At 58.4% G+C, this 46445-nt stretch carries 52 protein-coding genes and 1 tRNA gene (1 of these 53 only partly in view); 46 read left to right on the top strand and 7 right to left on the bottom strand.

From position 1 onward, the window contains the following. From tuf (EZI54_RS11010) to rplQ, 42 genes are all read left to right on the top strand, one after another. A partial coding sequence (gene tuf, locus EZI54_RS11010; protein ID WP_242674424.1) for an elongation factor Tu occupies positions 1 to 1196 on the top strand: 1196 nt, incomplete at its 5' end. 21 nt (positions 1197 to 1217) lie between these two features. Then, positions 1218 to 1293, top strand: a tRNA-Trp gene (locus tag EZI54_RS11005). A 33-nt stretch (positions 1294 to 1326) separates the two neighbouring features. Next, positions 1327 to 1695, top strand: coding sequence for a preprotein translocase subunit SecE (secE, locus tag EZI54_RS11000; RefSeq protein ID WP_131481908.1), 369 nt, complete (start codon positions 1327 to 1329; stop codon positions 1693 to 1695). A 12-nt stretch (positions 1696 to 1707) separates the two neighbouring features. Beyond that, positions 1708 to 2241 carry a transcription termination/antitermination protein NusG gene (gene nusG, locus EZI54_RS10995; RefSeq protein WP_131481906.1) on the top strand — a complete coding sequence of 178 codons (534 nt, stop codon included), beginning with the start codon at positions 1708 to 1710 and terminating at the stop codon, positions 2239 to 2241. Between the two features lie 101 nt (positions 2242 to 2342). Continuing rightward, on the top strand, positions 2343 to 2774 hold the full coding sequence (gene rplK, locus EZI54_RS10990; RefSeq protein WP_131481904.1) for a 50S ribosomal protein L11: 432 nt from the start codon (positions 2343 to 2345) through the stop codon (positions 2772 to 2774). Between the two features lies 1 nt (position 2775). Next, on the top strand, positions 2776 to 3474 hold the full coding sequence (gene rplA / locus EZI54_RS10985) for a 50S ribosomal protein L1 (protein WP_131481902.1): 699 nt from the start codon (positions 2776 to 2778) through the stop codon (positions 3472 to 3474). Positions 3475 to 3721: 247 nt separating this feature from the next. After that, entirely contained in the window at positions 3722 to 4252 is a 531-nt protein-coding gene (rplJ, locus tag EZI54_RS10980) for a 50S ribosomal protein L10 (protein WP_131481900.1), read from the top strand. A 39-nt stretch (positions 4253 to 4291) separates the two neighbouring features. Further along, a complete protein-coding gene (gene rplL / locus EZI54_RS10975) occupies positions 4292 to 4669 on the top strand; it encodes a 50S ribosomal protein L7/L12 (RefSeq protein ID WP_131481898.1) in 378 nt (125 codons plus the stop codon). Positions 4670 to 4871: 202 nt separating this feature from the next. Further along, on the top strand, positions 4872 to 8948 hold the full coding sequence (gene rpoB, locus EZI54_RS10970) for a DNA-directed RNA polymerase subunit beta (RefSeq protein WP_131481896.1): 4077 nt from the start codon (positions 4872 to 4874) through the stop codon (positions 8946 to 8948). 78 nt (positions 8949 to 9026) lie between these two features. Beyond that, entirely contained in the window at positions 9027 to 13241 is a 4215-nt protein-coding gene (gene rpoC / locus EZI54_RS10965) for a DNA-directed RNA polymerase subunit beta' (protein ID WP_131481894.1), read from the top strand. Between the two features lie 139 nt (positions 13242 to 13380). Then, positions 13381 to 13755, top strand: a complete 375-nt coding sequence (gene rpsL / locus EZI54_RS10960) for a 30S ribosomal protein S12 (RefSeq protein WP_004580739.1) — start codon at positions 13381 to 13383, stop codon at positions 13753 to 13755. A gap of 111 nt (positions 13756 to 13866) precedes the next feature. Further along, positions 13867 to 14337: a 30S ribosomal protein S7 gene (rpsG, locus tag EZI54_RS10955; protein WP_111498316.1), complete on the top strand. Its 471-nt coding sequence runs from the start codon at positions 13867 to 13869 to the stop codon at positions 14335 to 14337. A gap of 18 nt (positions 14338 to 14355) precedes the next feature. Continuing rightward, complete coding sequence (fusA, locus tag EZI54_RS10950) at positions 14356 to 16461, top strand: elongation factor G (RefSeq protein ID WP_131481892.1); 2106 nt, start codon at positions 14356 to 14358, stop codon at positions 16459 to 16461. Between the two features lie 34 nt (positions 16462 to 16495). Further along, positions 16496 to 17692 (top strand): elongation factor Tu, encoded by a 1197-nt coding sequence (gene tuf, locus EZI54_RS10945; RefSeq protein WP_131481890.1) that lies wholly within the window; start codon positions 16496 to 16498, stop codon positions 17690 to 17692. A 188-nt stretch (positions 17693 to 17880) separates the two neighbouring features. Then, complete coding sequence (rpsJ, locus tag EZI54_RS10940; protein ID WP_004580743.1) at positions 17881 to 18192, top strand: 30S ribosomal protein S10; 312 nt, start codon at positions 17881 to 17883, stop codon at positions 18190 to 18192. 76 nt (positions 18193 to 18268) lie between these two features. After that, positions 18269 to 18907 (top strand): 50S ribosomal protein L3, encoded by a 639-nt coding sequence (gene rplC, locus EZI54_RS10935; RefSeq protein ID WP_131481889.1) that lies wholly within the window; start codon positions 18269 to 18271, stop codon positions 18905 to 18907. An 11-nt stretch (positions 18908 to 18918) separates the two neighbouring features. Then, the gene (rplD, locus tag EZI54_RS10930) at positions 18919 to 19524 is read left to right on the top strand and encodes a 50S ribosomal protein L4 (RefSeq protein ID WP_131481887.1); all 606 of its coding nucleotides are present in this window, start codon (positions 18919 to 18921) and stop codon (positions 19522 to 19524) included. Beyond that, complete coding sequence (rplW, locus tag EZI54_RS10925; RefSeq protein WP_131481885.1) at positions 19521 to 19814, top strand: 50S ribosomal protein L23; 294 nt, start codon at positions 19521 to 19523, stop codon at positions 19812 to 19814. The genes rplD and rplW overlap by 4 nt, the downstream gene beginning before the upstream one ends. A gap of 17 nt (positions 19815 to 19831) precedes the next feature. Beyond that, positions 19832 to 20659 carry a 50S ribosomal protein L2 gene (gene rplB / locus EZI54_RS10920; protein ID WP_131481883.1) on the top strand — a complete coding sequence of 276 codons (828 nt, stop codon included), beginning with the start codon at positions 19832 to 19834 and terminating at the stop codon, positions 20657 to 20659. A gap of 23 nt (positions 20660 to 20682) precedes the next feature. Next, on the top strand, positions 20683 to 20958 hold the full coding sequence (gene rpsS, locus EZI54_RS10915) for a 30S ribosomal protein S19 (RefSeq protein ID WP_111498309.1): 276 nt from the start codon (positions 20683 to 20685) through the stop codon (positions 20956 to 20958). Between the two features lie 16 nt (positions 20959 to 20974). Further along, complete coding sequence (gene rplV, locus EZI54_RS10910) at positions 20975 to 21307, top strand: 50S ribosomal protein L22 (RefSeq protein WP_123634103.1); 333 nt, start codon at positions 20975 to 20977, stop codon at positions 21305 to 21307. An 11-nt stretch (positions 21308 to 21318) separates the two neighbouring features. Next, entirely contained in the window at positions 21319 to 22002 is a 684-nt protein-coding gene (gene rpsC / locus EZI54_RS10905) for a 30S ribosomal protein S3 (RefSeq protein ID WP_131481881.1), read from the top strand. 12 nt (positions 22003 to 22014) lie between these two features. Further along, a complete protein-coding gene (gene rplP / locus EZI54_RS10900; RefSeq protein ID WP_131481880.1) occupies positions 22015 to 22428 on the top strand; it encodes a 50S ribosomal protein L16 in 414 nt (137 codons plus the stop codon). Then, positions 22428 to 22619 carry a 50S ribosomal protein L29 gene (gene rpmC / locus EZI54_RS10895; RefSeq protein ID WP_123634224.1) on the top strand — a complete coding sequence of 64 codons (192 nt, stop codon included), beginning with the start codon at positions 22428 to 22430 and terminating at the stop codon, positions 22617 to 22619. Before rplP ends, rpmC begins: the two co-directional genes overlap by 1 nt. A gap of 1 nt (position 22620) precedes the next feature. Continuing rightward, a complete protein-coding gene (gene rpsQ / locus EZI54_RS10890) occupies positions 22621 to 22887 on the top strand; it encodes a 30S ribosomal protein S17 (RefSeq protein WP_131481878.1) in 267 nt (88 codons plus the stop codon). Positions 22888 to 22945: 58 nt separating this feature from the next. Then, entirely contained in the window at positions 22946 to 23314 is a 369-nt protein-coding gene (gene rplN / locus EZI54_RS10885) for a 50S ribosomal protein L14 (RefSeq protein ID WP_123634106.1), read from the top strand. Between the two features lie 16 nt (positions 23315 to 23330). Next, positions 23331 to 23651, top strand: a complete 321-nt coding sequence (gene rplX / locus EZI54_RS10880) for a 50S ribosomal protein L24 (RefSeq protein WP_131481876.1) — start codon at positions 23331 to 23333, stop codon at positions 23649 to 23651. A 24-nt stretch (positions 23652 to 23675) separates the two neighbouring features. Continuing rightward, the gene (gene rplE / locus EZI54_RS10875; protein WP_423226996.1) at positions 23676 to 24206 is read left to right on the top strand and encodes a 50S ribosomal protein L5; all 531 of its coding nucleotides are present in this window, start codon (positions 23676 to 23678) and stop codon (positions 24204 to 24206) included. A 12-nt stretch (positions 24207 to 24218) separates the two neighbouring features. Continuing rightward, positions 24219 to 24524, top strand: a complete 306-nt coding sequence (gene rpsN / locus EZI54_RS10870) for a 30S ribosomal protein S14 (protein WP_131481872.1) — start codon at positions 24219 to 24221, stop codon at positions 24522 to 24524. 78 nt (positions 24525 to 24602) lie between these two features. Continuing rightward, positions 24603 to 24995, top strand: coding sequence for a 30S ribosomal protein S8 (gene rpsH, locus EZI54_RS10865; RefSeq protein WP_131481870.1), 393 nt, complete (start codon positions 24603 to 24605; stop codon positions 24993 to 24995). A gap of 9 nt (positions 24996 to 25004) precedes the next feature. Then, positions 25005 to 25538: a 50S ribosomal protein L6 gene (rplF, locus tag EZI54_RS10860; RefSeq protein WP_131481868.1), complete on the top strand. Its 534-nt coding sequence runs from the start codon at positions 25005 to 25007 to the stop codon at positions 25536 to 25538. Between the two features lie 9 nt (positions 25539 to 25547). Further along, entirely contained in the window at positions 25548 to 25895 is a 348-nt protein-coding gene (rplR, locus tag EZI54_RS10855) for a 50S ribosomal protein L18 (RefSeq protein ID WP_123634112.1), read from the top strand. 12 nt (positions 25896 to 25907) lie between these two features. Next, positions 25908 to 26408, top strand: coding sequence for a 30S ribosomal protein S5 (gene rpsE, locus EZI54_RS10850; protein ID WP_123634113.1), 501 nt, complete (start codon positions 25908 to 25910; stop codon positions 26406 to 26408). 4 nt (positions 26409 to 26412) lie between these two features. Next, positions 26413 to 26598 carry a 50S ribosomal protein L30 gene (gene rpmD, locus EZI54_RS10845; protein WP_131481866.1) on the top strand — a complete coding sequence of 62 codons (186 nt, stop codon included), beginning with the start codon at positions 26413 to 26415 and terminating at the stop codon, positions 26596 to 26598. 1 nt (position 26599) lies between these two features. After that, a complete protein-coding gene (gene rplO, locus EZI54_RS10840) occupies positions 26600 to 27034 on the top strand; it encodes a 50S ribosomal protein L15 (protein WP_131481864.1) in 435 nt (144 codons plus the stop codon). Between the two features lie 17 nt (positions 27035 to 27051). Continuing rightward, positions 27052 to 28371 carry a preprotein translocase subunit SecY gene (gene secY / locus EZI54_RS10835; protein ID WP_131481862.1) on the top strand — a complete coding sequence of 440 codons (1320 nt, stop codon included), beginning with the start codon at positions 27052 to 27054 and terminating at the stop codon, positions 28369 to 28371. A 35-nt stretch (positions 28372 to 28406) separates the two neighbouring features. Next, positions 28407 to 28520: a 50S ribosomal protein L36 gene (rpmJ, locus tag EZI54_RS10830; protein ID WP_004580765.1), complete on the top strand. Its 114-nt coding sequence runs from the start codon at positions 28407 to 28409 to the stop codon at positions 28518 to 28520. 139 nt (positions 28521 to 28659) lie between these two features. Continuing rightward, complete coding sequence (rpsM, locus tag EZI54_RS10825) at positions 28660 to 29016, top strand: 30S ribosomal protein S13 (RefSeq protein WP_123634117.1); 357 nt, start codon at positions 28660 to 28662, stop codon at positions 29014 to 29016. A 13-nt stretch (positions 29017 to 29029) separates the two neighbouring features. Continuing rightward, positions 29030 to 29419 (top strand): 30S ribosomal protein S11, encoded by a 390-nt coding sequence (gene rpsK / locus EZI54_RS10820; protein WP_007153992.1) that lies wholly within the window; start codon positions 29030 to 29032, stop codon positions 29417 to 29419. Between the two features lie 18 nt (positions 29420 to 29437). Next, positions 29438 to 30058, top strand: a complete 621-nt coding sequence (gene rpsD / locus EZI54_RS10815; RefSeq protein ID WP_131481860.1) for a 30S ribosomal protein S4 — start codon at positions 29438 to 29440, stop codon at positions 30056 to 30058. Between the two features lie 36 nt (positions 30059 to 30094). Beyond that, on the top strand, positions 30095 to 31099 hold the full coding sequence (locus tag EZI54_RS10810) for a DNA-directed RNA polymerase subunit alpha (protein WP_131481858.1): 1005 nt from the start codon (positions 30095 to 30097) through the stop codon (positions 31097 to 31099). A 37-nt stretch (positions 31100 to 31136) separates the two neighbouring features. Further along, complete coding sequence (gene rplQ, locus EZI54_RS10805; RefSeq protein ID WP_131481856.1) at positions 31137 to 31532, top strand: 50S ribosomal protein L17; 396 nt, start codon at positions 31137 to 31139, stop codon at positions 31530 to 31532. Between the two features lie 96 nt (positions 31533 to 31628). Here the strand turns inward: rplQ and uvrA are convergent, their stop codons facing one another. From uvrA to pomA, 3 genes are all read right to left on the bottom strand, one after another. Then, positions 31629 to 34496: an excinuclease ABC subunit UvrA gene (gene uvrA / locus EZI54_RS10800; protein WP_131481854.1), complete on the bottom strand. Its 2868-nt coding sequence runs from the start codon at positions 34494 to 34496 to the stop codon at positions 31629 to 31631. 126 nt (positions 34497 to 34622) lie between these two features. After that, positions 34623 to 35531: a flagellar motor protein MotB gene (locus EZI54_RS10795; protein ID WP_131481853.1), complete on the bottom strand. Its 909-nt coding sequence runs from the start codon at positions 35529 to 35531 to the stop codon at positions 34623 to 34625. 30 nt (positions 35532 to 35561) lie between these two features. Then, positions 35562 to 36335 carry a flagellar motor protein PomA gene (pomA, locus tag EZI54_RS10790; protein WP_131481851.1) on the bottom strand — a complete coding sequence of 258 codons (774 nt, stop codon included), beginning with the start codon at positions 36333 to 36335 and terminating at the stop codon, positions 35562 to 35564. A gap of 352 nt (positions 36336 to 36687) precedes the next feature. Here pomA and EZI54_RS10785 point away from each other — a divergent pair, with 352 nt between their 5' ends. Continuing rightward, positions 36688 to 38046 (top strand): MFS transporter, encoded by a 1359-nt coding sequence (locus EZI54_RS10785; RefSeq protein WP_131481849.1) that lies wholly within the window; start codon positions 36688 to 36690, stop codon positions 38044 to 38046. A gap of 68 nt (positions 38047 to 38114) precedes the next feature. Next, positions 38115 to 38645 carry a single-stranded DNA-binding protein gene (gene ssb / locus EZI54_RS10780; protein ID WP_131481847.1) on the top strand — a complete coding sequence of 177 codons (531 nt, stop codon included), beginning with the start codon at positions 38115 to 38117 and terminating at the stop codon, positions 38643 to 38645. Positions 38646 to 38713: 68 nt separating this feature from the next. Here ssb and ntrC read toward each other — a convergent pair whose 3' ends face one another. The 4 genes from ntrC to glnA form a co-directional block, all read right to left on the bottom strand. Next, a complete protein-coding gene (ntrC, locus tag EZI54_RS10775; protein ID WP_131481845.1) occupies positions 38714 to 40147 on the bottom strand; it encodes a nitrogen regulation protein NR(I) in 1434 nt (477 codons plus the stop codon). Next, the gene (gene glnL / locus EZI54_RS10770; RefSeq protein WP_131481843.1) at positions 40144 to 41214 is read right to left on the bottom strand and encodes a nitrogen regulation protein NR(II); all 1071 of its coding nucleotides are present in this window, start codon (positions 41212 to 41214) and stop codon (positions 40144 to 40146) included. The genes ntrC and glnL overlap by 4 nt, the downstream gene beginning before the upstream one ends. 420 nt (positions 41215 to 41634) lie before the next feature. Further along, positions 41635 to 42168: a DUF4124 domain-containing protein gene (locus EZI54_RS10765; protein ID WP_131481841.1), complete on the bottom strand. Its 534-nt coding sequence runs from the start codon at positions 42166 to 42168 to the stop codon at positions 41635 to 41637. A 261-nt stretch (positions 42169 to 42429) separates the two neighbouring features. Next, positions 42430 to 43833 carry a glutamate--ammonia ligase gene (gene glnA, locus EZI54_RS10760; RefSeq protein ID WP_131481839.1) on the bottom strand — a complete coding sequence of 468 codons (1404 nt, stop codon included), beginning with the start codon at positions 43831 to 43833 and terminating at the stop codon, positions 42430 to 42432. A 560-nt stretch (positions 43834 to 44393) separates the two neighbouring features. Between glnA and typA the strand changes: the two genes are divergently transcribed. Further along, positions 44394 to 46205: a translational GTPase TypA gene (gene typA, locus EZI54_RS10755; RefSeq protein ID WP_131481837.1), complete on the top strand. Its 1812-nt coding sequence runs from the start codon at positions 44394 to 44396 to the stop codon at positions 46203 to 46205. Positions 46206 to 46310: 105 nt separating this feature from the next. Further along, positions 46311 to 46445, top strand: the beginning of a protein-coding gene (gene pip, locus EZI54_RS10750; protein ID WP_131481835.1) for a prolyl aminopeptidase. 837 nt of this gene lie beyond the right edge of the window; 135 of the gene's 972 nt are visible here — the first part of the coding sequence; its start codon is at positions 46311 to 46313; the stop codon falls past the right edge of the window.

Below are 46445 nucleotides of genomic sequence, written 5' to 3'. Positions count from 1 at the left end.
TGTCTAAAGAAAAATTTGAGCGTAGTAAACCGCACGTGAACGTGGGCACGATTGGCCACGTTGACCATGGCAAGACCACGCTGACCGCGGCGCTGACGCGCGTGTGTCACGAAGTGTGGGGTACCGGTACTGCGAGTGCTTTCGACCAGATCGATAACGCACCGGAAGAGAAGGCGCGTGGTATCACCATTGCGACCTCCCACGTTGAGTACGATTCCCCGACGCGTCACTACGCCCACGTTGACTGCCCGGGCCACGCTGACTACGTGAAGAACATGATCACGGGTGCGGCCCAGATGGACGGCGCGATCCTGGTGTGTTCCGCGGCTGACGGCCCGATGCCGCAGACTCGCGAGCACATCCTGCTGTCCCGTCAGGTTGGTGTTCCGTACATCGTCGTGTTCCTGAACAAGGCGGACATGGTCGATGACGAAGAGCTGCTGGAACTGGTTGAAATGGAAGTGCGTGACCTGCTGAGTCAGTACGACTTCCCGGGTGACGATACCCCGATCATCACCGGTTCTGCGCTGATGGCGCTGGAAGGCAAGGATGACAACGAGATGGGTACTACCGCTGTGAAGAAGCTGGTAGAAGCCCTGGACGAGTACATCCCCGAGCCGGAGCGTGCGATCGATCAGCCGTTCCTGATGCCGATCGAGGACGTCTTCTCTATCTCCGGTCGTGGTACGGTTGTTACCGGTCGTGTAGAGCGTGGCGTGATCAAGGTGGGTGACGAAGTGGAAATCGTGGGTATCCGCGACACCACCAAGACCACCTGTACCGGTGTTGAGATGTTCCGTAAGCTGCTGGACGAAGGTCGTGCCGGTGAGAACGTGGGTGTTCTGCTGCGTGGTACCAAGCGTGACGACGTTGAGCGTGGTCAGGTCCTGGCGGTGCCGGGTTCCATCACCCCGCACACCAAGTTCGAGTCCGAAGTTTACGTTCTGAGCAAGGAAGAGGGTGGTCGTCATACGCCGTTCTTCAAGGGTTACCGTCCGCAGTTCTACTTCCGTACCACGGACGTGACTGGTGCGTGTGAACTGCCGGAAGGTGTTGAGATGGTCATGCCGGGCGACAACGTCAAGCTGGTTACCACTCTGATTGCCCCGATTGCCATGGAAGAAGGTCTGCGCTTTGCGATTCGCGAAGGCGGCCGGACCGTTGGTGCGGGTGTTGTAGCCAAGATTATTGAATAAGCACCGGGCAAGTTTAGGTGCAGGCCAGTAGCTCAATTGGCAGAGCAGCGGTCTCCAAAACCGCAGGTTGGGGGTTCGATTCCCTCCTGGCCTGCCATTTTCAATCCTTGGGATACAAAAGCTGATTCCTATGGAGTCTAAAGCACAGCAAACAACTGGCCGCTTCGATGTGCTGAAGTGGCTGGTTGTTTTTGTCTTAATTGCCGCCGGTGTTGTTGGCAACCTTTATTTTGGGGCCGAGTCGCTCCTTTATCGCGTTCTGGGGTTGGTTGCCCTGGCGCTGGTTGCTGCCTTCGTCGCGCTGCAGACTGAGCGTGGTCGTCGGTTTGCGCTGCTTCTGAAAGAGGCGCGCGTCGAGATCCGCAAGGTCGTCTGGCCGACACGTCCTGAGCTGGTGCAGACCACATTTATCGTGGTGGCATTCGTTCTCGTGGTCGCGCTCCTTTTGTGGATTATGGACTCGCTGATCAGTTGGCTGGTCTCCGGGATCATTGGGTGACGGGAGAGAGCAATGGCTAAGCGCTGGTACGTCGTGCACGCTTATTCAGGCTTTGAGAAGCATGTGATGCGCACTCTCCGTGAGCGTGTTGCCCTGAATGGCCTGGAAGACAAGTTCGGCGAAATCCTGGTTCCGACCGAAGAAGTGGTCGAGATGCGGGATGGGAAGAAGCGGAAGAGCGAGCGGAAGTTCTATCCGGGGTACGTACTTGTCCAGATGGAAATGGATGACGAGACGTGGCATATGGTGAAAAATACGCCGCGTGTTCTCGGTTTCATTGGCGGCACCAAGGATAAGCCGGCTCCGATCACTGAGAAGGAAGCCGAAGCGATTCTGCGTCGCGTTGAAAGCGGCGTGGACAAGCCCAAGCCCAAGACTCTGTTTGAGCCGGGCGAGATCGTCCGGGTCATTGAAGGGCCGTTCGCAGACTTCAACGGTGTTGTTGAAGAGGTTGACTACGATAAAAGTCGTGTTAAAGTCGCCGTCCTCATTTTTGGTCGCTCGACACCGGTCGAGTTGGAGTTTGGTCAAGTCGAAAAAGACTAACTCGCAGAATTTAGCGGAAAGCTCGCGCACCTTTGTGACGCGGGCTTTTTGTGTCTGAGAAAGGGGAGCCGAAAGGCGTTTGAACCCATTGGGAGTAAATCATGGCAAAGAAAATTGAAGCGTACATCAAGCTTCAGGTTGCTGCCGGTCAGGCCAACCCGAGTCCCCCCGTCGGCCCCGCGTTGGGTCAGCACGGTGTCAATATCATGGAGTTCTGTAAGGCGTTCAACGCGCAGACCCAGGGTATGGAGCCGGGCCTGCCGACGCCGGTTGTTATCACTGTATACAGTGATCGCAGCTTCACCTTTATCACCAAGACTCCGCCGGCCTCCGTCCTTCTGAAGAAGGCGGCCGGTCTGAAGAGTGGCTCCAGTCGCCCGAATACCGACAAGGTCGGTACCGTGACCCGTGAGCAGCTCGAGGAAATTGCCAAGACCAAGGAGCCGGATCTGACGGCTGCCGACATGGACGCTGCGGTCCGCACCATTGCGGGTACTGCGCGTAGCATGGGTCTTAACGTGGAGGGCCTGTGATATGGCGAAGCTGAGCAAACGTCAAAAGCTGATTCGTGAGAAGGTGGAATCCACGCGCGCCTATTCCGTGGACGATGCCGTATCGCTGCTGGTCGAGCTGGGTGGTTCCGTCAAGTTCAAGGAATCCATCGATGTTTCTGTCAACCTGGGTGTTGACGCGCGTAAATCCGACCAGGTCGTGCGCAGCTCGACCGTCCTGCCGCACGGCACCGGCAAGTCCGTCCGTGTCGCAGTCTTTACCCAGGGTGCCAACGCCGAGAAGGCAGCGGCCGCTGGTGCAGACATTGTGGGTATGGATGACCTCGCGGAAGAGGTCAAGAAAGGCAATATGGACTTCGACGTGGTCATTGCGACGCCGGATGCCATGCGCGTTGTCGGCCAGTTGGGTCAGATCCTAGGGCCGCGCGGCCTGATGCCGAACCCGAAAGTCGGTACCGTAACGCCCGACGTCGAGACCGCGGTCAAGAACGCCAAGGCGGGCCAGGTGCGCTACCGTACCGACAAGAACGGCATTATCCACGCTCCGCTGGGTAACGTTGAATTCTCTGCAGCATCCATCAAGGAAAACCTTGAGGCGCTGTTGGCAGATCTTAAAAAGGCCAAGCCTTCATCGGCGAAGGGCGTTTACCTGAAGAAGGTAACACTGTCCTCCACCATGGGGCCGGGCCTGACTATCGACCAGAGCGCTCTGAATATCTGATCTCTGGTGGGTAGAAACTTTGTAGTCTAGGCGGAAGCCAAGGCTGTCAAAGACCGCAGGCCCCTGAATCATCTTCTGGTGAGGAAGGGTTAAAGCAACGCCTGCGCAGACGGTGTGAAGACGTTCTCTGAACCCAAACACCGTATGGCGCCCCGACGGCACCGAATTGAGATTTGTCGAGATTCGGTGCCTGCAAGGGCTGAGATGGGTTTGCTGACATCCGTCAGCGAAATCAAGGAGAAATCCAGTGGCAATTCGACTCGAAGACAAGAAGGCGATCGTCGCTGAAGTCAACGAGACTGCCAGTGGTGCTCTGTCTGTGGTCCTGGCTGACTACCGTGGTATCACCTCTGGTGACATGACGGCCCTGCGTGCCAAGGCTCGTGCCGAGCAGGTTCGCCTTAAGGTTGTGCGTAACAACCTGGCGAAGCGTGCTATCGAAGGTACCGAGTTCGAGTGCATCCGGGAAGTTCTGGTTGGCCCGACCATTCTGGCATTCTCGATGGAAGATCCCGGCGCAGCTGCGCGGCTGCTGAAGGATTTCGCCAAAGAGAAAGAGGTGTTCGAGATTAAAGGTTTGGCCGTCGGCGGTGAGCTGATGGGTGCAGACCAGATCGATCGCCTGGCCAAGCTGCCGACACGCCACGAAGCGCTGTCCATGCTGGCCGCCGTTACTCAGGCACCGATCACCAAACTTGCACGGACCCTCAACGAGTTCCCGTCGAAGGTTACCCGTGCTGTTGCGGCAGTTCGCGACCAGAAGCAAGACGCTGCTTGATTCTGTTGAATACGATTTTTTTAACATTGGGAGAAAGTCATGGCTCTGTCTAACGAAGACATTTTGAATGCAATCGCCGAAATGAGCGTAATGGATGTTGTTGCGCTGGTTGAAGCTATGGAAGAGAAATTCGGCGTTTCTGCCGCTGCTGCCGTTGCTGCTGCTCCGGCTGCCGCTGGTGGCGAAGCTGCCGCTGCTGAAGAGCAGACCGAATTTGACGTTGTTCTGACCGGTGCCGGTGAGAAGAAAGTCAACGTCATCAAGGCCGTTCGCGAACTGACCGGCCTGGGTCTGAAAGAAGCGAAGGAAATGGTCGACAGCGCTCCGTCCACCGTTAAGGAAGCTGCTTCCAAGGACGACGCTGAAGCAGCCAAGAATAAGCTTGAGGAAGCAGGCGCTTCAGTTGAGCTCAAGTAAGGGCTGGCTGTTGACCGCATACGTGCCTTAGGCATGAAAATGGCTGGTGGCAAGAGCCACCGGCCTTTTTCTGTTGTATATGCTATAACCTACAGCCCGAGTCTTGTTCAAGACGGCGCAGTTAGCCGAGCAATTCGGCCCCGAAGCAGGTAAATGGTTGCTTCTTGATACCAGGTATCAGGTCTAAAGCTGGGGAATGCAGATGACTTACTCCTACACTGAGAAAAAGCGGATCCGCAAAGATTTTAGTAAATTGCCTTCCGTGATGGATGTCCCCTATTTGCTGTCTATTCAGCTCGATTCTTACAGGGACTTCCTTCAAATGGAAGCGGCTGCGGATGCGCGCCAGGAAACTGGATTGCACGCCGCCTTCAAATCCGTATTCCCGATTGTCAGTTACTCGGGCAACGCGGCGCTCGAATACGTGAGCTACCGCATTGGCGAGCCGGTATTTGATGTCAAGGAATGTCAGCTGCGGGGCGTGACCTATGCTGCACCGCTGCGTGTCAAGGTTCGCCTTATTATTTACGACAAAGAGTCGTCCAATAAGGCAATCAAAGACATCAAGGAACAGGAAGTCTACATGGGCGAAATGCCCCTGATGACGGAGAACGGTACCTTCATCGTTAACGGTACCGAGCGGGTTATCGTATCCCAGCTGCACCGTTCACCGGGTGTCTTCTTCGATCACGACAAGGGCAAGACCCATTCCTCCGGCAAGCTGCTGTATTCGGCAAGGGTGATTCCTTACCGTGGCTCCTGGCTGGACTTCGAGTTCGATCCCAAGGACAGCGTGTTTGTCCGTATCGACCGTCGCCGTAAGCTGCCGGCCACGATTCTGCTGCGTGCACTGAACTTCACCTCCGAGCAGATGCTGGAAATGTTCTTCGACACCAGCAAGTTCCGCCTGGGCGAAGAGTCCTGCATGCTGGAGCTGGTGCCGAGCCGTCTGCGTGGTGATATCGCGACGTTCGACATCAAAGATCCGGACGGCAACATTATTGTCGAGGAAGGTCGCCGTGTGACCGCCCGCCATATCCGCCAACTTGAGAAAGCGGGTATCAGCGAACTGGAAGTACCGACCGAATATCTGTACGGCCGCGTCACCGCGCGTGACATGGTCGACGAATCCACCGGTGAGCTGATTCTGGAGTGCAACTCCGAGCTGACCGCGGAATCCGTAGAGAAGCTGCTCAAGGCCGGCATCAAGGAACTTGAGACGCTCTACACGAATGATCTGGACTGCGGTCCGTTCATGTCCGACACCCTGCGTAACGACCCGACCCGCAACCCGCTGGAAGCACTGGTCGAGATCTATCGCATGATGCGCCCGGGCGAACCGCCCACCAAGGAGTCGGCTGAGAACCTGTTCAATAACCTCTTCTTCTCGGAAGAGCGCTACGACCTGTCCGCAGTCGGTCGCATGAAGCTGAACCGTCGTCTGGGGCGCGAAGAGTCCACTGGCCCTGGCACCCTGACGAACGACGACATTATCGACGTCCTGAAGACCCTGATCGCCATCCGTAACGGCCAGGGCAATGTCGACGATATCGATAACCTGGGTAACCGTCGTATCCGTTCCGTCGGTGAGATGGCCGAGAACCAGTTCCGTGTCGGCCTTGTGCGGGTCGAGCGGGCCGTTCGCGAGCGTTTGAGCCTGGCCGAAAGCGAAGGTCTGATGCCACAGGACCTGATCAACGCCAAGCCGGTTGCGGCAGCCGTTAAAGAGTTCTTCGGTTCCAGCCAGCTGTCCCAGTTCATGGACCAGAACAACCCGTTGTCCGAGGTGACGCACAAGCGTCGTGTCTCGGCGTTGGGTCCCGGTGGTCTGACCCGCGAGCGTGCCGGCTTCGAAGTGCGTGACGTACACCCGACCCACTACGGCCGTGTGTGCCCGATCGAGACGCCGGAAGGCCCGAACATCGGCCTGATCAACTCGCTGGCCACCTACGCGCGCACCAACTCCTACGGTTTCCTGGAGTCCCCGTACCGCAAGGTTGTCGATGGCCTGGTCACCGACGAGATCCAGTACCTGTCGGCGATCGAGGAAAGCAACTACGTCATCGCACAGGCCAGCGCCGCGACCGATGAGAACGGCAAACTGGTTGACGAGCTGGTAACGGTGCGTCACCAGAACGAATTCACCGTGACGCCGCCGGAAAATGTCCGCTTTATGGACGTATCCCCGCGCCAGGTTGTGTCCGTTGCGGCATCGCTGATTCCGTTCCTGGAGCACGATGACGCGAACCGGGCCCTGATGGGTGCGAACATGCAGCGTCAGGCGGTTCCGACCCTGCGTGCCGAGAAGCCGCTGGTCGGTACCGGTATCGAGCGCATCGTGGCGCAGGACTCCGGTGTCTGTGTTACGGCGCGTCGCGGTGGTCTGGTGGAAAGCGTCGACGCGGCCCGTATCGTTATCCGTGTTAATGACGACGAGACCGAAGCCGGTGACGCCGGTGTGGATATCTACAACCTGACCAAGTACACGCGCTCCAACCAGAACACGTGTATCAACCAGCGCTCCATCGTCAAGCAGGGCGAAATGATTGCCCGGGGCGACGTCCTGGCCGATGGTCCGTCCGTCGATCTGGGCGAGCTGGCACTGGGGCAGAACATGCGTATCGCGTTCATGCCCTGGAATGGCTACAACTTCGAGGACTCCATCCTGGTTTCCGAGAAGGTGGTCCAGGATGACCGGTTCACCACCATCCACATCCAGGAACTGACCTGTGTGGCGCGCGACACCAAGCTGGGCAGCGAAGAGATCACTGCGGACATCCCGAATGTCGGTGAAAGTGCCCTGTCCAAGCTGGATGAATCCGGGATTGTCTATATCGGCGCCGAAGTCGGTGCGGGAGACATCCTGGTCGGCAAGGTGACGCCGAAAGGCGAAACCCAGCTGACGCCGGAGGAAAAGCTCCTGCGTGCCATCTTCGGTGAGAAGGCGTCTGACGTTAAGGACACCTCCTCGCGCGTGCCCACCGGCACCCGCGGTACGGTTATTGACGTGCAGGTCTTCACGCGCGACGGTATCGAGAAGGACCAGCGTGCACTGTCCATCGAGAAGGATCAGCTGGATCAGTTCCGCAAGGACCTGAAGGACGAATACCGTATCGTGGAAGGCGCGACCTACGAGCGTTTGACCAGTGCCCTGAAGGATCAGGAAGTCATCAGTGGTCCGGGCCTGAAGAAGGGCGCCAAGCTGGATGAGGCGTTCCTGGCCGAGCTTCCGAAGGACGACTGGTTCAAGCTGCGGATGAAGGACGAGGCCCTCAATGAGCTGCTCGAGAAGTCCGAGCAGGGTCTGGAGGATCGCCGCAAGGTGCACGAAGAGCGTTTCGAAGACAAGAAACGCAAACTGCAGCAGGGCGATGATCTGGCGCCGGGCGTTCTGAAGATCGTCAAGGTGTACCTGGCGATCAAGCGTCGGATCCAGCCGGGTGACAAGATGGCCGGCCGTCACGGTAACAAGGGTGTTATCTCCGCCGTTATGCCGGTGGAGGACATGCCGTACGACGAGCAGGGCAACCCGGTCGATGTGGTCCTGAACCCGCTGGGTGTTCCCTCGCGGATGAACGTCGGTCAGGTCCTGGAGACGCACCTGGGTGCGGCAGCCAAGGGGCTGGGCCACAAGATCAACGCCATGATCGAGCAGCAGAAGAAGGTTGCTGAGATCCGCGAACTGCTGGACGCGATCTACAACCACAGCGACAAGACCTTTGCGGTTCCGCTGGACTCTCTGTCTGACGACGAGATCATGGAGCTGGCGCGTAACCTGCGCGAAGGTGTTCCGATGGCGACCGCCGTCTTCGACGGTGCCAAGGAAGCCGAAGTGAAGCGGATGCTGGAGCTGGCCGATATGGACACCAGCGGCCAGGTCACGCTTTACGACGGCCGCACAGGCGATGAGTTCGATCGTCCGGTTACGGTGGGCTACATGTACATGCTCAAGTTGAACCACCTGATCGACGACAAGATGCACGCCCGTTCCACCGGTTCGTACAGCCTTGTCACCCAGCAGCCGCTGGGCGGTAAAGCGCAGTTCGGTGGTCAGCGCTTCGGTGAGATGGAAGTCTGGGCCCTCGAGGCCTACGGCGCAGCGTACACGCTGCAGGAAATGCTCACCGTCAAGTCTGACGACGTGAACGGTCGGACGAAGATGTACAAGAACATTGTCGATGGCGACCATCGCATGGAGCCGGGTATGCCCGAATCCTTCAACGTTCTTGTCAAGGAAATCCGCTCGCTGGGTATCGACATCGAGCTGGAATCCGACTGAGCCGAATTGTTTTTTGGCAGCGTGAGCGGGCACGGTGACGTGCCCGCCCGAGATTAACGCCATCCGGAGCTGTTACTGATGAAAGATTTGCTGAATCTTCTCAAGAGCCAGAACCAGAAGCAGGAATTTGACGCCATCCGTATTGGGTTGGCGTCGCCTGACATGATTCGCTCGTGGTCTTTCGGCGAGGTCAAGAAGCCGGAGACCATTAACTACCGTACGTTCAAGCCTGAGCGTGACGGTCTTTTCTGCGCCAAGATCTTCGGTCCGATCAAGGACTACGAATGTCTGTGTGGTAAGTACAAGCGCCTGAAGCACCGCGGCGTTATCTGTGAGAAGTGCGGTGTTGAAGTCGCGCTGGCCAACGTGCGCCGTGAGCGCATGGGGCATATCGAGCTGGCCAGCCCGGTTGCCCATATCTGGTTCCTCAAGTCGCTGCCGTCCCGTATCGGCCTGATGATGGATATGACGCTGCGCGACATCGAGCGCGTGCTGTACTTTGAGTCCTTTATCGTGATCGATCCGGGCATGACCACGCTGGAGCGCGGTCAACTGCTGAACGACGAGCAGTACTACGAAGCCCTGGAAGAGTTCGGTGACGAATTCGACGCCCGCATGGGTGCGGAAGCGGTCAAGGCCCTGCTGGAAGACATCGACCTGCAGGCGGAAGTGGACCAGTTGCGCGAAGAGATTCCGCAGACCAACTCCGAAACCAAGATCAAGAAGCTGAGCAAGCGTCTGAAGCTGCTCGAGGCCTTCCTGTACTCCGGTAACCGTCCGGGCGACATGATCATGACCGTTCTGCCGGTTCTGCCGCCGGATCTGCGTCCGCTGGTGCCGCTGGACGGCGGTCGTTTCGCGACGTCCGACCTGAACGATCTGTACCGTCGCGTGATCAACCGGAACAACCGTCTCAAGCGTCTGCTGGAGCTCAACGCACCGGACATCATCGTGCGTAACGAGAAGCGGATGCTGCAGGAAGCCGTCGATGCCCTGCTGGACAACGGTCGTCGTGGCCGTGCCATCACCGGCACCAACAAGCGCCCGCTGAAGTCCCTGGCCGATATGATCAAGGGTAAGCAGGGCCGTTTCCGTCAGAACCTGCTGGGTAAGCGGGTCGACTACTCCGGCCGTTCCGTGATCGTGGTGGGTCCGTACCTGCGCCTGCACCAGTGCGGTCTGCCGAAGAAGATGGGCCTGGAGCTGTTCAAGCCGTTTATCTTTGCCAAGCTCGAACACCGTGGACTGGCGACCACCATCAAGGCCGCCAAGAAAATGGTCGAGCGCGAGGAAGCCGTAGTCTGGGACATCCTGGACGAGGTCATCCGCGAGCACCCGATCCTGCTGAACCGGGCGCCGACCCTGCACCGTCTGGGCATCCAGGCGTTTGAGCCGGTCCTGATCGAAGGCAAGGCCATCCAGCTGCACCCGCTGGTGTGTGCCGCCTACAACGCCGACTTCGACGGCGACCAGATGGCGGTTCACGTGCCGCTGACCCTGGAAGCCCAGCTCGAAGCCCGTGCACTGATGATGTCCACGAACAACGTGCTGTCGCCGGCCAACGGCGAGCCGATCATCGTGCCGTCCCAGGACGTGGTGCTCGGCCTGTACTACATGACCCGTGAGCGCAAGACCGCTCTGGGCGAGGGGCGTACCTTCGCGGACACCAAGGAAGTGCATCGCGCCTACGGTGCCGGCAAGGTCGACCTGCAGGCCAAGATCAAGGTTCGGGTCAAGGAAGTGGTTCGCGACGAAGAGAGCGGTGAGCTGAACGAGAGCTACAGCATTGTCGACACCACTGTCGGCCGTGCGCTGCTGTTCGACATCGTGCCGGACGGCATGCCGTTCGAGATCGTCAACAAGCCAATGGTGAAAAAGGCGATCTCCAACCTGATCAACGTGTGCTACCGCACTGTGGGTCTGAAGGAGTCGGTTATCTTTGCCGACCAGTTGATGTACACCGGTTTCCACTATGCGACGGTTTCCGGCACATCGATTGGTGTGAACGACTTTGAAATTCCGCCCGAAAAATACGAAATGATCAGCGCGGCCGAAGACGAGGTTCTGGAGATCGAATCCCAGTATGCCTCCGGTCTGCTGACCCAGGGTGAGAAGTACAACAAGGTCATCGATATCTGGTCCCGTGCCAATGACAAGGTGTCCAAGGCCATGATGGAGCGCCTCTCCAAAGAGGAGGTGTTCGATGCCGAAGGCAATCAGGTCAAGGGTGAAGACGGCGAGCCGCTTTATCAGGAATCCTTCAACTCGGTCTACATGATGGCTGATTCCGGTGCGCGGGGTTCCGCTGCCCAGATCCGCCAGTTGGCTGGTATGCGGGGTCTGATGGCCAAGCCGGACGGCTCCATCATCGAAACGCCGATCACGGCGAACTTCCGTGAAGGTCTGAACGTACTGCAGTACTTCATCTCGACCCACGGTGCTCGTAAGGGTCTGGCGGATACCGCCCTGAAGACGGCGAACTCCGGTTACCTGACCCGTCGTCTGGTTGACGTCTCCCAGGACCTGGTGGTCACCGAGAACGACTGTGGCACCGACGAAGGTCTGCTGATGACGCCGCACATCGAAGGCGGTGACGTGGTCGTGCCGCTGGGCGACCGTGTACTGGGTCGTGTGACGGCACGTGACGTGTTCACGCCGACCGACAAGGAAAACGCGGTCGTTCCGGCCGGAACCCTGCTGGACGAGAAGACCATCGAGATGGTCGAGCGCGCCGGTGTCGATGAGATCTGGGTGCGTTCTGCAATCACCTGCGACACCAAGCACGGCGTCTGCTCGATGTGTTACGGCCGTGACCTGGCCCGTGGCCATCAGGTCAACGTGGGTGAAGCCGTCGGTGTTATTGCGGCCCAGTCCATCGGTGAGCCGGGTACCCAGCTGACCATGCGGACCTTCCACATCGGTGGTGCGGCGAGCCGGGCATCCGCTGTCGACAACATCCAGGTCAAGCACGGTGGCACGGTCCGGCTGCACAACCTGAAGTCGATCGAAAAGGCCGACGGTACGCTGGTGGTGGTATCCCGTTCTTCAGCTCTGGCCATTGCCGACGAGCAGGGGCGTGAGCGCGAGTGGTACAAGCTGCCCTACGGCGCGATGCTGTCCGTGAAGCAGGGGGATGTGGTTGAAGCCGGCGCCGTCGTCGCCAAGTGGGACCCGCACACTCACCCGATCATCGCGGAAGGCAACGGTACCGCCAAGTTCGTGGGTATGGACCAGGGCATCACCGTGCGGACCCAGACCGACGAAATGACCGGTCTGTCCACTGTGCAGGTGATCGACCCGAAAGAGCGTCCGGCTGCTGGTAAGGACATCCGTCCGATGATCCAGCTGGTGGACGACAAGGGCGAAGAGATCGTTCTCCCTGGCGGTAGTCCGGCGCAGTACTTCCTGCCGGCCAACGCGCTGGTCACCCTGAGCAATGGTGGCAAGGTCGAGATCGGTGACGTCGTGGCCCGTATCCCGCAGGAGAGTTCGAAGACCCGGGATATCACCGGTGGTCTGCCGCGGGTTGCCGACCTGTTTGAGGCGCGTCGTCCGAAAGAGCCGTCCATCCTGGCGGAAATCACCGGTACGGTGTCCTTTGGTAAGGAGACCAAGGGCAAGAAGCGTCTGGTGATCACACCGAAGGATGGCGATCCGTATGAAGTGCTGATTCCGAAGTACCGCCAGCTCAACGTGTTCGAAGGTGAAACGGTTGAGAAGGGTGAGGTCATCGCGGACGGTCCGTCCAACCCACACGATATCCTGCGCCTGCTGGGTGTTGTGGAACTGGCCAAGTACATCACCAATGAGATCCAGGACGTTTACCGCCTGCAGGGTGTTGTGATCAACGACAAGCACATCGAGGTGATCGTTCGCCAGATGCTGCGCAAGGTCGAAATCACGGATCCGGGCGATACCGGCTTTATTTCCGGCGACAACGTCGAGTACCACCAGGTGGTGGAAGCAAACGAGAAAATGGACGCCGAGGACAAAGAACCGGCCAAGTTCGAGCGTTTGCTGCTGGGTATCACCAAGGCCTCGCTGGCAACCGACTCCTTCATCTCTGCGGCGTCCTTCCAGGAAACGACGCGCGTACTGACCGAAGGTGCGGTGACCGGCAAGCGGGATTACCTGCGTGGCCTGAAAGAAAACGTTGTTGTGGGTCGCCTGATTCCGGCTGGTACCGGACTGGCCTACCACAATGAACGCCGCCGTAAGCGCGACACTGCCGAAAGCCAGGGTGTAACGGCTGAAGACGTGGTGGAAGCGCTGAGCGCGGAGCTCAATCGCTAGTTCCGGAAACTACGGACTGGTGGTTGGTCAAAAAGGAAGCAGTCTTCTTGACTGACCAGGGACGCAGGCTTAAACTTGCGTCCCTTAATTTTGCCCCTCGGGGCGATGTCAATGATCCAGTATTTTGGAGTTTGCTTACATGGCAACGATTAATCAGTTGGTACGTAAGCCTCGTAAACGCAAAGTGGCGAAAAGCGACGTGCCGGCGCTTCAGAGCTGCCCGCAGCGTCGGGGTGTATGTACTCGTGTATACACCACCACGCCGAAGAAGCCGAACTCAGCACTGCGTAAAGTGTGCCGTGTTCGCCTGACCAACGGTTACGAGGTGTCTTCCTACATTGGTGGTGAAGGCCACAACCTGCAGGAGCACAGTGTTGTGCTGATCCGCGGCGGTCGAGTCAAGGACTTGCCCGGTGTTCGCTATCACACTGTTCGCGGTACCCTGGATACCCAAGGTGTCCAGAACCGCAAGCAGGGCCGTTCCAAGTACGGTACTAAACGACCCAAGTCCTGATTTCCCTAAGCGGGTCTTTTATCGTTGCCAAACGACGATAAGAGTAAGGCTGAGTAGTCGACAGACTATCTCAGGGGTTCCTGAAGACCTTTTTTTACAGAGGGCTTATCGATGCCTAGAAGAAGAGTTGCAGCAAAGCGGGAAATCATCCCGGATCCTAAATTTGGCAGCCAGCGTCTGGCCAAATTCATCAACCACGTTATGGAAAGCGGCAAGAAGGCCGTAGCCGAGCGCATTGTTTACGGCGCGCTCGATATCGTGGCTGACAAGTCCAAGGAAGAGCCGATCGAGATGTTCGAGAAGGCTCTGGAGAACATCCAGCCGATGGTTGAGGTCAAGTCCCGTCGTGTTGGTGGTGCGACCTACCAGGTGCCGGTTGAAGTGCGTCCGTCCCGTCAGAACGCACTGGCTATGCGCTGGTTGGTTGAGTTCTCACGTAAGCGTGGTGAAAAGTCCATGGCCCAGCGTCTGGCCGGCGAAATTCTGGATGCTGCCGACAGCAAGGGTGCGGCAGTCAAGAAGCGCGAAGACGTTCATCGCATGGCCGAAGCCAACAAGGCTTTCTCTCACTTCCGTTTCTGATAAGCCGAGGTTTTTACTGTGGCACGCAAGACCCCAATTAAGCGCTATCGCAATATCGGGATTTGTGCGCACGTTGATGCGGGCAAAACCACGACCACCGAGCGCGTTCTGTTTTACACGGGTATCTCCCACAAGATCGGTGAGGTACACGACGGTGCGGCGACCATGGACTGGATGGAACAGGAGCAGGAGCGTGGTATCACCATCACCTCTGCTGCGACTACCTGTTTCTGGCGCGGTATGGATCAGCAGTACGACGAGCACCGTATCAACATCATCGATACCCCGGGACACGTTGACTTTACCATCGAGGTAGAGCGCTCCCTGCGGGTTCTGGATGGTGCCGTGGTTGTTTTCTGTGGCTCTTCCGGTGTTGAGCCCCAGTCCGAGACGGTTTGGCGTCAGGCCAACAAGTACGAAGTCCCGCGCATGGTCTTCGTGAACAAGATGGACCGTGCGGGTGCCAACTTCCTGCGCGTTGTCGACCAGATCAAGAACCGTCTGGGTGCGACGCCCGTGCCCATCCAGCTGCCGATCGGCGCGGAAGACGAGTTCGCCGGTGTTATCGACCTGATTCGTAACAAGGCCATCTACTGGAACGAAGACGACGCGGGTGCGACCTACGACCAGCGCGACGTGCCGGAAGACATGGCCGACGAAGTGGCGATGTACCGCGAGCAGATGGTTGAGGCCGCTGCCGAAGCCAACGAAGAGCTGATGGAGAAATACCTCGAAGAAGGTGAGCTGTCTATCGAGGACATCAAGAAAGGCCTTCGTCTGCGAACCATCGCCAACGAAATCGTTGTCGCGACCTGTGGTTCTGCCTTCAAGAACAAGGGCGTCCAGGCGGTTCTGGACTCCGTTATCGAATTCCTGCCGGCGCCGGATGAAGTCAAGGCGATTCGCGGTGAAGTCGATGACGAGGGTACAGAGGAGACTCGCCCGGTTGACGATAATGCGCCTTTCGCGGCGCTGGCATTCAAGATTGCCACCGACCCGTTCGTGGGCACGCTGACCTTCTTCCGGGTCTACTCCGGTAAGCTGGAATCCGGTCAGTCCGTCTACAACTCGGTCAAGCTCAAGAGAGAGCGCGTTGGTCGTATGGTGCAGATGCACTCCAAAGAGCGTCAGGAAATCAAAGAGGTTCTGGCGGGTGACATCGCAGCGGCCATCGGTCTGAAGAGTGTTACAACAGGGGACACCCTGTGTGACGAGAGCGCCAAGATCGTTCTTGAGCGTATGGAATTCCCGGAGCCGGTTATCTCCGTAGCGGTCGAGCCGAAGTCCAAGGCCGACCAGGAGAAGATGGGTGTGGCTCTCGGTAAGCTGGCCCAGGAAGATCCGTCTTTCCGCGTCCGCACCGATGAAGAGTCCGGCCAGACAATCATTTCCGGTATGGGTGAGCTTCACCTGGACATCATCGTCGACCGAATGCGTCGCGAGTTCAAGGTTGAAGCGAACATCGGTAAGCCTCAGGTGGCCTATCGTGAATGCATCCGCAAGGCTGTAGATGTCGAAGGTAAGTTCGTTCGTCAGTCCGGTGGTCGTGGTCAGTATGGTCACGTTCACGTGAAGTTCGAGCCGATCCCGCTGGACGACGAAGATGCAGAGAACTTCATCTTCGTAAACGAAATCGTGGGTGGTGTCGTTCCCAAGGAATACATCCCGGCGGTTTCCCAGGGCATCGAGGAGCAGATGCAGAACGGTATCATCGCTGGGTATCCGCTGCTGGGTATCAAGGCAACGCTGCATGATGGTTCCTACCACGATGTTGACTCGAACGAGATGGCGTTCAAGATTGCCGGCTCCATGGCGCTGAAAAAAGCGGCTGAGCAGGCAAGTCCGGCGCTGCTCGAGCCGATGATGAAGGTCGAAGTCGTTACCCCGGAAGACTACATGGGTGACGTTGTCGGTGACCTGAACCGTCGTCGTGGTCTCGTTCAGGGTATGGAGGATGGCCCGTCGGGCAAGATCATCCGTGCTGAGGTTCCGTTGTCGGAGATGTTCGGTTACGCCACCGATCTGCGTTCTGCAACGCAGGGTCGTGCGTCCTATGCGATGGAGTTTTCGCGTTATGCAGAAGCTCCCTCGAACATTGCCGAAGCGATCATTAAAAAGGGTTGATACCCGGACTTAAGAAACTGGAAGAGGTGTAACCGTGTCTAAAGAAAAATTTGAGCGTAGTAAACCGCACGTGAACGTGGGCACGATTGGCCACGTTGACCATGGCAAGACCACGCTGACCGCGGCGCTGACGCGCGTGTGTCACGAAGTGTGGGGTACCGGTACTGCGAGTGCTTTCGACCAGATCGATAACGCACCGGAAGAGAAGGCGCGTGGTATCACCATTGCGACCTCCCACGTTGAGTACGATTCCCCGACGCGTCACTACGCCCACGTTGACTGCCCGGGCCACGCTGACTACGTGAAGAACATGATCACGGGTGCGGCCCAGATGGACGGCGCGATCCTGGTGTGTTCCGCGGCTGACGGCCCGATGCCGCAGACTCGCGAGCACATCCTGCTGTCCCGTCAGGTTGGTGTTCCGTACATCGTCGTGTTCCTGAACAAGGCGGACATGGTCGATGACGAAGAGCTGCTGGAACTGGTTGAAATGGAAGTGCGTGACCTGCTGAGTCAGTACGACTTCCCGGGTGACGATACCCCGATCATCACCGGTTCTGCGCTGATGGCGCTGGAAGGCAAGGATGACAACGAGATGGGTACTACCGCTGTGAAGAAGCTGGTAGAAGCCCTGGACGAGTACATCCCCGAGCCGGAGCGTGCGATCGATCAGCCGTTCCTGATGCCGATCGAGGACGTCTTCTCTATCTCCGGTCGTGGTACGGTTGTTACCGGTCGTGTAGAGCGTGGCGTGATCAAGGTGGGTGACGAAGTGGAAATCGTGGGTATCCGCGACACCACCAAGACCACCTGTACCGGTGTTGAGATGTTCCGTAAGCTGCTGGACGAAGGTCGTGCCGGTGAGAACGTGGGTGTTCTGCTGCGTGGTACCAAGCGTGACGACGTTGAGCGTGGTCAGGTCCTGGCGGTGCCGGGTTCCATCACCCCGCACACCAAGTTCGAGTCCGAAGTTTACGTTCTGAGCAAGGAAGAGGGTGGTCGTCATACGCCGTTCTTCAAGGGTTACCGTCCGCAGTTCTACTTCCGTACCACGGACGTGACTGGTGCGTGTGAACTGCCGGAAGGTGTTGAGATGGTCATGCCGGGCGACAACGTCAAGCTGGTTACCACTCTGATTGCCCCGATTGCCATGGAAGAAGGTCTGCGCTTTGCGATTCGCGAAGGCGGCCGGACCGTTGGTGCGGGTGTTGTAGCCAAGATCATCGAGTAATCGATCGGTCTTTGGGAGAAGGGGCTGCCGTGTGCAGCCCCTTTTTCTATGAAGGTAGGTAATTGTCCGGCCGTAGAGGGACTTGTTGGCGCTCGCCTGCTTGACAGGGTTGTGCGTTCTGCATACAATGCGGCTCCTTTTTTTAAGGTCGGCTAACAGTAGCTGCTACGAGTGGAGTTTGGTGCAACATGCAAAGCCAAAAAATCAGAATTCGGTTGAAGGCGTTTGATTATCGCCTGATCGACCAGTCCACGCAGGAGATCGTCGATACCGCCAAGCGGACCGGTGCTCAGGTGCGTGGCCCGATTCCTCTGCCGACGCGCAAGGAAAAGTACACCGTATTGATCTCTCCGCACGTCAATAAGGACGCGCGCGATCAATATGAAATTCGTACGCATAAGCGTTTGCTCGACATCGTTGAGCCGACGGAGAAGACAGTCGATGCATTGATGAAGCTTGATCTGGCAGCAGGTGTAGACGTTCAGATCAGCCTCGGCTAACGCGCAACGCGTTGGTTTGTGTAACTGTCATAAGGCCATAGAGGGTGAGAGCCCCGTACACTTTAAGAGGTGAAACATGGCAATTGGTGTTGTCGGTCGTAAGGCCGGTATGACCCGTATTTTTACGGATGACGGGCGTGCAGTGCCCGTAACGGTGATCGAGGTTGAAGCCAACCGCATCACCCAGCTCAAGACACTCGAGACAGATGGCTACCGTGCAGTCCAGGTGACTGTCGGCAAGCGTCGCGCTTCCCGTGTAACCAAGAGTGAGTCCGGTCATTTTGCCAAGGCGGGCGTTGAAGCCGGTCGCGGTATTTGGGAGTTCCGTCTGTCAGATGGTGAAGGCGAAGACCTGCAGGCAGGTGGTGAGATTGTTGCCACTATCTTTGAAGCCGGTCAGTTCGTTGACGCGATAGCAACTTCCAAGGGTAAAGGCTTTGCCGGTGCCGTAAAGCGCTGGAATTTCGCCACTCAGGATGCCACTCACGGTAATTCCCTGTCGCATCGGGCGCCTGGTTCAATTGGTCAGAACCAGTCTCCGGGTAAAGTTTTCAAGGGCAAGAAGATGGCTGGCCAGATGGGTAACGAGCGGGTCACCGTTCAGAACCTGGAAGTGGTCCGCGTCGATGCTGAGCGCAACCTGCTGCTCGTTAAGGGTGCCGTTCCCGGCGCTACTGGCGGCGACGTTGTCATCAAGCCTGCAGTTAAAGCCTGAGGAGCGATGCGATGGAACTGAAAATTACTGGTAGCGGCGAAGGCGTTTCTGTCTCCGACGCGACTTTCGCGAAAGAATTCAATGAATCGCTGGTTCATCAGGTCGTTACGGCTTATATGGCTGGCGGTCGTCAGGGCACCCGTGCCCAGAAGACCCGTTCCGAAGTGAGTGGTGGCGGTAAGAAGCCCTGGCGTCAGAAGGGTACCGGTCGCGCCCGTGCGGGCACGATCCGTAGCCCGATCTGGCGTAGTGGCGGTGTTACGTTCGCTGCGAAGCCCCAGGATCATTCCCAGAAAGTTAACCGCAAGATGTACCGTGCTGCGCTGCGCTCGATCTTTTCCGAGCTGGTGCGTCAGGAGCGTCTGGTTGTGGTTGATGATGTGGTTGTCGACTCTCCCAAGACCAAGGCTTTCAATGCGAAGCTGAAGGATCTGGGCGTGTCCAATGCCCTGATTCTGGCGGATACCGTAGAGCAGAACCTGCACCTGGCTTCACGCAACATTCCGCACGTTGACGTGCGCGATGTCGCCGGTCTGGATCCGGTAAGCCTTGTTGCACACGAAAACGTCGTGGTTACCGTGCCGGCTCTGAAGAAGATTGAGGAGATGCTGGGATGAATCAGGAACGTATTTACAAGGTCCTGTTGGGGCCGCATGTTTCCGAGAAGGCCTCCTTGGTCGCCGAAAGCAACCAGGTTGTATTTCGTGTCGCCGCTGACGCGACGAAGCCGGAGGTTAAACGCGCTGTTGAGCAACTGTTCAACGTCAAGGTCGAAGGTGTTCAGATCCTGAACCGCAAGGGTAAGTTGAAGCGCACGGTTCGTGGCTTCGGTAAGCGCGATGATCTTCGCAAAGCTTACGTACGTCTTGCGGAAGGTCAGGAAATCGACTTTGCGGATGTGGAATAAGGTAAAGGGGTCGTAATATGCCGATCGTCAAAACCAAGCCAACATCTCCTGGCCGCCGTCACGTTGTAAAGACTTACAACCCTGACCTGCACAAAGGCAAGCCTTTCGAGCCGTTGGTAGAATCTCTGAACCGCACCGGTGGTCGTAACCACTTCGGTCGGATCACTACGCGTCACGTTGGTGGTGGTCACAAGCGCCATTACCGTCTGATTGATTTCAAGCGGACCAAAGATGGTATCCCGGCTGTTGTAGAACGCCTGGAATACGATCCGAACCGCTCTGCGCACATCGCGCTGCTGAAGTACGCCGATGGCGAGCGTCGTTACATCATCGCTCCCAAGGGTGTTGCGGTAGGGCAGGAAGTGCGCTCTGGCATCGACGCGCCAATCAAGGTGGGTAGCACGCTGCCGCTCCGGAATATTCCGGTCGGTTCCGTCATCCACTGCGTCGAACTCAAGCCTGGAAAGGGGGCTCAGCTGGCTCGCAGTGCGGGCGCATCCGTACAGCTGGTTGCCCGTGAAGGCGCGTATGCAACGCTGCGTCTTCGTTCAGGTGAAATGCGTAAGGTGCTTGTTGAGTGTCGTGCAACGTTGGGTGAAGTGTCCAACAGCGAACACACCCTCAAGCAGCTTGGTAAAGCGGGTGCATCACGTTGGCGCGGCAAACGCCCAACAGTACGTGGTGTTGCTATGAACCCAGTTGACCACCCGCATGGTGGTGGTGAAGGGCGTACCTCTGGCGGACGTCACCCGGTTACTCCGTGGGGTGTTCCGACCAAAGGGCATAAGACTCGTAAGAACAAGCGTACTGACCGAATGATAGTACGTCGTCGTTCAGCCAAGTAAACGACTACATAGAGGTATTTGCTGTGCCACGTTCTTTGAAGAAAGGTCCTTTTATTGACCTGCATCTGTTGAAGAAGGTTGAGGCAGCTCTGGAAGCCAACGACAAGCGGCCGATCAAGACCTGGTCGCGCCGGTCGACGGTTTTCCCGGAGATGGTAGGCCTGACCATTGCAATCCATAACGGCAAGCAACATGTGCCGGTCCATGTTACCGAAGACATGGTGGGTCACAAGCTGGGTGAGTTCGCTGCTACGCGTACTTACCGCGGTCATGCTGCCGACAAGAAAGCTAAACGCTGATTGAGGGTATAGAGAAATGGAAGTAGCGGCTAAGTACAAAGGCGCTCGCCTCTCTGCTCAGAAAGCGCGTCTTGTCGCAGATCAGGTCCGCGGCAAGGCAGTAGAGGAAGCCCTGAACATTCTGACTTTCAGCCCGAAAAAGGCGGCGGTAGTGATCAAGAAAGCCTTGGAATCTGCCATTGCCAACGCTGAGCATAACGAAGGTCTGGACGTTGACGAGTTGCGGGTAGCCACCATCATGGTGGACGAGGGCCCGACGCTCAAGCGAATCAAGGCTCGAGCTAAGGGGCGCGCTGATCGTATTTTCAAGCGCACCTGTCATATCACCGTCAAGGTCGCCGACAAGTAGGAGATGCTCAGATGGGTCATAAAGTAAATCCAACCGGTATTCGGCTGGGTGTGATTAAAGAGCACAACTCAGTCTGGTATGCCGAAAAAGGGGAATACGCGAAAAACCTGCTGAACGATATTCAGGTTCGTGAATTCCTGGAAAAGCGTCTGGTGAAGGCGTCTGTCAGCAAGATTGTGATCGAGCGCCCGGCTCAGAACGCCCGCATCACGATCCATACTGCCCGTCCCGGTATTGTTATCGGTAAGAAGGGTGAGGATGTTGACCGTCTGCGTCGCGAAGTCAGCGACATGATGGGCGTGCCTGTGCACATCAACATCGAAGAGGTCCGTAAGCCGGATCTGGATGCCAAACTGGTTGCCCAGAACGTGGCCGGCCAGCTGGAGCGTCGCGTAATGTTCCGTCGCGCCATGAAGCGTGCGGTTCAAAATGCCATGCGCCAGGGCGCAAAGGGTATCAAGATCCAGGTCGGCGGCCGTCTGGGTGGCGCGGAAATCGCGCGCTCCGAATGGTATCGCGAAGGTCGGGTGCCTCTGCACACATTGCGTGCAGACATCGACTACGCAACATACGAAGCGCAGACCACCTACGGCATCATTGGCGTCAAGGTATGGATCTTCAAGGGCGAGATTCTTGGCGGCATGGAGCAAGTCCGTGCTGAGAAGGATGCCTCTCGCAAGAAAGGTTCTAAGTAAAGGGGCACTCGTATGCTGCAGCCAAAACGTACGAAATTTCGCAAGGTAATGAAAGGCCGTAACACCGGTCTCGCTCAGCGTGGTAACAAGGTGAGCTTCGGTGAGTACGGATTGAAAGCGACGAGCCGTGGCCGTATAACTGCGCGCCAGATTGAAGCGGCACGACGCACAATGACCCGTCGCATCAAGCGGGGCGGTAAGATCTGGATCCGGGTGTTCCCGGACAAGCCGATCACCGGCAAGCCGCTGGAAGTACGGATGGGTAAAGGTAAGGGTTCTGTCGAGTACTGGGTTGCTGAAATCCAGCCGGGCAAGATGCTGTATGAAATGGAAGGTGTCGCTGAAGACGTAGCGCGTGAAGCGTTTACCCTGGCCGCCGCCAAACTGCCTGTTTCGACAACCTTCGTTACGAGGACGGTGATGTGATGAAAGCAACAGAGCTGCGCGAAAAATCAGTCGAGGAGCTGAACAAAGAGCTGATCGACCTCCTGAAGGAGCAGTTCAACCTGCGCATGCGCAAGGCGACAGGTCAGCTGAATCAGTCTCACCTCCTCAGCAAGGTTAAGCGCGACGTTGCTCGCGTGAAAACAGTATTGAACGAAAAGGCAGGACAGTGACATGACTGAAGCTACTAAAACTGCCAGAACCCTGAGCGGCAAGGTCGTGAGCAATAAGATGGACAAGTCCATCGTGGTTCTGGTGGAGCGCCAGGTAAAGCACCCGCTGTACGGTAAGTACATCAAGCGCTCAACCAAGATTCACGCTCACGACGAAAGTAACCAGTGCAACATCGGCGATACCGTTCGGATCGAGGAAACTCGTCCGATCTCCAAGACCAAGAGCTGGTCTCTGGTGGATGTCGTCGAACGCGCTTCGAAGGTGTAACTCGCCCGGACGGTGAGTCTTGTCGTAACGGCAAAGTGGTTTCTGCTGGAGAACAACCATGATTCAGACTCAAACAATGCTTGAGGTCGCGGACAACAGTGGTGCCCGTCAGGTGATGTGCATCAAGGTCCTGGGCGGTTCACACCGGCGTTACGCCAGCGTGGGAGACATTATCAAGGTGACCGTTAAGGAAGCCATCCCCCGCGGGAAAGTGCGCAAAGGCCAGGTCCTCAAGGCTGTCGTAGTGCGTACCGCCAAGGGCGTTCGTCGCCCGGACGGTTCGCTGATTCGCTTCGACGGTAACGCGGCTGTACTTCTGAACAACCAGGACGCGCCCATTGGCACCCGGATCTTCGGACCGGTGACCCGTGAGCTGCGTAGCGAAAAGTTCATGAAGATTATTTCACTGGCACCCGAAGTACTGTAAGGACTAGAGGCCGGTTATGAAGAAGATCAAACGAGATGACGAAGTCATCGTCACCACGGGAAAAGATAAGGGTAAGCGCGGCAAGGTCCTGAAGGTCCAGGCCGACGGAAAGGTGATTGTTTCCGGGATCAACATGATCAAGAAGCACACCAAGCCCAACCCGATGCTCGGCACGCCGGGTGGCATCGTCGAGAAAGAAGCACCTATCCAGGCTTCCAACGTGGCTATTTTTAATCCGCAGACCGGCAAAGCCGATCGCGTCGGCTTCCAGAACAAGGAAGACGGCACCAAAATGCGGATTTTTAAGTCCACGAACGAAGCTGTCGATAACCAGTAAGCGGTGGTGGTTACGATGCTTAACATGAAAGAGATGTACAAACAGGACGTGGTACCCGCGCTGCAAAAGGAGTTCGACTACAAGAACCCGATGCAGGTGCCGCGTATTGAAAAGATCACCCTGAACATGGGTGTTGGTGAAGCCGTCGGCGACAAGAAGCTGATCGAGAATGCGCTGGCAGATCTTGAACAGCTGTCTGGTCAGAAGCCGGTTGTCACCAAGGCGCGTAAATCCGTTGCGGGTTTCAAGATTCGCGAAGGCTGGCCGATTGGTTGTAAAGTCACGCTGCGCGGTGAGCGCATGTGGGACTTCTTCGATCGTCTGGTTCACATCGCGATTCCCCGTGTGCGCGACTTCCGCGGCCTGAACCCGAAGTCTTTCGACGGTCGGGGTAACTACAGCATGGGTGTGCGTGAGCAGATCATCTTCCCGGAAATCGAGTACGACAAGGTCGACAAGATTCGCGGGTTGGATATCACCATCACCACCTCTGCTGGTACCGACGAAGAAGGCCGTGAACTGCTGAAAGCTTTCGGCTTTCCGTTCAAGAAATAAGGAACGAGCGTAATGGCTAAGGTATCGATGAAGAATCGCGAGCTGAAGCGCCAGAAGACTGTGGAGAAATTCGCAGCCAAGCGCGCCGAGCTCAAGGCGATTATCAAGAACCCGAATATCAGCGACGAAGAGCGTTGGGATGCGCAGATGAAACTGCAGAAGCTCCCGCGTGATGCCAGCCCGGCACGTCTTCGTAACCGCTGCCAGGTCACAGGTCGTCCGCACGGCGTTCTGCGTAAATTCCAGCTCTCGCGCATCAAGCTGCGTGAAGCCGGTATGCGTGGTGACGTTCCGGGGCTGACCAAGTCGAGCTGGTAAAGGTAGGCACTTCGGTGCCTGTTGGTAAGCGGTGCGGCAAGCCGCTGCACAACTGAAAAGATCAGGAGCCTCATACCAATGAGTATGCAAGACACGCTTGCGGATATGATCACTCGCATCCGCAATGCACAGATGGCATCCAAAGCTGATGTGACGATGCCGTCTTCCAAGATGAAGGTCTCCGTAGCCCAGGTCCTCAAGGACGAAGGTTACGTTGACGACTTCTCCGTTTCAGCTGACGCCAAGCCCGAGCTGACCGTCACCCTCCGTTATTTCGAGGGCAAGCCGGTTATCGAGTCGATCAAGCGGGTCAGCCGTCCGAGTCTGCGCCAGTACAAAGGCGCTGGGGAACTGCCGAAGGTAGCCGGTGGTCTGGGAATCGCCATCGTGTCAACGTCCAAGGGCGTTATGACCGATCGCGCCGCGCGTCAAGCCGGCGTTGGTGGCGAAGTCATCTGCACCGTATTTTAGGAGTTACACATGTCCAGGGTTGCCAATAATCCTGTCGTGCTGCCTTCCGGTGTTGAGGTTAAGCTGAGCGGACAGGATATCAACGTGAAGGGCTCCAAGGGAGCGCTTCAATTCACCATTCACGATGCGGTTGAGGTAAAGCAGGAAGACAACGTTCTGCGCTTCGCCGCGCGTGATGGCGCAAAACAGTCTCGTGCCCTTGCCGGTACTACCCGTGCACTGGTTAACAACATGGTGACTGGCGTCAGCACCGGCTTTGAGCGCAAGCTGCAGCTGGTGGGCGTGGGTTATCGTGCCCAGGCACAAGGGAAAAAGCTCAATCTGACTCTGGGTTTCTCTCACCCGGTTGAGTACGAGCTGCCCGAAGGTATCACGGCTGAAACACCGTCGAATACGGAAGTCGTGATTCGGGGTATCGATAAGCAACAGGTTGGTCAGGTCGCAGCGGAAATCCGCGCCTACCGTCCGCCCGAGCCTTATAAAGGTAAGGGTGTGCGTTATGCGGATGAGCTGGTCAGACGTAAAGAGGCCAAGAAGAAATAAGGCGGGACTATGAGCGCGAATAACGAAAGATTGCGTCGCGCACGTAAAGTGCGTATGAAGATCCGTGAACTGGGCGCCAACCGTCTCTGCGTACATCGTACGCCGCGGCACATGTATGCCCAGGTCACGACTGCTGATGGTAGTAAGGTTCTGGCATCTGCCTCCACACTGGACAAGGAATTGCGCCAGGGTGCGACCGGCAACGTTGACGCTGCCAAGCAAGTCGGCAAGCTCATTGCAGAGCGTGCCAAGGCAGCCGGTATTGAGCAGGTTGCATTCGACCGTTCCGGCTATCGCTATCATGGTCGCATCCAGGCTTTGGCCGATGCGGCACGTGAAGCTGGCCTGCAATTCTAAGAGGTGGAGAAGATGAGCGTGAACGAACAGAAAGCGCCTGAGCTCCAGGAAAAGCTGGTTCAGGTCAACCGCGTCGCGAAGGTCGTGAAGGGCGGTCGTATTTTCGCCTTCACTGCGCTGACTGTGGTGGGTGATGGTAAAGGTCGTGTTGGCTTCGGTCGTGGCAAGGCGCGTGAAGTGCCGGTCGCTATCCAGAAAGCTATGGAAGCAGCACGTAAGAACATGGTTGATGTACCGCTGAAGGGTAACACCCTCCAGTACCCGGTCCAAGCGGCCCACGGTGGTTCCAAGGTGTACATGCAGCCGGCTTCAGAAGGTACCGGTATCATCGCCGGTGGTGCGATGCGTGCGGTACTGGAAGTGGCAGGTGTTCAGAACGTCCTGTCCAAGTGTTACGGCTCGACCAATCCGGTCAACGTAGTCCGTTCCACTATCAAGGGTCTCCAGGCCATGAAGTCGCCTGAAGACGTTGCAGCCAAGCGCGGCAAGACCGTGGAAGATATTCTGGGTTGAAGTCATGGCGAACAAGATAATGAAAGTCACTCTGACCCGCAGCCCGATCGGCTGTCAGCCCAAGCACAAAGAGTGCGTCAAGGGCCTGGGTCTGCGTAAGATCGGTCACACTGTCGAGGTTGAGGACACTGCGTCCACGCGCGGCATGGTGAACCGTATTAATTACCTGGTACGGGTTGAGGAGAACTAAGATGCGTTTGAACGAGCTTAGTCCTGAAGCCGGTTCTCGCCCGGACGGCAAGCGTGTCGGTCGCGGTATCGGTAGCGGCCTCGGTAAAACCGGCGGCCGCGGTCACAAGGGTCTGAAGTCCCGCTCCGGCGGCAGCGTAGCGCCTGGTTTCGAGGGTGGTCAGCAACCGCTGGCCCGTCGTCTGCCGAAGTTCGGTTTCACCTCGCGTCAGCAGCGTTATGAGGCGGAGATCCGTCTGAACGAACTGGCCAAGGTTGAAGGCGATGTCGCAGACCTGGCTGCGCTGAAGAAGGCGGACATTATCCGTGAGGAAATCCGTGTAGCGAAGGTGATCCTGTCTGGCGAGCTGACCCGTCCGGTCACCGTCAAGGGTCTCAAGGTCACCAAAGGCGCGCGTGAAGCCATCACGGCTGCAGGCGGTAAAATCGAAGAATAAGGCGAGTCGGGGACATAATGGCCAAGACAGCATCAATGCCGGCGGGAGCCGGGAAGGGACTGGCAGAGCTGCGTTCGCGGCTCTGGTTCGTATTCCTGGCGCTACTGGTGTACCGCATCGGTGCCCACATTCCGGTACCGGGTATTAATCCTGATCGCTTGGCAGCACTGTTCGAACAGAACCAGGGCACCATCCTCGGTCTGTTCAACATGTTCTCCGGCGGTGCCCTTGAGCGGATGAGTATCTTCGCTCTGGGCATCATGCCTTACATTTCGGCCTCAATCATCATGCAGCTGATGACGGCTGTCAGCCCTCAACTCGAGCAGTTGAAGAAAGAGGGCGAAGCCGGGCGCCGCAAGATCAGCCAGTACACACGCTACGGCACGGTACTTCTGGCCCTGGTTCAGGGTCTTGGTATTTCTGTCGGGCTGGCTTCCCAGGGCGTCACCTTCAACGACAGCTTCAGCTTCCATTTCGTGGCGGTGGTCTCGTTCGTGTGTGGTGCCGTCTTCATGATGTGGCTGGGCGAGCAGATCACCGAGCGGGGTATCGGTAACGGTATCTCACTGCTGATCTTCTCCGGTATCGTCGCGGGTCTTCCCGGTGCGATCGGCCAGACGCTGGAGCAGGCGCGCAGCGGTGAAATGAGTCTGCTGGTGGTGCTGGGGATAGCGATCCTGGCGGTGGCTGTTATCGGCTTCGTGGTCTTCATGGAGCGGGGGCAGCGCCGGTTGACGATCAACTACGCCAAGCGACAGCAAGGGCGTCGGGTGTTTGCGCAGCAGTCCAGTCATCTGCCGCTGAAGGTCAATATGGCGGGGGTTATTCCGCCGATCTTCGCGTCGTCCATCCTGCTGTTCCCGGCTTCGCTGGGCCAGTGGTTCGGACAGGGGGAAGGCATGGAATGGCTGGGCAGCATCTCGCAGGCCTTGGCGCCGAGCCAGCCGCTCTACATTATCCTGTTTGCGGCAGCGGTCATGTTCTTCTGCTTCTTCTACACGGCGTTGATGTATAACCCGCGCGAGGTGGCAGACAACCTGAAGCGCTCAGGTGCCTTTATCCCGGGTATTCGTCCCGGGGAGCAGACGGCGAAGTACATCGATGGTGTTCTGACCCGGTTGACCCTGTTCGGCGCGCTTTACATTACGGCAGTATCGCTGTTCCCGCAGTTCCTGATGGTGGCCGGCAACGTTCCGTTCTACCTGGGGGGCACGTCGCTGCTGATCGTGGTTGTGGTCGTGATGGATTTCATGGCACAGGTTCAGTCTCATCTGATGTCCCATCAGTATGAGTCGCTGATGAAAAAGTCCAATCTGAAGGGCTATGGTCGGGGCTGATTTCGATCGGTCCCCCGGTAACACTGGAGTCGACAATGAAAGTACGCGCTTCGGTAAAGAAAATTTGCCGTAACTGCAAAGTCATTCGTCGCAATGGCTCAGTCCGAGTCATTTGCACGGAGCCTCGTCATAAGCAGCGTCAAGGCTGATATCGAACCTGATATCAATCTGAATCGCGAGGGGGCGAAATGGTGGTGCTTGATCTTTCTGTGATCAAGCGCTATCATTTCGCGCCCTTTTTGTGGCGGAAAATTCACACAGCAAAGCTTTGAACGCGGAGTAATTTGGATGGCACGTATAGCCGGTGTCAATATACCCGACAACAAACATGCTGTTATCTCACTGACTTACATCTTTGGAGTCGGTAAGACAACAGCTCAGAAGCTTTGCGATGCAGCCGGCGTCAAGCCGGACGCCAAGGTCAAAGACCTGAGCGACGATGAAGTTGAATCACTTCGTACCGAAGTGGGCAAACTGAGCGTCGAAGGTGATCTGCGTCGTGAAGTTCAGATGAACATCAAGCGTTTGAAGGATCTGGGCTGCTTCCGTGGTCTGCGTCATCGTCATGGCCTTCCGGTCCGTGGCCAGCGCACCAAGACCAACGCTCGCACCCGCAAAGGTCCTCGCAAACCGATTCGTAAGTAATAGGTAGGCAAACATGGCAAAGCCAGGTACACGTACCCGTAAAAAGGTGAAAAAGACGGTTGTTGATGGCGTCGCGCACATCCACGCGTCCTTCAACAACACGATCGTGACCATCTCTGACCGTCAGGGCAACGTTCTGTCCTGGGCCACCTCTGGTGGTTCTGGTTTCCGTGGTTCACGCAAGAGCACACCTTTTGCTGCGCAGGTAGCAGCTGAAAGAGCCGGTAACGCGGCTGCTGAATACGGCCTTAAAAACCTGGATGTAGAGGTTAAGGGTCCTGGGCCCGGACGTGAATCCGCTGTACGCGCGCTGAATGCTTGCGGGTACAAGATTACCAACATCACTGATGTCACGCCGATTCCGCATAACGGCTGCCGTCCGCCCAAGAAGCGCCGCGTGTAAGACAGGAGACAGTGAAGTATGGCACGTTACATAGGTCCAAAATGTAAGCTGTCTCGTCGTGAAGGGACAGATCTTTTCCTGAAGAGCGGCGTCCGCGCACTGGATTCCAAGTGCAACATCGAAACGCCGCCGGGAATGCACGGTGCGCGCCGCGGTCGTCTGTCCGAATACGGCGTGCAGCTCCGCGAGAAGCAGAAAGTCCGTCGTATTTACGGCGTGCTTGAGAAACAGTTCCGGAACTACTACAAGGAAGCGGCCCGCATCAAGGGCGCAACAGGTGAAAACCTGCTCCAGCTTCTGGAAGGTCGTCTGGACAATGTCGTTTACCGCATGGGTTTTGGTTCGACCCGTGCAGAAGCCCGTCAGCTTGTGTCGCACAAGGCCATTCTGGTGAATGATAGCGTCGTGAATATTCCGTCCTATCAGGTCAAGCCGGGTGACGTGGTCAGCGTTCGCGAGAAAGCCAAAAACCAGCTGCGTGTTAAAGGCGCTCTGGATCTCGCGGGCAATCGCGCCCCTGTGAGCTGGGTAGAGGTCGACGCCAACAAGATGTCAGGCGTATACAATTCAGTTCCCGAGCGGACTGAACTGCCGGCCGACATCAACGAGAACCTCATCGTCGAGCTTTACTCCAAGTAAGGCCTGAGTTAGCAACGAGAGCAGATAGGGGCGTCTATGCAGCGTTCAGTACATGAGTTATTGACACCTCGTACCATCGACGTAAAAGAATTGGGCAAGACGCACGCCAAGGTCACGTTGGAGCCGCTTGAGCGCGGTTTCGGCCACACCCTGGGCAGTGCACTGCGCCGCATCCTCTTGTCGTCCATGCCGGGCTGCGCCATCACTGAGGCGCAGATCGACGGTGTGCTTCATGAGTACAGCGCGATTGAGGGTGTCCAGGAAGACGTCATCGAGATTCTCCTGAATCTCAAGGGCGTTGCCGTCACGATGGGTAGCCGCGACGAAGCTGAGCTTTCGCTCAGCAAGAAGGGCCCTGGTGTTGTAACCGCAGCTGATATCCAGCTGGATCACGATATCGAGATTGCCAACCCGGAGCACGTGATCTGTCACCTGAGTGAAAAAGGTGAACTGAACATGCGCCTGAAAGTGGCTCGTGGTCGTGGCTATGAAGCCGCTGATCAGCGCGGTCTTGATGACGATGAGACCCGTGCGATCGGGCGCCTTCAGCTGGACGCTACATACAGCCCCGTGCGTCGCGTTTCCTACGCCGTAGAGAACGCGCGTGTCGAGCAGCGCACTGACCTGGACAAGCTGGTTATTGATCTGGAGACCAACGGTACGATCGATCCTGAAGAGGCGATCCGTCGTGCTGCAACGATTCTCCAGCAGCAGCTGGCTGTCTTTGTCGACTTTGATCATGAGAAAGAGCCTGAGCGCGTTGAGGAAGAGGAAGAGGTTGATCCGATTCTCCTGCGCCCGGTCGATGATCTGGAGTTGACTGTGCGTTCAGCGAACTGCCTGAAAGCTGAAAACATTTACTACATCGGCGATCTCATTCAGCGCACTGAAGTTGAGCTGCTGAAGACGCCTAACCTGGGTAAAAAGTCGCTCACCGAAATCAAGGACGTTCTGGCCTCGCGTGGCCTGTCCCTGGGTATGCGACTGGACAACTGGCCGCCGGCTAGCCTTCGTGGCGACGACCGGGTCCTGGGCGGTTGATCGCCGTATTGGTAGTTTAAGGTAAGGAATCAGAGCAATGCGTCATCGTAAGAGTGGTCGTAAGTTCAGCAGGACCAGCGCGCATCGCAAGGCCATGTTCCGTAACATGACCGCGTCGCTGGTTGAGCATGAGTTGATCAAAACCACTCTGCCCAAGGCGAAGGAACTTCGTCGCGTGGCAGAGCCGTTGATCACACTGTCAAAAAACGATTCAGTTGCAAACCGTCGTCTGGCGTTCTCACGCCTGCGTGACGATGCGGCTGTTGCCAAACTGTTCAATGAACTGGGCCCGCGTTACAGCGAGCGTCCCGGTGGATACCTGCGCATTCTGAAGTGCGGCTTCCGTGCCGGCGACAACGCGCCTATGGCCTTCGTTGAGCTGGTTGGTCGTCCGATGGACGTCGAAGCAGAAGAGATGGGCGACGACGAATAACGTCGACGTTCAGCTAAAAAACCGGAGCCCAGCGCTCCGGTTTTTTTATGCCGGAAGAAAAGACTCCGGGGCGCCTTTTCTTCCGGATGTTGCGGCTCAGTCCGTCTCTGCCGCCTCACGTTTTGTGGAGCGCGGCGTTGTCGGCTTTTTCAGCATGGGTTTCAGATAGCGCCCGGTGTGGGAGCGGGGGTTCTCGGCGACCTGCTCGGGGGTGCCTTCCGCGATAATTTCACCGCCGCCGATACCACCTTCGGGGCCGAGGTCCACGATCCAGTCTGCCGTCTTGATGACGTCCAGGTTATGTTCGATCACTACAATCGTATTGCCGTGGCCGCGCAGGCGTTGCAGGACATTCAGTAACTGCTGAATGTCATAGAAGTGCAGGCCGGTGGTCGGCTCATCCAGGATATAGAGCGTCTTCCCGGTATCGCGCTTGGAGAGCTCCCGCGCCAGCTTGACCCGCTGGGCCTCCCCGCCAGAGAGTGTGACTGCAGACTGGCCGAGTCGAACGTAGGCCAGCCCCACGTCGATCAGTGTTTGCAGCTTGCGCGCCAGGAACGGCACGGCGTCAAAGAACTCCCGCGCCTCCTCGACCGTCATCTCCAGCACTTCATGGATGTTCCTGCCCTTGTACTGGACCTCCAGGGTCTCCCGGTTGTAACGCTTGCCCTTGCAGATATCACAGGGCACATAGATGTCCGGGAGAAAGTGCATTTCCACCTTGATGACACCGTCACCCTGGCAGGCCTCGCAGCGGCCTCCCTTGACGTTGAAGGAGAAGCGTCCTGGTTTGTAACCCCGTGAGCGGGCTTCCTGGGTGCCGGCAAAGAGCTCCCGGATCGGCGTAAACAAACCCGTGTAGGTGGCCGGGTTGGAGCGCGGTGTGCGGCCGATGGGGCTCTGGTCGATATCGATGACCTTGTCCAGGTGCTCCAGCCCTTCCAGTTTCTCGTAGGGGCCATGAGACAGCGTCGTGGCCTTGTTCAGTCGACTCGCCGCCACCGGATACAGGGTGCCGTTGATCAGGGTGGATTTGCCGGACCCGGAAACGCCGGTGATGCAGGTCATGACACCGAGCGGCAACGTCAGGTTGGCAGACTTGAGGTTGTTGCCGGTTGCGCCCAGCAGTCGCAACGACTTACCGGACCCTTTTTCACGGCTCTTGGGTACTGCGATTTCCCGCGTGCCGCTCAGGTACTGGCCCGTTAGCGACGCTTTGCTGGCGATAATATCCTCCGGCGAGCCTTCGGCGATGATACGGCCGCCATGAACCCCCGCCCCGGGGCCGATGTCAATGACGTGATCGGCCGCACGGATGGCGTCCTCGTCATGCTCGACCACGATGACGGTGTTCCCCAGGTCCCGCAGGTGGGTGAGGGTGGCCAGGAGGCGGTCATTGTCCCGCTGGTGCAGACCGATAGAGGGTTCATCCAGGATGTACATGACGCCGACCAGGCCTGCGCCGATCTGACTGGCCAGGCGGATCCGCTGGGCTTCACCGCCGGAGAGGGTGTCGGCACTGCGTTCCAGGGTGAGGTATTCCAGGCCCACGTTCACCAGGAACTGCAGGCGCTGGCGAATCTCCTTCATGATCTTCTCGGCGATTTCACCGCGTCGGCCGGGCAGGGTCAGTTGCTCGAAGTAGTCATGTGCCTTGCCCACCGGCATGTAGGTGATGTCCGGCAGGTTGTGCTCATCGATAAAGACGTGGCGGGCGCTGCGGCGCAGGCGCGATCCGCCGCAGTCCTTGCACGGTTGCTGGCTCAGGTGCTTGGCCAGCTCCTCGCGCATGCTCTGGGATTCGGTCTCCCGGTAACGGCGCTCCAGGTTGGGCAGTACCCCCTCGAACGGGTGCGCCTTCTCCATGATGTGGCCGCGGGAGTTGACGTACCTGAAGGTGATCTCTTCCCGGCCTGAGCCATGGAGCACGACGTTGCGGAAGTCTTCCGGCAGGTCGACAAAGGCCGTGTCCATATCCACGCCATAGTGTTCAGCCACGCTGTTCAACAGCTGGAAATAGTAGACTGCCCTGCGATCCCATCCCCGGATAGCGCCCTCGGCCAAGGTGGCTTCCGGGCTCTGGACGATCTTGTCTGGATCGAAGAACTGTTTTACGCCCAGGCCGTCGCAGGTGGGGCAGGCGCCGGCCGGATTGTTGAATGAAAACAGGCGCGGCTCCAGTTCACTGAGGGAGTAGCCGCATTGCGTACAGGCATAGAGGGCCGAGAACGTGTGTTCCTCACCCCCGCCGTCCATGGGGGCAATCAGCGCAATACCGCTGGCCAGTTCCAGGGCGGTTTCAAAGCTCTCCGCCAGGCGCTGTTCCAGGCCGGGTTTCACCTTGAAACGGTCGACCACCACGTCGATGGTGTGCTTGCGCTTCTTGTCCAGGTCGGGCAGGTCATCGATGTCATAGACCCGGCCGTCGACGCGGGCGCGAATAAACCCCTGGGCGCGAATATTGTCGAACACCTGCAGGTGCTCGCCTTTGCGGTCCCGGATCACCGGCGCGAGGATCATCAGGCGGCTGCCTTCCTCCATCGCCAGTACCTGGTCGACCATCTGGCTCACGGTTTGCGCTTCCAGGGGCTGGCCGTGGTCAGGGCAGCGAGGTTCTCCGGCCCGTGCGAACAGCAGGCGGAGATAGTCGTAGATCTCGGTAATGGTGCCGACGGTGGACCGCGGGTTGTGGGAGGTCGACTTCTGCTCGATCGAAATGGCCGGCGACAACCCTTCGATGTGGTCGACGTCAGGCTTCTCCATCATCGACAGGAATTGCCGGGCGTAGGTGGACAGGGACTCCACATAGCGACGCTGGCCCTCGGCATAGAGGGTGTCGAACGCCAGGGAGGATTTGCCGGACCCCGACAGACCGGTGATCACGATCAGCTTGTCCCGGGGGATATCGAGATCGAAATTTTTCAGGTTGTGGGTGCGTGCGCCTCTGATCTGGATGGAATCCATGACACTCCTCGGACAGGAAATGGGTGCGGCTTGTCGCCCGGAAATTCACCAGTATACCGTGTCAGTCCGGGTACGACGAAGTGTTTGAAAGCGACGTGTCTGGCGGGTACCCGGGTGACCGCGGAATTACCAGTTCAGGTTGTTTTCCGGGTCCGTTTCCATCAGGGCGCTGGTGTCCAGACTCGGCTGGGCCAGGTCTTTCAGGGGCATCCGCGCTTCAGTGTGGGACTCCGACAGGTCGATGATGATCTCTACGCGCCGGTTCAGGGCGCGGTTCATTGTGCCGGTATTGGGAACCCGTGGGTGGGTATCGGCAAAACCCTGGACCGTGACCCGCCGTGCGCTGATGCCGCCACCCTTGATCAGCACATTGGCGACAGCGGCTGCGCGGTCGGCAGACAGGTTCCAGTTTGAATCATAGCGAGGGCTGTGGATGGGGACGTCGTCGGTATGACCTTCAATCGTCAGTTCGCCGGGGGTGTCTTTAAGGACTTTCGCCATGCGGTATAGGGTGTCCTCGAAGGAGTAAGTCAGTTGCGCCGAGCCGGAAGGGAAGGAGCCCTTTTCCTCGATCCGGATCACGATGCGCTCGTCCTTCTTTTGCAGGTCCAGATGGCCATCCTGCAGTTCCTCCCGCAGGGCGCGCTCCAATTGCTGGAACTGTTGGTCCACCAACTGTTCACGGGCCCCGGTGATTTCTGCATCGGCTTCCGACCGGGATGTGTTGGTCTCCAGTTCGGGCTGGTCTGTCGATGTCTGCTGGCGCACGACGTTGAGGACGGTGGGTTCGGGTTTACCCGCGGAGAAGTGGTCGAAGACCGGCGTGGTGCCCTTGGGGATTTCCATCGCCGGTACATCGCGCTGAACGCCGAACGCCTTGGCGAGCTCGTCCGCAATCTGCTTGAACTTGTTGGCGTCGATTTCCGAGAAGGACAACAACAACACGAAAAAGCACATCAACAGGGACATGAGGTCGGCAAACGTCACGACCCAGGCCGGCACCCCGGGCTGTTCCTCTTCCGGCAGCTCATCCATATCGGTGACTCCTATCGGGCAGGCGAGGCACTAGGACGCGGTTTCCGCTTCGCCATTCTGCTCACGCCTGGCCGGTGGAAGATAGCTGGAGAGCATCTGCTCGATGACCCGTGGGTTGCGACCTTCCTGGACCGCAATCATGGCATCGGTGATCAGTGCCTGCATGCGGGCCTCCTCAGTCATACGCAGTTCCAGCTTGTCGGCGATGGGGCTGGCAAGCATGGTCGCGAGGACGGCGCCATAGAGTGTCGTCAACAGGGCGACCGCCATGGCGGGGCCGATGGATTTCGGATCCTCCATATTGGAAAGCATCTGTACCAGGCCCACAATGGTGCCGATCATGCCCATGGCGGGACCGACATCGGCCAGGGCCCGGAATACCTTGGCCCCCATCCGGTTGCGGTCGAGCGTCAGCAGGCGTTCTTTCTGCATCAGCTTTTCAATGGTTTCGGCGGGCTGGCTTTCCAGCAGGTACTGGATGCCCTGCCTGAGAAAGGTGGAGCTGACTTCCTTCTCTTCCAGCGCCAGCACACCCTGTTTGCGGGCCACGTTGGCGATGTCGACGATCTCGTTGATCAGGTCCTCGGTATCCGGCAGCTTGAAGGAAAAGGCGCGACTGGCGGCTTTGAAAGCGCCCAGGAACTGGCCAAAGCTGAACTTGGCGAGCACCACACACAGACTGCCGACGATGACGATCAGCACCGACGGCATGTTGAGGAACACCTGGCTCGAGGCGCCTAGAATGATGGCGGAGCCGATCACCAGCATGGCGCCGACAAGGCCAAAGAGGGTGGCAAAATCCACAGCGACCTCTATACGGTTGATGGTCGAGTTACGGTTCGGCGGGAACCTGTTGTTCTGATGTGCCGCGGACGACGTCCCGATACCGGGCGCTCAGACGGAGTCGAGCCGCAGGTTTGGCATATTACGCGGAGTTAACGGCCGACTGAATGCTTCTGTCGTGCAATTACCGGGATTTTTTGTCAGAGACCGTCATCCAACGTAATAAACTGTAGTGGTCGGCGCCAATCCGTTAGTTGATCTGTGAGGCCTGCGGCCTCCTTCATGGGAAGGGGGTTTGGTACAATTGTGGCGTTGCAGATTCGCTCCTTATGTACCTGTTTTGATTTTTACCGTTTAGGGTGACCCGTTTTCCATGAATGCACTTGAAAAACGTTCCATTGCGGCATTGGCCTCCGTCTACGCGATGCGGATGCTGGGCCTGTTCATGGTGCTGCCGGTCTTTATGCTGTTGGGGGAAAAGCTCGACGGCGCGACACCGGCGTTGCTGGGGCTGGCCATCGGCGCCTATGGGCTGAGCCAGGCGCTGCTGCAGATTCCTTTCGGTATGCTGTCAGACCGCCTGGGACGCAAACGGCTGATTTTCTTTGGGCTGCTCCTGTTTGCCGCCGGCAGCTTTATTGCCGGTGCCTCCGACAGCGTCTATGGCGTGATCGCCGGGCGAGCCCTGCAGGGCGGCGGTGCGATCGCCAGCGTGCTGATGGCGCTGCTCAGTGACCTGACCCGGGAGGAGAACCGGACCAAGGCGATGGCCCTGGTGGGGATGTCCATCGGCGTAGCCTTCTCCGCATCCCTGTTCATCGGACCGCTGCTGGGGTCGATTGCAGGGCTGTCGGGTATCTTCTATGTCACCGGTGCCCTGGCGCTGCTGGGCATCGGCCTGGTGTATTGGGTGGTGCCGTCGCCGGCGTCCCAGACGCAGCACCTGGATACACAGCCGGCCCGGGAAAAGCTTCGGCAGGTGCTGGCCGACAGCCGTCTGTTGAGACTCGACTTCGGCATCGCCGCGTTGCACCTGGTGCTGACATCGGCCTTCCTGGTGATTCCCGTGCTGTTGCGTGACCAGGTCGGACTGGCGCCCACCCATCACTGGTGGGTGTACCTGTCGGTCATGGCCGTGGCCTTCTTCGCCATGGTGCCGTTCATCATCATTGGTGAGAAGAAGCGCATGATGAAGCAGGTGCTCTGCGGTGCCGTGGCGATCCTGACCGTGTCCTGCATGGCGCTGGCGGAATTGCCGCATACCCTGTCGGTGATGTGGATCTGCCTGTTCTTCTTCTTTATGGCGTTCAACCTGTTGGAGGCGAGCCTGCCGTCGCTGATCAGCAAGGAGTCTCCGGCTGCCGCCAAGGGCACGGCCATGGGGGTCTATTCCACGTCACAGTTCCTGGGTGCCTTCGTCGGCGGGGCGCTGGGCGGTACGCTGTTGCAGCACTTCGGGGTTAATGGCGTGTTCGGGTTGATGGTGTCGGTCCTGGTGATCTGGCTGGGGCTCGCCATCACCATGAAGAGGCCGAGCCATACCTCCAGTTTCGTGGTACAGTTGGTCGACATTGACGGGCGTGGCGTTTCCGCGGTGGATCATGCACTGAGAGGCATTGCCGGTGTTGAGGATGTGGTGATCCTGGCCGATGCCGGTGCTGCCTACCTCAAGGTGGATAAAGAGCAATTCGATGCCGCCGACCTGGGGCAGTTCACCTTCGTCAGGCCCTGACACAAACATTGAATTCAGACGGCCGGCTATGGAAGGCTGGCCATGGCAGAGATTATTGGGAGTCGAGCATGGCAAGAGGCGTAAACAAGGTCATCCTGATCGGTAATCTGGGCAACGATCCGGAAACCCGTTACACCCCCAACGGTAACGCGGTGACCAACCTGAACCTGGCAACCGACGAGAGTTACAAGGATCGCCAGACCGGGCAGATGGTCCCCAAAACCGAATGGCACCGGATCGTCATGTTTGGCAAGATCGCCGAAGTGGCCGGTCAATACCTGCGTAAGGGCTCCAAGGTGTATATCGAAGGCAAGCTGCAGACCCGCAAGTGGCAGGGGCAGGATGGCCAGGACCGCTACACCACCGAAGTGGTGGTGGACATCAACGGCCAGATGCAGATGCTGGATAGCCGCGGTGGCGGTGACAACCAGGGTATGGGGGCGCCGTCACGTCCGCAGCAACAGCCGCAGCAACAACAACCCCAGCCGAATTACGGCAACCAGGGGCAGGCCGCTGGTGGTTACAGCCAGCCGCCGCAGAATCAGGGTGACAGCATGCCCGAGCCGGTGGATGATTTCGACGACGATATTCCCTTCTGAGACGGACGGTACCGACGCTCCACGAAGAAGGCCCGCCATTGGCGGGCCTTCTTGCGTCCGGGGTCTGCTCAGTCTTCGTCGTCGTCACCCGGCGAGTCGGCCATGCCGAGTTCCTTGATCTTGCGGGTCAGCGTATTCCGCCCCCATCCCAGCAGCACCGCGGCATCACGGCGACGTCCGCCGGTGTGTTTGAGGGCGGTTTCGATCATGACCTGCTCGAATTCGGGGACGGCCACGTCCAGGATGCCCTGTTTGCCCCGCTTGAGTTCCTGCTCGGCCCAGGTGCGTAGACCCTCCTGCCAGGTCTGGCCGGTGGGGGGCGTGTCCGCCTGATCCAGCAGTTCGGGTGGCAGGTCGCTGACGTGGATCTCACGGCCGCTGGCCATGACCGTCAGCCAGCGGCAGGTGTTTTCCAACTGGCGGACGTTGCCGGGCCAGGGCAGGGTCGTGAGGTATTCCTCGGCCTCCGGGCGCAGCAGTTTGGGTTCGACTGACAGTTCCTGGGCTGCACGTTTCAGGAAGTGGCGCATCAGGCGCGGAATGTCCTCCCGCCGTTCCGCCAGTTTGGGCAGGTGGACCCGGATGACGTTCAGTCGATGGAACAGATCCTCCCGGAAGGTGCCGGCCTGGACCAGTTTCTCCAGGTTCTGGTGCGTTGCCGCAATGATGCGCACATCCACCTTGATGGGTGTGGTGCCGCCGACCCGGTAGAACTCGCCGTCAGCCAGGACCCGCAGCAGCCGGGTCTGGGTGTCTGCCGGCATGTCGCCGATCTCGTCCAGGAACAGGGTGCCGCCGTTGGACTGCTCGAAGCGGCCCTGGCGTGCGGCGCCAGCGCCGGTAAACGCCCCTTTCTCGTGGCCGAACAGCTCCGACTCGATCAGGTCCTTGGGGATGGCGGCCATGTTCAGCGCGATAAACGGATGGTTGGCCCGTGGGCTGTGGTTGTGCAGGGCCTGGGCGACCAGTTCCTTGCCGGTTCCGCTCTCACCATTGATCAGGACGGTAATGTTGGAATGGGACAGGCGCCCGATCGCCCGGAAAACTTCCTGCATTGCCGGCGCCTCACCGATGATTTCGGTGTGGCGGTTCCCGGAGTCGGACTGGGGCTCGCTGCTGGCCCGGCGCTCGCGGCTGTGGTCGACAGCCCGCTTGACCAGCTCCACGGCGTCGTCCACGTCGAAGGGTTTGGGCAGGTACTCGAACGCCCCTGTCTGGTAACTGGCCACGGCGCTCTCAAGGTCGGAGTGAGCCGTCATGATAATGACCGGGATGTCGGGATGATCCTGAACGATCTGTGAAAGCAGTGCGATGCCATCAATGCCTGGCATGCGGATATCGCTGATGATGGCATCGGGCTGCTCCCGGTCCAGTCGCATCATGATGCCCTCGCCGCTCTCGAACGCGCGGGGTTGCATGTTGGCCTGCGTCAGGGCCCGTTCCAGGACCCAGCGAATACTCCGATCATCGTCAATTATCCAGACGTTGGCCGATTGGCTCATGCTTTCAGCTCCAGAGGCAGGAAAATGATGAAATCGGTCCAGCCGGGCGAACTCTCGCATTCAACGAGACCCTGATGTTGGCCGATGATGCTTTGCGTGATCGACAGCCCCAGGCCCGTTCCGTTGGCCCGGCCGCTGATCATGGGGTAGAAGATGTTTTGCAGCAGATCCGGCGGGATGCCTGGCCCGTTGTCGATGATGTCGACACGACAGACCAGCCGGTAACGGCGATGGCCGATGGTGAACTGGCGCAGGGCCCGGGTCCGGAAAGTGATACAGGGTGTTTCGTCGTTGGTGTGATCCGCGGCCGCTTCCATCGCATTGCGGGCGACGTTGAGGAACGCCTGGATCAGCTGTTCCTTGTCGCCGGGGAATTCCGGCAGGCTGGGGTCGTAGTCCCGCTCCAGTTTCACGCGGCCCTTGCTCTCGGCCTCCAGCAGGGTGCGGACCCGTTCCAGGACCTCGTGGATGTTGGTGGCGTTGAACTGGGGCGCCTTGTTGGGCCCGAGCATGCGGTCCACCAGCCCGCGCAGGCGGTCGGCTTCGTCGATTATGACCCGGGTGTATTCCTTCTGGCTTTCGTCGCTCAACTCCCGGTCGAGCAGTTGGGCCGCACCGCGGATACCGCCGAGGGGGTTCTTGATCTCGTGGGCCATGCCGCGCACCAGGATGCGGGTGGTTTCCTGCTGGGTGAGCATGTCTTCCTCTCGGGTAATCCGGAGCAGGCGATCCCTTGGCTGCAGTTCCAGCAGCAGCGTGTCTGCCTCGGCACCGATTTGGGATACGGAGTAATCCACCGTAAATCGTGAGCCTGACAGCAGCGTGAATTCCGCTTCGCGTTTGGTAAACGGCTGCCCTGTCCGCGAGGCGTCGTTAAGCGTTTCGAGCGCTTCGGCCGACCCGACAAACAGGTCGTCCAGGCGTGTGCCGACAATACGCGAGCCGCTGGCTTCCAGCAGATATTCCGCAGCGGCGTTGATGTACAGAATGGTCAGATCCGAATCCAGCACCAGCGTTGCGGTGGTCAGGTGATCCAGGATTTGCCGGTAGACGATATCTCTAGACATGGTGTCCCTCTTGTTCCTTTACGCTGCTGCAAAAAGCGAACCAGATGCGAACGCGGTGCCGCCGGCTTGCGCCTTTTTGGTTAGCCCGTCGCTATCGAAGACGGACCCGGTGCTGTATTTCGGTGCCACCGAGGTCTTGAAGCGCCCGCTGGCCTGCCTGCGCGAGATCGGGATGTCGGTCGGGAGCGCGGGCCGTGCGGGCTTCAGGCGCCTGTTCTGTCAGGCGATTCCGGAAAGGCTCCAAAGACGGCGTTAGCCGGAGGTGTCAGAAGCGACGGCAGGTACCAGGACCCGGGCGCCGGTGTCCTGGTCGGCAGATCGCCCTGCTTTTGAACGAATGGTAGGTGCTTTTTGGTGCTTGCGCACTAATTTGGTGCGCAAGCACCGGGCCGGAGGGCCCGGAGTTCATCCGGGAGGCGGTCAGTTCTGTACGGATGGGCGATGGATGGTGAACGTGATGGTCTGGCCATCCTGGATGATGTTGCCGGTCTTGTCGACGATCCGCACTGAGGCGTTATGGGTGCCGCGGAAGACATTGCTGATGGGGAACTGGCCCGATGCATTCTGGCCGATCGGCTGGCCGTCGAGTGACACTTCGAACAGGTCGCCCGGGCGCAGGGGCGGCTGACTGGACACTGCAAAGGTCACGTCCCCGCTGCCGCTGTGGAAAGCGCTGTCGTTTTCCGGGGAATCGAAGCCAATGCGGCTATAGCGGGAAGCGGGCTTCTGCTTGTTGTTCGCTTCCTTCTTCTGGCGCTCTTCGAACGCTTTGACCTGGTCGGCCTTGGGCAGCGTGACGGTGGTGACCGGCTTGACGTCCACGGGCTCTCCGCCTGATGAGGCCTCGTCGGTATAGGTGACGTTGCCGTGCTTATCCACGCTCTTATAGACCTGGGCCTGGGCAGACGTTACCGCCAGGGTCAGCAGGCCAAAAACAACCCAGAGTTTCTTCACGGGGATCTCCCTGTTTTCTCTTTATATTCCCGATTATTGGCAGGCGAGGCGCCGCAATGCAACAGCCTCCCGGTGTTCTTACGGAATTCTAAGGAATCTCCGGACAGGAGCCGGTTCAACCCCGGCTTCGGGGTGCTCGGGTATTGTCCGGAAACCCCTTAATGTAGCGATCGACAGCAGGCGTGTTAAGCCGATTTTTGTGTCTAACTGAAACGAAAAAGCCCCGCCGGAGCGGGGCTTTGCTGTCAGAGGAGCGAGCCCTTAGACAGAGTAGTACAGATCGAACTCGACCGGGTGAGTCGTCATGTTCAGACGCTCGACTTCGGCGCGCTTCAGATCGATGTAGCCGGCGATCATGTCTTCGGTGAAGACGCCGCCGCGGGTCAGGAACTCGTGATCCTTCTCCAGGGTATCCAGCGCTTCCTGGAAGGTTTCGCACACGGTCGGGATGTTCAGTGCTTCTTCCTTCGGCAGGTCGTACAGATCCTTGTCCATGGCGTCGCCCGGGTGGATCTTGTTCTGGATGCCGTCGAGGCCGGCCATCAGCATGGCCGCGAACGCCAGGTACGGGTTGGCGGACGGATCCGGGAAGCGCACTTCGATACGACGCGCTTTCGGGCTGTTCACGTACGGGATACGGATGGAAGCGGAGCGGTTACGGGCGGAGTAGGCCAGCATAACCGGTGCTTCGAAGCCCGGTACCAGACGCTTGTAGCTGTTGGTGGAGGCGTTGGTGAACGCATTGATGGTCTTGGCGTGCTTGATGATACCGCCGATGTAGTACAGGGCGATTTCGCTCAGGCCGGCATAGCCGTCACCGGCGAAGACGTTCTTGCCGTCCTTGTTCAGGGACATATGGACGTGCATGCCTGAACCGTTATCGCCAACCACCGGCTTCGGCATGAAGGTCGCGGTCTTGCCGTAGGCGTGGGCCACGTTGTGCACGCAGTACTTCAGGATCTGGACTTCGTCCGCCTTGCGGGTCAGGGTGTTGGCGCCAACGCCGATTTCACACTGGCCGGCGGTGCCCACTTCGTGGTGGTGAACTTCGATTTCCAGGCCCATGGACTCCATGGCCGCACACATGGCGCCACGCAGGTCGTGCAGGCTGTCCACCGGCGGGACCGGGAAGTAGCCGCCTTTAACGCCCGGACGGTGACCGATGTTATTGCGCTCGAAATCCTCGCCGGAAACCCAGGCGGCTTCCTCGGAGTAGATTTCGTACATGGAACCCTGCATGTCGGTGTTCCACTTCACGGAATCGAAGACGAAGAACTCCGGTTCCGGGCCGAACAGGGCGCCGTCGGCGATGCCGGTGGACTTCAGGTATTCCTCGGCGCGACGGGCAACGGAACGCGGGTCCCGCTCGTAGCCCTGCATGGTTGAAGGCTCAACGATGTCGCAGGTGATGTTCAGGGTGGTTTCTTCGGTGAACGGGTCGATTACGCCCGTTGCATCGTCCGGCATGAGGATCATGTCGGATTCGTTGATGCCTTTCCAGCCGGCGATGGAAGAGCCATCAAACATCTTGCCGTCTGTGAAGAAATCTTCATCAACTTCGGAAGCAGGCAGGGTGACGTGCTGCTCTTTACCGCGGCTGTCGGTAAACCGCATATCAACCCATTTCACTTCGTGCTCTTTGATCAGGTCAAGCGTCTTGGACATTACGCATACTCCGTCAGTTTATGTCTTTATATGGAGCCGGCTCGGCTGAGCGGTGTCCGCCCAGCGTCCGATTCATTCGACAGGCGCATGGCAGCTTATCAAAACAGTTGCGCACGTGCCTGCAAATTCGGCTGCAAACAGTTAAGCAAAACGTTTGCCAATATTTTCGAATCGTTCGATGGTGGTGCAGGGTGGGCATTTTAGGGGCGGAGCGGGTTGCCTTTCTGCGGGCCGGGGTCCAAGGGTGACGCGCTCGGCGACCCTTAATGGTGCACGCTGCCTGATAGCGCACCATTTTGATGCAGAGATGTCGGGCTCAGTTTCATAAAACTGCCGGTTGTTCACTCTTTGACCGTAGTTGTCCACAGCGGTTTTCGATATACTGCGCGCGCCTGAAGCCTGTCGTCATCCGTCACGGGCTTCCATTTCCCAGGGCGAGCCGACTGTGTCCCGAAACCGCGGTCCGGCGCCCGACTAACATTTTCAGATTTGAGATGGCATGCCGGACCCCGTTGTCCCTTCAATCGTCTCAGGTCAGTTGCATGCCTCAGGATTATTTTGTGATCGAAAAACGTCGAAATATAGCCATTATCGCCCACGTTGACCACGGCAAGACCACGCTGGTCGACAAGCTGCTGGAGCAGTCCGGAACCCTGGACCGCAAAGACAGTGGCTCGGAGCGCATCATGGACTCCAACGATCAGGAGCGGGAACGCGGAATTACCATCCTGGCGAAGAATACCGCCATTCGCTGGAACGAATACCAGATCAACATCGTCGACACCCCGGGCCACGCCGATTTCGGTGGTGAGGTCGAACGTGTCATGTCGATGGTGGACTCCGTGCTGCTGCTGGTCGATGCCGTGGACGGCCCCATGCCGCAGACCCGCTTTGTCACCCAGAAGGCGTTCGACCGCGGTCTCAAGCCGATCGTCGTGGTCAACAAGGTCGACCGCCCGGGCGCGCGTCCGGACTGGGTGATCAACGAGGTCTTTGACCTGTTTGATCGCCTGGGTGCAACGGACGAGCAGCTGGATTTCCCGATTGTTTACGCCTCCGCCCTGAACGGCATCGCCGGCCCGGAAGCCGATCAGCTGGCGGACGACATGACGCCACTGTTCGAAGCGATCGCCGAGCATGTGCCGGCGCCGGATGTCGACGTGAACAGCCCGTTCCAGATGCAGATCTCGCAGCTGGACTACGACAGTTACGTTGGCGTTATCGGTATCGGTCGAATCACCCGGGGCAAGCTGAGACCGGGGCAGCAGGTGAGCGTGATCGACCGCCACGACAAGAAGCGTAATGCGAAGGTGCTCGAGGTCAAGGGCTTCCACGGCCTGGAGCGCGTGCCGGTCGAAGAGGCCAGCGCCGGTGATATTGTCTGCATCAGCGGGATCAGCGAGCTGTTTATTTCCGACACCCTGTGTGATCCGCAGAACGTTGAACGACTGCCGGCCCTGACCGTCGACGAGCCGACCGTAAGCATGACCTTCCAGGTCAACGACTCCCCGTTTGCGGGCAGGGAAGGCAAGTTCGTCACCAGCCGCAACATCAAGGAGCGCCTGGAAAAGGAACTGCTGCACAACGTGGCCCTGCGTGTCGAGCCCGGCGAGACGGCCGAGAAGTTCAAGGTGTCCGGCCGCGGCGAGCTGCACCTGTCCGTCCTGATCGAGAACATGCGCCGCGAAGGCTACGAGCTGGGCGTGTCCCGTCCGGAAGTCGTGCAGCGCGAAGTGGACGGCGAACTGCAGGAGCCGTATGAGTTCGTGGTGATCGACGTGGAGGATCAGCACCAGGGTTCCATCATGGAAGTCATGGGCCTGCGCCGTGCCGAGCTCAAGAACATGGTCCCGGACGGTCGTGGTCGTACCCGTCTGGAATTCATCATGCCGGCACGTGGGCTGATCGGTTTCCGTAACCAGTTCCTGACCCTGACCTCCGGTACCGGCATCATCACGAACGTGTTCGACCACTATGGCCCGGTCAAGGGGGGCGATATCGAGCACCGCAACAACGGCGTGCTGGTCTCCATGGTCGACGGCAAGGTGCTGGGCTACGCCCTGATGACGCTGCAGGAACGTGGCCGCCTGTTTGTCGATCCGGGTACTGAGGTCTATGAAGGGATGATCATCGGCATCCACAACCGTGACAATGATCTGGTGGTCAACCCGACCAAGGCCAAGCAGTTGACCAACATCCGTGCTTCCGGTTCGGATGAGAATGTGATCCTGACCCCGCCGATTCGGATGTCGCTGGAGCAGGCGCTGGAATTCATCGACGACGATGAACTGGTCGAGGTAACGCCGGAATCGGTGCGCATCCGCAAGAAGCTGCTCAAGGAAAACGAGCGCCGTCGCGCCTACAAGAAGTAACAGGCCCTGCCTGCCACTCTCGCCGTTCAGCCGGTGAGGGTGGCATTTGCATGCTCAATCCCCTACATTCAGAAGTCTGCCCGATCACCGACTTCCGGATGTCCCATGTTGACGCTCTATCCCGAAATAAAGCCCTACGCCGAACATCGACTCAAGGTCGATCCTCCCCACGAACTCTACATCGAAGAAAGCGGTAACCCGGAAGGGATCCCGATCGTTGTGGTGCATGGCGGTCCCGGT

It is taken from the genome of Marinobacter halodurans, assembly GCF_004327985.1.
GTDB lineage: Bacteria > Pseudomonadota > Gammaproteobacteria > Pseudomonadales > Oleiphilaceae > Marinobacter_A > Marinobacter_A halodurans.
Note: the sequence above shows the minus strand (reverse complement) of the source record. Positions and strands in the feature narration are given on the sequence as shown.

Coding starts and splice junctions, on each gene's coding strand:
- secE (WP_131481908.1), top strand. CDS start 1,327: ATGGAGTCTAAAGCACAGCAAACAACTGGCCGCTTCGATGTGCTGAAG.
- nusG (WP_131481906.1), top strand. CDS start 1,708: ATGGCTAAGCGCTGGTACGTCGTGCACGCTTATTCAGGCTTTGAGAAG.
- rplK (WP_131481904.1), top strand. CDS start 2,343: ATGGCAAAGAAAATTGAAGCGTACATCAAGCTTCAGGTTGCTGCCGGT.
- rplA (WP_131481902.1), top strand. CDS start 2,776: ATGGCGAAGCTGAGCAAACGTCAAAAGCTGATTCGTGAGAAGGTGGAA.
- rplL (WP_131481898.1), top strand. CDS start 4,292: ATGGCTCTGTCTAACGAAGACATTTTGAATGCAATCGCCGAAATGAGC.
- rpoB (WP_131481896.1), top strand. CDS start 4,872: ATGACTTACTCCTACACTGAGAAAAAGCGGATCCGCAAAGATTTTAGT.
- rpoC (WP_131481894.1), top strand. CDS start 9,027: ATGAAAGATTTGCTGAATCTTCTCAAGAGCCAGAACCAGAAGCAGGAA.
- rpsL (WP_004580739.1), top strand. CDS start 13,381: ATGGCAACGATTAATCAGTTGGTACGTAAGCCTCGTAAACGCAAAGTG.
- rpsG (WP_111498316.1), top strand. CDS start 13,867: ATGCCTAGAAGAAGAGTTGCAGCAAAGCGGGAAATCATCCCGGATCCT.
- rpsJ (WP_004580743.1), top strand. CDS start 17,881: ATGCAAAGCCAAAAAATCAGAATTCGGTTGAAGGCGTTTGATTATCGC.
- rplC (WP_131481889.1), top strand. CDS start 18,269: ATGGCAATTGGTGTTGTCGGTCGTAAGGCCGGTATGACCCGTATTTTT.
- rplD (WP_131481887.1), top strand. CDS start 18,919: ATGGAACTGAAAATTACTGGTAGCGGCGAAGGCGTTTCTGTCTCCGAC.
- rplW (WP_131481885.1), top strand. CDS start 19,521: ATGAATCAGGAACGTATTTACAAGGTCCTGTTGGGGCCGCATGTTTCC.
- rplB (WP_131481883.1), top strand. CDS start 19,832: ATGCCGATCGTCAAAACCAAGCCAACATCTCCTGGCCGCCGTCACGTT.
- rplV (WP_123634103.1), top strand. CDS start 20,975: ATGGAAGTAGCGGCTAAGTACAAAGGCGCTCGCCTCTCTGCTCAGAAA.
- rpsC (WP_131481881.1), top strand. CDS start 21,319: ATGGGTCATAAAGTAAATCCAACCGGTATTCGGCTGGGTGTGATTAAA.
- rplP (WP_131481880.1), top strand. CDS start 22,015: ATGCTGCAGCCAAAACGTACGAAATTTCGCAAGGTAATGAAAGGCCGT.
- rpmC (WP_123634224.1), top strand. CDS start 22,428: ATGAAAGCAACAGAGCTGCGCGAAAAATCAGTCGAGGAGCTGAACAAA.
- rpsQ (WP_131481878.1), top strand. CDS start 22,621: ATGACTGAAGCTACTAAAACTGCCAGAACCCTGAGCGGCAAGGTCGTG.
- rplN (WP_123634106.1), top strand. CDS start 22,946: ATGATTCAGACTCAAACAATGCTTGAGGTCGCGGACAACAGTGGTGCC.
- rplX (WP_131481876.1), top strand. CDS start 23,331: ATGAAGAAGATCAAACGAGATGACGAAGTCATCGTCACCACGGGAAAA.
- rplE (WP_423226996.1), top strand. CDS start 23,676: ATGAAAGAGATGTACAAACAGGACGTGGTACCCGCGCTGCAAAAGGAG.
- rpsN (WP_131481872.1), top strand. CDS start 24,219: ATGGCTAAGGTATCGATGAAGAATCGCGAGCTGAAGCGCCAGAAGACT.
- rpsH (WP_131481870.1), top strand. CDS start 24,603: ATGAGTATGCAAGACACGCTTGCGGATATGATCACTCGCATCCGCAAT.
- rplF (WP_131481868.1), top strand. CDS start 25,005: ATGTCCAGGGTTGCCAATAATCCTGTCGTGCTGCCTTCCGGTGTTGAG.
- rplR (WP_123634112.1), top strand. CDS start 25,548: ATGAGCGCGAATAACGAAAGATTGCGTCGCGCACGTAAAGTGCGTATG.
- rpsE (WP_123634113.1), top strand. CDS start 25,908: ATGAGCGTGAACGAACAGAAAGCGCCTGAGCTCCAGGAAAAGCTGGTT.
- rpmD (WP_131481866.1), top strand. CDS start 26,413: ATGGCGAACAAGATAATGAAAGTCACTCTGACCCGCAGCCCGATCGGC.
- rplO (WP_131481864.1), top strand. CDS start 26,600: ATGCGTTTGAACGAGCTTAGTCCTGAAGCCGGTTCTCGCCCGGACGGC.
- secY (WP_131481862.1), top strand. CDS start 27,052: ATGGCCAAGACAGCATCAATGCCGGCGGGAGCCGGGAAGGGACTGGCA.
- rpmJ (WP_004580765.1), top strand. CDS start 28,407: ATGAAAGTACGCGCTTCGGTAAAGAAAATTTGCCGTAACTGCAAAGTC.
- rpsM (WP_123634117.1), top strand. CDS start 28,660: ATGGCACGTATAGCCGGTGTCAATATACCCGACAACAAACATGCTGTT.
- rpsK (WP_007153992.1), top strand. CDS start 29,030: ATGGCAAAGCCAGGTACACGTACCCGTAAAAAGGTGAAAAAGACGGTT.
- rpsD (WP_131481860.1), top strand. CDS start 29,438: ATGGCACGTTACATAGGTCCAAAATGTAAGCTGTCTCGTCGTGAAGGG.
- EZI54_RS10810 (WP_131481858.1), top strand. CDS start 30,095: ATGCAGCGTTCAGTACATGAGTTATTGACACCTCGTACCATCGACGTA.
- rplQ (WP_131481856.1), top strand. CDS start 31,137: ATGCGTCATCGTAAGAGTGGTCGTAAGTTCAGCAGGACCAGCGCGCAT.
- uvrA (WP_131481854.1), bottom strand. CDS start 34,496: ATGGATTCCATCCAGATCAGAGGCGCACGCACCCACAACCTGAAAAAT.
- EZI54_RS10795 (WP_131481853.1), bottom strand. CDS start 35,531: ATGGATGAGCTGCCGGAAGAGGAACAGCCCGGGGTGCCGGCCTGGGTC.
- EZI54_RS10785 (WP_131481849.1), top strand. CDS start 36,688: ATGAATGCACTTGAAAAACGTTCCATTGCGGCATTGGCCTCCGTCTAC.
- ssb (WP_131481847.1), top strand. CDS start 38,115: ATGGCAAGAGGCGTAAACAAGGTCATCCTGATCGGTAATCTGGGCAAC.
- ntrC (WP_131481845.1), bottom strand. CDS start 40,147: ATGAGCCAATCGGCCAACGTCTGGATAATTGACGATGATCGGAGTATT.
- glnL (WP_131481843.1), bottom strand. CDS start 41,214: ATGTCTAGAGATATCGTCTACCGGCAAATCCTGGATCACCTGACCACC.
- glnA (WP_131481839.1), bottom strand. CDS start 43,833: ATGTCCAAGACGCTTGACCTGATCAAAGAGCACGAAGTGAAATGGGTT.